Annotated in this window: 53 protein-coding genes and 2 pseudogenes (1 of these 55 only partly in view); 21 read left to right on the top strand and 34 right to left on the bottom strand. The window is 70.2% G+C overall.

The window, feature by feature from the left end; translation table 11 throughout:
* The 3 genes in view from Tfont_RS03455 to Tfont_RS03445 are tightly spaced (at most 19 nt apart) and all read right to left on the bottom strand, a layout consistent with a single transcriptional unit that may run on beyond the window.
* A protein-coding gene (locus Tfont_RS03455; RefSeq protein ID WP_143968401.1) for a DMT family transporter crosses the window boundary here: on the bottom strand, positions 1–394 show its start. 500 nt of this gene lie to the left of the window's left edge; 394 of the gene's 894 nt are visible here — the first part of the coding sequence; it begins with the start codon at positions 392–394; its stop codon lies beyond the left edge, outside the window.
* A complete protein-coding gene (pgsA, locus tag Tfont_RS03450) occupies positions 391–957 on the bottom strand; it encodes a CDP-diacylglycerol--glycerol-3-phosphate 3-phosphatidyltransferase (RefSeq protein WP_068607446.1) in 567 nt (188 codons plus the stop codon). Before pgsA ends, Tfont_RS03455 begins: the two co-directional genes overlap by 4 nt.
* Before the next feature lie 19 nt (positions 958–976).
* Positions 977–2983, bottom strand: a complete 2007-nt coding sequence (locus Tfont_RS03445) for an excinuclease ABC subunit UvrC (RefSeq protein ID WP_143968400.1) — start codon at positions 2981–2983, stop codon at positions 977–979.
* Here Tfont_RS03445 and earP point away from each other — a divergent pair.
* From earP to Tfont_RS03430, 3 genes are all read left to right on the top strand, one after another.
* Positions 2982–4172 carry an elongation factor P maturation arginine rhamnosyltransferase EarP gene (gene earP / locus Tfont_RS03440; RefSeq protein ID WP_143968399.1) on the top strand — a complete coding sequence of 397 codons (1191 nt, stop codon included), beginning with the start codon at positions 2982–2984 and terminating at the stop codon, positions 4170–4172. The two genes, Tfont_RS03445 and earP, sit on opposite strands and share 2 nt — an antisense overlap.
* Before the next feature lie 37 nt (positions 4173–4209).
* The gene (gene efp / locus Tfont_RS03435) at positions 4210–4764 is read left to right on the top strand and encodes an elongation factor P (RefSeq protein ID WP_068607450.1); all 555 of its coding nucleotides are present in this window, start codon (positions 4210–4212) and stop codon (positions 4762–4764) included.
* Between the two features lie 96 nt (positions 4765–4860).
* On the top strand, positions 4861–5790 hold the full coding sequence (locus Tfont_RS03430; protein WP_143968398.1) for an LOG family protein: 930 nt from the start codon (positions 4861–4863) through the stop codon (positions 5788–5790).
* Positions 5791–5820: 30 nt separating this feature from the next.
* Here the strand turns inward: Tfont_RS03430 and Tfont_RS03425 are convergent, their stop codons facing one another.
* The 17 genes from Tfont_RS03425 to Tfont_RS03345 form a co-directional block, all read right to left on the bottom strand.
* Entirely contained in the window at positions 5821–6168 is a 348-nt protein-coding gene (locus tag Tfont_RS03425) for a Na+/H+ antiporter subunit G (RefSeq protein ID WP_068607454.1), read from the bottom strand.
* A 13-nt stretch (positions 6169–6181) separates the two neighbouring features.
* Complete coding sequence (locus tag Tfont_RS03420) at positions 6182–6463, bottom strand: K+/H+ antiporter subunit F (RefSeq protein WP_185974460.1); 282 nt, start codon at positions 6461–6463, stop codon at positions 6182–6184.
* Positions 6460–7038, bottom strand: a complete 579-nt coding sequence (locus Tfont_RS03415) for a Na+/H+ antiporter subunit E (protein ID WP_143968397.1) — start codon at positions 7036–7038, stop codon at positions 6460–6462. The genes Tfont_RS03420 and Tfont_RS03415 overlap by 4 nt, the downstream gene beginning before the upstream one ends.
* A complete protein-coding gene (locus Tfont_RS03410) occupies positions 7035–8705 on the bottom strand; it encodes a monovalent cation/H+ antiporter subunit D (protein ID WP_143968396.1) in 1671 nt (556 codons plus the stop codon). The genes Tfont_RS03415 and Tfont_RS03410 overlap by 4 nt, the downstream gene beginning before the upstream one ends.
* Positions 8705–9076: a Na+/H+ antiporter subunit C gene (locus tag Tfont_RS03405; RefSeq protein ID WP_221934259.1), complete on the bottom strand. Its 372-nt coding sequence runs from the start codon at positions 9074–9076 to the stop codon at positions 8705–8707. The genes Tfont_RS03410 and Tfont_RS03405 overlap by 1 nt, the downstream gene beginning before the upstream one ends.
* Before the next feature lie 2 nt (positions 9077–9078).
* A complete protein-coding gene (locus Tfont_RS03400; protein WP_143968394.1) occupies positions 9079–11910 on the bottom strand; it encodes a monovalent cation/H+ antiporter subunit A in 2832 nt (943 codons plus the stop codon).
* Between the two features lie 114 nt (positions 11911–12024).
* Positions 12025–12384 carry a cation:proton antiporter gene (locus Tfont_RS03395; RefSeq protein ID WP_143968393.1) on the bottom strand — a complete coding sequence of 120 codons (360 nt, stop codon included), beginning with the start codon at positions 12382–12384 and terminating at the stop codon, positions 12025–12027.
* Positions 12381–12650 carry a monovalent cation/H+ antiporter complex subunit F gene (locus Tfont_RS03390; protein ID WP_143968392.1) on the bottom strand — a complete coding sequence of 90 codons (270 nt, stop codon included), beginning with the start codon at positions 12648–12650 and terminating at the stop codon, positions 12381–12383. The genes Tfont_RS03395 and Tfont_RS03390 overlap by 4 nt, the downstream gene beginning before the upstream one ends.
* Positions 12647–13027, bottom strand: a complete 381-nt coding sequence (locus Tfont_RS03385; RefSeq protein ID WP_143968391.1) for a Na+/H+ antiporter subunit E — start codon at positions 13025–13027, stop codon at positions 12647–12649. Before Tfont_RS03385 ends, Tfont_RS03390 begins: the two co-directional genes overlap by 4 nt.
* 1 nt (position 13028) lies before the next feature.
* Positions 13029–14483, bottom strand: coding sequence for a proton-conducting transporter transmembrane domain-containing protein (locus Tfont_RS03380; protein WP_143968390.1), 1455 nt, complete (start codon positions 14481–14483; stop codon positions 13029–13031).
* Positions 14480–14917, bottom strand: coding sequence for an NADH-quinone oxidoreductase subunit K (locus Tfont_RS03375; RefSeq protein WP_143968389.1), 438 nt, complete (start codon positions 14915–14917; stop codon positions 14480–14482). The genes Tfont_RS03380 and Tfont_RS03375 overlap by 4 nt, the downstream gene beginning before the upstream one ends.
* On the bottom strand, positions 14914–15369 hold the full coding sequence (locus Tfont_RS03370; RefSeq protein ID WP_143968388.1) for an MnhB domain-containing protein: 456 nt from the start codon (positions 15367–15369) through the stop codon (positions 14914–14916). The genes Tfont_RS03375 and Tfont_RS03370 overlap by 4 nt, the downstream gene beginning before the upstream one ends.
* Positions 15366–17693, bottom strand: coding sequence for a hydrogen gas-evolving membrane-bound hydrogenase subunit E (mbhE, locus tag Tfont_RS03365; protein ID WP_143968387.1), 2328 nt, complete (start codon positions 17691–17693; stop codon positions 15366–15368). The genes Tfont_RS03370 and mbhE overlap by 4 nt, the downstream gene beginning before the upstream one ends.
* A 170-nt stretch (positions 17694–17863) precedes the next feature.
* Positions 17864–18865, bottom strand: a complete 1002-nt coding sequence (locus Tfont_RS03360; RefSeq protein ID WP_068607464.1) for a 2-hydroxyacid dehydrogenase — start codon at positions 18863–18865, stop codon at positions 17864–17866.
* A 24-nt stretch (positions 18866–18889) separates the two neighbouring features.
* Positions 18890–19654, bottom strand: coding sequence for a nitroreductase (locus Tfont_RS03355; protein ID WP_143968386.1), 765 nt, complete (start codon positions 19652–19654; stop codon positions 18890–18892).
* A complete protein-coding gene (locus Tfont_RS03350; RefSeq protein WP_143968385.1) occupies positions 19651–20106 on the bottom strand; it encodes an acyl-CoA thioesterase in 456 nt (151 codons plus the stop codon). The genes Tfont_RS03355 and Tfont_RS03350 overlap by 4 nt, the downstream gene beginning before the upstream one ends.
* Positions 20103–21077: a histone deacetylase family protein gene (locus Tfont_RS03345; protein ID WP_143968384.1), complete on the bottom strand. Its 975-nt coding sequence runs from the start codon at positions 21075–21077 to the stop codon at positions 20103–20105. Before Tfont_RS03345 ends, Tfont_RS03350 begins: the two co-directional genes overlap by 4 nt.
* 202 nt (positions 21078–21279) lie before the next feature.
* Here Tfont_RS03345 and phaP point away from each other — a divergent pair, with 202 nt between their 5' ends.
* Complete coding sequence (phaP, locus tag Tfont_RS03340) at positions 21280–21858, top strand: TIGR01841 family phasin (protein WP_143968383.1); 579 nt, start codon at positions 21280–21282, stop codon at positions 21856–21858.
* A gap of 108 nt (positions 21859–21966) precedes the next feature.
* Here phaP and Tfont_RS03335 read toward each other — a convergent pair whose 3' ends face one another.
* Positions 21967–22767: a patatin-like phospholipase family protein gene (locus Tfont_RS03335; protein WP_390612207.1), complete on the bottom strand. Its 801-nt coding sequence runs from the start codon at positions 22765–22767 to the stop codon at positions 21967–21969.
* 401 nt (positions 22768–23168) lie between these two features.
* Here Tfont_RS03335 and Tfont_RS03330 point away from each other — a divergent pair, with 401 nt between their 5' ends.
* From Tfont_RS03330 to rpoD, 7 genes are all read left to right on the top strand, one after another.
* Positions 23169–24173, top strand: a complete 1005-nt coding sequence (locus Tfont_RS03330) for an extracellular solute-binding protein (RefSeq protein WP_143968465.1) — start codon at positions 23169–23171, stop codon at positions 24171–24173.
* A 144-nt stretch (positions 24174–24317) separates the two neighbouring features.
* The gene (locus Tfont_RS03325; RefSeq protein ID WP_068607475.1) at positions 24318–25076 is read left to right on the top strand and encodes a 3-hydroxyacyl-CoA dehydrogenase; all 759 of its coding nucleotides are present in this window, start codon (positions 24318–24320) and stop codon (positions 25074–25076) included.
* Positions 25077–25164: 88 nt separating this feature from the next.
* A complete protein-coding gene (locus Tfont_RS03320) occupies positions 25165–26730 on the top strand; it encodes a GGDEF domain-containing protein (RefSeq protein WP_143968381.1) in 1566 nt (521 codons plus the stop codon).
* Positions 26727–27716 carry an ABC transporter substrate-binding protein gene (locus Tfont_RS03315; RefSeq protein WP_143968380.1) on the top strand — a complete coding sequence of 330 codons (990 nt, stop codon included), beginning with the start codon at positions 26727–26729 and terminating at the stop codon, positions 27714–27716. The genes Tfont_RS03320 and Tfont_RS03315 overlap by 4 nt, the downstream gene beginning before the upstream one ends.
* Positions 27716–30493 (top strand): EAL domain-containing protein, encoded by a 2778-nt coding sequence (locus Tfont_RS03310; protein ID WP_260682248.1) that lies wholly within the window; start codon positions 27716–27718, stop codon positions 30491–30493. The genes Tfont_RS03315 and Tfont_RS03310 overlap by 1 nt, the downstream gene beginning before the upstream one ends.
* Positions 30494–30566: 73 nt before the next feature.
* The gene (gene dnaG, locus Tfont_RS03305; protein WP_143968378.1) at positions 30567–32519 is read left to right on the top strand and encodes a DNA primase; all 1953 of its coding nucleotides are present in this window, start codon (positions 30567–30569) and stop codon (positions 32517–32519) included.
* A gap of 199 nt (positions 32520–32718) precedes the next feature.
* On the top strand, positions 32719–35184 hold the full coding sequence (rpoD, locus tag Tfont_RS03300) for an RNA polymerase sigma factor RpoD (protein WP_143968377.1): 2466 nt from the start codon (positions 32719–32721) through the stop codon (positions 35182–35184).
* Positions 35185–35186: 2 nt separating this feature from the next.
* On the opposite strand, the gene Tfont_RS15125 is transcribed toward rpoD, so the two are convergent.
* The 9 genes from Tfont_RS15125 to Tfont_RS03255 form a co-directional block, all read right to left on the bottom strand.
* On the bottom strand, positions 35187–35522 hold the full coding sequence (locus Tfont_RS15125) for a hypothetical protein (RefSeq protein ID WP_453821893.1): 336 nt from the start codon (positions 35520–35522) through the stop codon (positions 35187–35189).
* Positions 35519–36841 carry a TRAP transporter large permease gene (locus Tfont_RS03290; protein ID WP_143968375.1) on the bottom strand — a complete coding sequence of 441 codons (1323 nt, stop codon included), beginning with the start codon at positions 36839–36841 and terminating at the stop codon, positions 35519–35521. The genes Tfont_RS15125 and Tfont_RS03290 overlap by 4 nt, the downstream gene beginning before the upstream one ends.
* Before the next feature lies 1 nt (position 36842).
* Positions 36843–37364: a TRAP transporter small permease gene (locus Tfont_RS03285; protein ID WP_143968374.1), complete on the bottom strand. Its 522-nt coding sequence runs from the start codon at positions 37362–37364 to the stop codon at positions 36843–36845.
* A 99-nt stretch (positions 37365–37463) separates the two neighbouring features.
* Complete coding sequence (locus tag Tfont_RS03280; RefSeq protein WP_143968373.1) at positions 37464–38507, bottom strand: TRAP transporter substrate-binding protein; 1044 nt, start codon at positions 38505–38507, stop codon at positions 37464–37466.
* A 294-nt stretch (positions 38508–38801) separates the two neighbouring features.
* Positions 38802–40118: a fumarylacetoacetase gene (gene fahA / locus Tfont_RS03275; RefSeq protein WP_143968372.1), complete on the bottom strand. Its 1317-nt coding sequence runs from the start codon at positions 40116–40118 to the stop codon at positions 38802–38804.
* Between the two features lie 57 nt (positions 40119–40175).
* Positions 40176–40382 carry a DUF2783 domain-containing protein gene (locus Tfont_RS03270; RefSeq protein WP_143968371.1) on the bottom strand — a complete coding sequence of 69 codons (207 nt, stop codon included), beginning with the start codon at positions 40380–40382 and terminating at the stop codon, positions 40176–40178.
* Positions 40383–40422: 40 nt separating this feature from the next.
* Entirely contained in the window at positions 40423–42042 is a 1620-nt protein-coding gene (locus tag Tfont_RS03265; protein WP_143968370.1) for an FAD-dependent oxidoreductase, read from the bottom strand.
* 83 nt (positions 42043–42125) lie between these two features.
* Positions 42126–42668 (bottom strand): VOC family protein, encoded by a 543-nt coding sequence (locus tag Tfont_RS03260; protein ID WP_143968369.1) that lies wholly within the window; start codon positions 42666–42668, stop codon positions 42126–42128.
* A gap of 28 nt (positions 42669–42696) precedes the next feature.
* Entirely contained in the window at positions 42697–43653 is a 957-nt protein-coding gene (locus Tfont_RS03255) for an MBL fold metallo-hydrolase (RefSeq protein WP_143968368.1), read from the bottom strand.
* A gap of 166 nt (positions 43654–43819) precedes the next feature.
* On the opposite strand from Tfont_RS03255, the gene Tfont_RS03250 reads away from it, so the two are divergent.
* Positions 43820–44644: an IclR family transcriptional regulator gene (locus tag Tfont_RS03250; protein WP_143968464.1), complete on the top strand. Its 825-nt coding sequence runs from the start codon at positions 43820–43822 to the stop codon at positions 44642–44644.
* A gap of 13 nt (positions 44645–44657) precedes the next feature.
* On the opposite strand, the gene Tfont_RS03245 is transcribed toward Tfont_RS03250, so the two are convergent.
* Positions 44658–45437 (bottom strand): enoyl-CoA hydratase/isomerase family protein, encoded by a 780-nt coding sequence (locus tag Tfont_RS03245; RefSeq protein WP_143968367.1) that lies wholly within the window; start codon positions 45435–45437, stop codon positions 44658–44660.
* 141 nt (positions 45438–45578) lie between these two features.
* Here Tfont_RS03245 and Tfont_RS03240 point away from each other — a divergent pair, with 141 nt between their 5' ends.
* The 6 genes from Tfont_RS03240 to Tfont_RS03215 are packed head-to-tail and all read left to right on the top strand — an operon-like array spanning position 45579 to position 52466.
* Entirely contained in the window at positions 45579–46367 is a 789-nt protein-coding gene (locus Tfont_RS03240; protein WP_143968366.1) for a crotonase/enoyl-CoA hydratase family protein, read from the top strand.
* A 43-nt stretch (positions 46368–46410) separates the two neighbouring features.
* Positions 46411–48312 carry a feruloyl-CoA synthase gene (locus Tfont_RS03235; RefSeq protein ID WP_143968365.1) on the top strand — a complete coding sequence of 634 codons (1902 nt, stop codon included), beginning with the start codon at positions 46411–46413 and terminating at the stop codon, positions 48310–48312.
* 35 nt (positions 48313–48347) lie between these two features.
* A complete protein-coding gene (locus Tfont_RS03230) occupies positions 48348–49631 on the top strand; it encodes a thiolase family protein (protein ID WP_068607536.1) in 1284 nt (427 codons plus the stop codon).
* 56 nt (positions 49632–49687) lie between these two features.
* Positions 49688–50473, top strand: a complete 786-nt coding sequence (locus tag Tfont_RS03225; RefSeq protein ID WP_143968364.1) for an SDR family NAD(P)-dependent oxidoreductase — start codon at positions 49688–49690, stop codon at positions 50471–50473.
* A 21-nt stretch (positions 50474–50494) separates the two neighbouring features.
* On the top strand, positions 50495–50917 hold the full coding sequence (locus Tfont_RS03220) for an acyl-CoA thioesterase (protein ID WP_143968363.1): 423 nt from the start codon (positions 50495–50497) through the stop codon (positions 50915–50917).
* A 4-nt stretch (positions 50918–50921) separates the two neighbouring features.
* Positions 50922–52466: an acyl-CoA dehydrogenase family protein gene (locus Tfont_RS03215; RefSeq protein ID WP_143968362.1), complete on the top strand. Its 1545-nt coding sequence runs from the start codon at positions 50922–50924 to the stop codon at positions 52464–52466.
* Here the strand turns inward: Tfont_RS03215 and Tfont_RS03210 are convergent.
* On the bottom strand, positions 52463–53224 hold the full coding sequence (locus Tfont_RS03210; RefSeq protein WP_143968361.1) for a type 1 glutamine amidotransferase: 762 nt from the start codon (positions 53222–53224) through the stop codon (positions 52463–52465). The genes Tfont_RS03215 and Tfont_RS03210 overlap by 4 nt on opposite strands.
* Before the next feature lie 126 nt (positions 53225–53350).
* On the opposite strand from Tfont_RS03210, the gene Tfont_RS03205 reads away from it, so the two are divergent.
* Entirely contained in the window at positions 53351–53854 is a 504-nt protein-coding gene (locus Tfont_RS03205) for a MarR family winged helix-turn-helix transcriptional regulator (RefSeq protein ID WP_143968463.1), read from the top strand.
* Positions 53855–53879: 25 nt separating this feature from the next.
* Here the strand turns inward: Tfont_RS03205 and Tfont_RS03200 are convergent.
* Positions 53880–54065 (bottom strand): annotated as a pseudogene (locus Tfont_RS03200) (IS5-like element ISCARN85 family transposase); the annotation flags it as partial.
* Positions 54066–54295: 230 nt separating this feature from the next.
* Between Tfont_RS03200 and Tfont_RS03195 the strand changes: the two are divergent.
* Entirely contained in the window at positions 54296–55021 is a 726-nt protein-coding gene (locus tag Tfont_RS03195) for an ankyrin repeat domain-containing protein (protein WP_130104402.1), read from the top strand.
* A gap of 90 nt (positions 55022–55111) precedes the next feature.
* On the opposite strand, the gene Tfont_RS03190 is transcribed toward Tfont_RS03195, so the two are convergent.
* Positions 55112–55399 carry an EAL domain-containing protein gene (locus Tfont_RS03190; RefSeq protein ID WP_185974458.1) on the bottom strand — a complete coding sequence of 96 codons (288 nt, stop codon included), beginning with the start codon at positions 55397–55399 and terminating at the stop codon, positions 55112–55114.
* On the opposite strand from Tfont_RS03190, the pseudogene Tfont_RS15120 reads away from it, so the two are divergent.
* Positions 55353–55569: pseudogene (locus tag Tfont_RS15120) on the top strand (IS91 family transposase); the annotation flags it as partial. The gene Tfont_RS03190 and the pseudogene Tfont_RS15120 sit on opposite strands and share 47 nt — an antisense overlap.

The following is a 55569-nucleotide window of genomic DNA, read 5'->3' as shown; positions in this document are numbered from 1 at the left end:
TCAGCCCCAGCCACTGGCGCGCCGTCACGCGCCCGCCGGTGGCGGACAGCCACACCGCCGTCAGCACCGGCTGCAGCCCGACGATCAGGGCTGAGAGCCCCGCCCCCATGCCGGCCTTGACGGCCGCCCACACGCCGCCCAGGTAGCCGGCGTGCATCAGCACGCCGGTGACGGCCAGGTGCCCCCATTGCGCCGGCGCGCGCGGCCACGCCACGCGGGCCCACGCGATCCACACGCCGAAGCAGGCGATCGACAGCGCGTAGCGCCACGCCAGGAAGGTCATCGGCGGCGCGTGCGGCATGCCGAAGCGCGCGACGATGAAGCCCGTGCTCCAGATCAGCACGAACACCGCGGGCATGGCGCGGATCCAGGCGGAGTCGTCGGCGGCAGTCATCGGGCGCGGGCACGAATCTCGGGAACGGCCTTGTTGAGGTAGTACACCATGGACCACACCGTCAGCACCGCGGCGGCCCAGATCAGCACCGTGCCCCACCAGCGCGTGTCGATGCCCATCAGCACCCCGTCGTACAGCAAAAACGGAATGGCCACCATCTGCGTGGCCGTCTTGGCCTTGCCCACCATGTGCACGGCCACGCTGCGCACCGCGCCGATGGTGGCCATCCATTCCCGCAGAGCGGAAATGGCGATCTCGCGCCCGATGATGATGAGCGCGACGAACACATGGACGCGGTCCAGGCTGACCAGCTCCAGCACGCAGGCGCAGACCAAAAACTTGTCCGCCACCGGGTCCAAAAAGGCACCGAAGGCCGACGTTTGGTTGAGCCGCCGCGCCAGATAGCCGTCGGCCCAGTCGGTCAGCGCAAACACCACGAACAGCACCGTGGCCAGGGCGTTTTGCGCCGGCAGCGTCAACCCGGGCCAGTGGAACACCGCGACGATCAGCGGGATCGCGGCGATGCGGGCCCAGGTCAGCAGCGTCGGCAGGTTGAAAAACATGGCGTCCGATTATGCGTCCTTATCCGTGCAGGGCCCGGTAGATGGTCTCGGCCAGTTCGGCGGAAATCCCCTCCACCGCGGCCAAATCCTCCACACTGGCCGCCGCAACCCCCCGCACCCCGCCAAACCGCGCCAGCAGGCGGGCACGCTTCTTGGGCCCGACGCCGGGGATGTCCTCCAGCCGGCTGCCCCCCGTGCGGGCCTTGGCGCGGCGCGCCCGCATGCCGGTGATCGCAAAGCGGTGCGCTTCGTCGCGAATCTGCGCCACCAGCATCAGCGCGGCGGAGTCGGCACCCAGGTAGATCTTCTCCCGCCCGTCGGCAAACACCAGCTCCTCCAGCCCGACCTTGCGGCCCTCGCCCTTTTCCACGCCGACCAAGCGCCCCAGGTCCAGACCCAGGGCGCCAAACACCTCGCGCGCGGCGTTGACCTGGCCCACACCGCCGTCGATGAGCACGACGTCGGGCAGACGGACCTGGGCCTCGCTGCGGGGGCGGGTCGTTCCCTGCGCATCCGACTCCGCCGCAGCCACGCCCGCGTCCCCGCCGGCGTCCGCCAGCGCGGCGGCCAGCTTGCCATAGCGGCGCTGCAGCACCTGGCGCATGGCGGCATAGTCGTCGCCCGGGTTGATGCCCTCGATGGCGTAGCGCCGGTATTGCGAGGGCTGCATCTGGTGGCCCTCGAACACCACGCACGACGCCATGGTCGCCTCGCCCGCGGTGTGCGAGATGTCGAAGCACTCGATGCGCAGGCGCGCCAGGGTCTCGGGCGACTCGGCGGGCAGGCCCAGCGCCTCGGCCAGGGCGCGGGTGCGCGCCTGCTGCGAGCCTTCTTCCGCGAGCAGGCGCGCCAGTTGCAAATCGGCGTTTTTCTGCGCCATCTCCAGCCACAGCCGGCGCTGCTCGCGCGGATGGAATACGGGCCGCAGCCGCACCCCGGTCTGCTCGGACAGGGCTGCCAGCAGCGCCTCGTCCACCGGCGCCCCCAGCACCAGCACGGGCGGTGGCGGCACCTGCGTGTAGTGCTGGGCCAAAAAGGCCTCCAGCACGCGCTGCTCCACCGTGCCCGGCTGGTCCGGATCGGCCAACGCCGCGCCGTCCTCCACATGCGCCGGAAAAGCGGGCCGGTCCCCCAGGTGGCGGCCGCCGCGCACCATCGCCAGATTGACGCACGCCCGCCCCCCCTGCACCCGGACGGCCAGAATGTCCACGTCCTGGTCGTCCAGACTTTCCATGCTCTGCTGATGCAGCACGCGCGACAGGGCCGCGATCTGGTTGCGCACCTCGGCCGCCTGCTCGAACGCCAGCCGCTCGGCGTGGGCAAACATGCGCGCCTCCAGCTCCGCCAGCACGGCCTGGCTCTCGCCGTTCAGAAAGGCGCTGGCCGCGCGCACATCGGCCGCGTAGTCCGCGGGCGACACCAAGCCCACGCACGGGCCGCTGCAGCGCTTGATCTGGTAGAGCAGGCAGGGCCGGGTCCGGTGCGCAAACACCGTGTCCTCGCAGGTGCGCAGGCGAAACACCTTTTGCAGGAGTTGGATCGTCTCCTTCACCGCCCAGGCGCTTGGATAGGGGCCAAAGTATTGGTGGCGCCGATCCACCGCCCCGCGGTAGTACGACATGCGCGGATAATGGTCGGGGTTGGCGGCGCCTGGGGTGCGCCCTGCCTGGGGCGCATCGGGCACCCAGGTGCTCGCGCTCAGGCGCAGGTAGGGGTAGCTCTTGTCGTCGCGAAACAGAATGTTGTAGCGCGGCTGCTGGGTCTTGATCAGGTTGTTTTCCAGCAGCAGCGCCTCCGCCTCGGAGCGCACCACCGTGGTTTCCAGCCGCGCGATCTTGCCGACCATGTGGCCGATGCGCGTGCCGTCATGGGTTTTCTGGAAGTAGCTGCTGACGCGCTTTTTCAGATCGCGCGCCTTGCCCACGTAGAGCAGCGTGCCGGCCTCGTCGAAATACCGGTACACGCCCGGCAGCGACGGCAAGGCCGCCACCGCGCGCAACAACTCGTCCGAATGCACTGCTGACATGTCCGATCCCGTCTTGCACTCCACCGCGCCGGCCACCGGGGGCCGCGACAGCGCGCACTGTACCGCGCCCGCCGCCCCGCGTTCGCTGAACGCGGCCCCTCCCCCACTGACCTGGGACGTGTTTTGCCATGTCATCGACAACTGGGGCGATGTGGGCGTCTGCTGGCGCCTGTGCCAGCAACTCGCCACGGCGGGTCAGCGGGTGCGGCTGTGGATCGACGACGCCGCCGCGCTGGACTGGATGGCCCCCGGCGCGCGCGCCGGGCACGTGCCCGGTGTGCAGATCCACCCGTGGCCGCGCGGCCGGGCTGACTGCCCGCCCCCGTCCCTGCCCCCGGCAGACGTGCTGGTGGAGGCCTTTGGGTGCCATGTGCCCGACGCCTGGGTGGCGGCGCTGCTGCCGCCCGTGGGCCGCGACGGACGGCCCACCGTCTGGCTGAATCTGGAGTACCTCAGCGCCGAACCGTGGGTCGCGCGCAGCCACGGCCTGCCCTCGCCCGTGCTCAGTGGCCCCTTGGCGGGGCGCACCAAGTGGTTTTTCTTCCCCGGCTTCACGCCCGACACCGGCGGACTGCTGCGCGAGGCGGACCTGGCGCAACGCCAGGCCCGCTTCGACGCCCAGGCTTGGCGCGCGGCCAGCGGGCCCCATGACGGCCCCTGGGTCAGCCTGTTTTGCTACGAGCCGGGCGCCCTGCCCCGGCTGGTCGTCCAGCCCGCCTTGGCCACCGCGCAATGGCTGGTCGCGGCCGGCCGCAGCGCCGCGGCCTGGGCCGCCCTGGCACCGCCCCTGCCGATTGGCGCCGCCGCGCGCGTGCTCGAGAACGTACCGCAGCCCGGCTTCGACGAACGCCTGTGGGCGTGCGACCTCAACCTGGTGCGCGGGGAGGACTCCCTGGTGCGTGCCCTGTGGGCCGGTCGCGCATTCCTGTGGCAACTCTACCCGCAGGACGATGGCGCCCACCACGACAAGCTGGAGGCCTTTCTGGCCTGGCTGGACGCCCCGGCGGACTGGCAGGCCTGGCTGCGGGCGTGGAACGGCGTCCCGGGGGTCGATCCCCCCGCGCTGACGACCGAGCGCCTGGCCCGGTGGCAGGCCGCCGCCCGCGCCGCCCGCGACCGCCTGTGGACGCAGGACGACCTGTTGACGCGGCTGCTGGCCTTCGTGTACGGCCGCCGCGGTACAATGTGAGGTTTATCAGTCGAATCACACCCCCGCCAGAGGTACCATGAAACTCGCCCAAGAAATCCGCGCCGGCAACGTGATCATGCAGGGCAAGGACCCGATGATCGTCCTCAAGACCGAATACCAGCGCGGCGGCCGCGGCGCCGCCACCGTGCGCATGAAGCTCAAGGCGCTGCTCAACAACAGCGCGACCGAGGTCGTCTTCAAGGCCGACGACAAGATCGACAACATCATCCTCGACAAGAAGGAGTGCACCTACTCCTACTTCGCCGACCCGATGTACGTGTGGATGGACACCGAGTACAACCAGTACGAGGTCGAGGCCGAGAACATGGGCGACGCGCTCAACTACCTGGAGGACGGCATGGCCGCCGAGGTGGTGTTCTACGAGGGCAAGGCCATCTCGGTGGAACTGCCGACGTCGCTGGTGCGCGAAGTCACCTGGACCGAGCCGGCCGTCAAGGGCGACACCTCCGGCAAGGTGCTCAAGCCCGCCAAGATCGCCACCGGCTTCGAGGTCATGGTGCCGATCTTCGTCGAGCAGGGCGACAAGATCGAAATCGACACGCGCACCGGCGAATACCGCAAGCGCGTCTGATACCGCCACGCCGACCGGGCGCCGGAATTTGCCGACGCCTGCGGAATCCAACAGGCCCCACCCGGGGCCTTTTTCACGCCTGGAGCACCCGCGATCATGCACGACGACGCCACCGCCCCCACGCATCCGGACCACATCCACGACCTGCAAACCCGCCGGCTGGCCGATGCCATCGTCGAGATGCACCTGCTGTCCGAAGACGGCACCCGCCCGCCGCCCGACGCCTACCGGCTGGCATTCGCCGACCCGGAGTTCCTGCTGCGGCGCGAGACACGCGGCATCCGCTTCCAGCTCGAGTTGCTCAAGCCCGATCTGGCTCAGGCCGACGCCGGCATCGAAAACACCATCGTCGTGTTTGGCAGCGCGCGCTTTCGCGAACCGGCCGAGGCCGATGCTGCGTGGCACCGGGCGCAGGCCAGTGGTGATACCGAAGCGATCCGCCGCGCCGAGGCGCTGCGGCGCAACGCCCGCTTTTACGACGAGGCGCGGCGCTTTGCCCAACTGGTGGCGGCCTACAGCCAATCCTGCCCCAAGGCGGATCAGCTCTACATCGTCACGGGCGGGGGGCCCGGCATCATGGAAGCGGCCAACCGCGGCGCGCACGACCTCGGAGCGCCCAGCGTCGGGCTCAACATCCTGCTGCCGCACGAACAAGCCCCCAACCCCTACATCAGCCGGGAGCTGTGCTTCAAGTTCCACTACTTTGCGCTGCGCAAGATGCACTTTTTGATGCGCGCGAAGGCGCTGGTGGCCTTCCCCGGCGGCTTCGGCACGCTGGATGAGCTGTTCGAGGTGCTGACCCTGGTGCAGACCCGCAAGGCCAAGCCGGTACCGGTGTTCCTGTACGGCAGCGCGTACTGGAAGCGCCTGATCAACTTCGACGCCATGGTCGACGAGGGCGTCATCTCGCCCGAGGACCTGGATCTGTTCACCTATGTGGACACGCCCGAGGCGGCCTGGGAGGGCATTCGCCACTTCTATGGCCTGCCCGAGGCCTGCCCGGTGGACGGCACTCCCGCCGCTTGAGCGGGACGGCTCGCGCGGGACGCCCCTGCGTCAGCGGTCTGCCGCGCGGCGCTCCGGCACGGCGTCGCGCGGGACGGGCGCCTGGGATGCCAGGCGCATGTGCAGCGCAGCCTGGGCCATCAGGTTGGCGGACACCGGCGCCGTCACGAACACGAACAGCGTGATCAGCAGCTCCGCGATGCCGGGCCGGCCATGCGCCAGCGTCACCAGCATGGACGCGATCAACACCCCGCCCACGCCCAGCGTGGAGGCTTTGGTGGGGGCATGCAGCCGCATGTAGAAATCGGGAAAGCGGATCAACCCGATCGCCCCGACGAGCAGAAAAAACGACGCAACCAGGATCAGCACCGCGGCCAGGTTTTCCAGTACGACGCTCACGTTCGGCCCCTTCTCACTCGATCACGTCACCGCGGGTGACATAGCGCGCCAGCGCCACGGTCGAGACGAACCCCAGCATGGCCACGATCAGCGCCGCCTCGAACAGCAGCTCGGTGTCGAAGCGGATGTTGAGCAGGATGATCAAGGCGACCATCCCCATGTAGAGGGTGTCGAGCGCCAGGATGCGGTCGGGCAGCTCGGGCCCGCGCAGCAGACGCCAACTGCACAGCAGCACCGACAGCGCCACGACGACGATGCCGATGTTGAGTGCCCACAGCAGCAATGGACTGCTCATGCCTGCCCTCCCGTGCGCACACCGTGCGGGCTGTCGAGATCGACCTGAAAAATCCGCATCAGCGGGGCCTCGTAGCGGGCCTTCATGTCGGCCACCATCGCCTGCGGATCGTCGCAATTGAGGGCGTGGACCAGGATTTCGCGCCGCTCTTCGTCGATGGTCATGGACACGGTCCCCGGAGTGGTGGTGATGATGCTGGCAAACAGCGCATTGACGCGCGGATGGTCGGTGGCCAACGGCACGCGCAACCACGCGGGACGCGGCCGCTGCATCGACCCGAGCGTCAGCCGGGCCACCGTGATATTGGACACCACGATGTCCCACAACACCACGAGCAGCAGGCGCACCACCGTCGGCCAGTGCAGGCGGCTCGCATCGCCCAGAAAGGGAGCGAGCAGGCGCGGCACGCCCCAGGCAAGCGCCAGCGCCGACAGCAGATGCACCAGCGCCAGGCTGTGGGACAGCATCAGCCACGTCACGCCAAGTTGCAGCGACAGCACCGGATGGGGAAACAGCACCCGCCAGCCGGTGGGCGGCGTGCCGGGGCGGGTCGGCTCACGGGGGATGGCGCTCATGGCCGGCTCTCCTGTGCATCGGTCGGCGGTGCCGTTGGGCTGCTCGGCGCGGCCGGGCGGCGGCCGTCGTAGGGCCGCGTGGTGGGCACACCCACGCCGCCCTGGCGGGCCAGGACGGCGCTGGCATAGCGGGCCTTGTCGGTCAACTGCTGGGCCAGGGCGTCCGTATAGTTCTTGATCGGTGCGGCCCAGACGGCCATGGCCACGGTCACGGCCATGAAGGCCCACGGAGCGGCCAGCAAGCGGGCGCTGGTGCCCGACGCCTGCGGTGCCACCGCGGGCTGCACATGCCAGAACATGACGACACCGGCGCGGGCCAGCCCCAACAGGGTCAGAAAGCCCACCCCGATCAGCACGCTCCACACCCAGGGCTGCGCGGGCAGTCCCGCGGTGCTTTGCAGCAGCATCACCTTGCCCAAAAAACCGGGCAGCGGCGGCAGCCCCGCCGCCGACGCTGCGCCAAACAGCATCATGACGCCAAGCAGCACGGGCTCGCGCACCGCGGGGGCCGGCTGCAGCCGGTCGTGCATGGCCCCGCGCTGCGCCGCGGCCAGTTCCACGAACAAAAACAGCCCGGCGATCACGACGGTGCTGTGCAGCAGGTAGTACATCGCCGCGGACAAGGTCTCCGGCGTGAACAGGGCCACCCCCGCAACGATCGTGCCCACCGAGGACACGGTCAGGTACGCGACCAGCCGCCCCAGGGTGTGGGCCGCCAACGCGCCCAACACCCCAAGGACACTCGTCAACAGCGCCACGGGCAGCAACCAGGGCTGTACCGTCAGCGACGCGGCCCCGGCATCGACCCCAAAAATCACCCAATGGACGCGCACGATGCTGTAGACACCCACCTTGGTCATGATGGCGAACAGCGCCGCCACGGGGGCACTGGCCGCGGCGTAGGTCCCCGGCAGCCAGAAGTACAGCGGCACGAGCGCCGCCTTCAGGCCAAACACCACCAGCAGGATCAGCGCGGCGGACTGTGCCAGCCGCAGCGATGCGCCGTCCAGCCGCGCCACGTGCAGGGCGGCGTCGGCCATGTTGAGCGTGCCGGTGACCGAGTAGAACATGGACAACCCGATCAAAAACAAGGCCGACGCCGTCAGGTTGAGCACCACATAGTGCACCCCCATGCGCAAGCGCTCGCGCCCCAGGCCGTGCAGCATCAGCACGTAGGACGCGATCAGCAGCACCTCGAAAAAGACGAACAGGTTGAACAGGTCGCCCGTGAGGAACGCCCCGCTGAGCCCCATGAGCTGGAAATGGAAAATGGCGTGGAAATGCCGACCGCGCGTGTCCCACCCTCCGCAGGCGTACCACAGCACCGGGACTGCCACCAGATACGTCAGCAGCACCATCAGCGCCGACAGGCGGTCCAGCACCAGCACGATGCCAAACGGCGCCGGCCACTCGCCCAGCTCGTAGACGGTCAGCTCGCCGCCACTGGCCCGGCCGACCAGGGCCACGGCCAGGGCCAACCCCAGCAGGGCCGACGCCAGGCTGAGGCGCCGCCGCCAAGCGGCCCGCCCGCCGTCGTGCCCGCCCCCTTGCGCGGACATTCCATCGTGATCGCCCAACAACAGCAGGGCCATCCCGGTGAAGGACGGCAGCAGCACCGACAACACCGGGGCATGCTGCCCCCAAAAACCCAGCAATGCCGCCCCCATCACGCCGCCCCTCCGTCACGCGCGCCCGGCGCCGCCCCGCGGCTGCCGCCCGGCTCGGCCCCGTCCACATGGTCGCTGCCCCCCTCGTGGTGGCTGCGCAGCGCCAGCTCTACGATGAAGCCGGTGGTGGCAAAGCCGATCACGATCGCCGTCAGCACCAGCGCCTGGGGCAGCGGATCCGCCACGGGCTCGTTGCCGACGAGGATCGGATGCGCATCGGTCCACAGCCGCCCCATGACGAAGATGAACACATTGACCGCATAGCTGATCAGCGACAGACCCAGCACCACCGGAAAGGTCCGCCCGCGCAGCAGCAGGTAGATGCCGCAGGCGGTCACCAGACCGATGCCCGTGGCCACGAGAAACTCCATGCTCATGGGTGACGTCCTCCGCGGGGCGGGGTGGACGGAGGCGCCTCCACGCTGGCCGCCCCCAGAACCGATATGGTCAACAGCGTGGCGCCCACCACCGTCGCATACACCCCCAGGTCGAACAGGGCGGCGCTGGCCAGCGGCAGCTCACCGAGCAGGGGCACCTGCGGATGGCCATGCGCACTGGTGAGGAACGGCCGCCCAAACACAAACGCCCCGGCACCGGTCAGCCCCGCGATGGTCAGCCCCGAGCCGATCCAGCGCACAAACCGCCGCCCGCCCCCGGTGCGCAGCAGCGCCTCGGCGCGGTCCTGGCCCATCGCCATGGATTGCAGCACCAGCGCCACGGCAGTCACCAGCCCGGCGATGAAGCCCCCACCCGGCATGTTGTGGCCGCGCATGAAGATGTAGACCGCCACGACCATCGCCACCGGCAGCACGACCGACGCCGCCACCCGCAGCAGCAGCGGATGCTGCGCGAACGTCCAGCGCCGCCCCTGCGCATCGACGATCGGGCGGTGGGTGCGCATCCCTTCCATGAGCGCCAGCACCCCGATCGCCGCGATGGCCAGCACCGTGATCTCGCCAAAGGTGTCGTAACCGCGGAAATCGACCAGGATCACGTTCACGACGTTGGCGCCTCCCCCCATGGGCAGCGACTGCTCGAGGAAATACCACGCAATCGAGGCGTGATCGCGCGTCAGCATCACCCACGCGATCCAGGCGATCCCCGCGCCCCCCGCCAGCGCCAGCGCGGCGTCGCGCAGCCGGCGATTGCTCGACGATTCGCGCGGGGAGTGCTGGGGCAGCAGCGCCAGCCCCATCAGCAGCAGCACCGTCGAGACCAGCTCCACCGACAACTGCGTCAGCGCCAGATCGGGCGCCGACAATCCCACGAACACCAGCGAGGTCACCAGCCCCACCACGCCCACCAGCACCACGGCCTGAAAGCGGTGGTGGTGCGTCATCACCAGTGCCACGCAGGTGGCCGCCAGCAGCAGCCAGACCACGACGGCCAGCGGGTTGGCCGGCAACAGCTCGCGCCCGCCGGTGCCGATGTGCTCCCCCATCAGCGGGGCCGCGGCCACCACGATGGCGGCGCCCAACATCCACGCCACATAGCGCTGCAACGAACCGTTTTCCAGCGCCACGGACACCCGCCCGGCCAGGGCAAATGTCGCATCGACCGCGGACTCGAAGATCTGCCGCCCCGTCAGAGCCCCAAACCAGGCTTCGGATTGGATGCGATGCAGGCGCCGGCCCCGGGCCAGCCGGGCGTAGAACAGCCCACCGCCCACCAACGCCACGACGCTCATGAGCAGCGGCAGATTGACGCCGTGCCAGATCGCGAGGTGATAGTCCGGCAATTCGCGCCCGACCATGGCCGTCGCCGCCACATGCACCAGGGGCCCGAAGGTGGCGGCCGGCAACACCCCGACCGCCAGACAGGCCACCACCAGCAGGATGACCGGCAGCTTCATGCCCAGCGGCGGCTCGTGGGGATGGCGGTTGGGCACCTCGCCCAGCGGACCGTTGAAAAACGTGTCGTGCACGAAGCGCAGCGAATACGCCACGCTGCAGATGCCCGCGATCGTCACCGCCGCCGGCAGCCATACCCCTGCCGCGCCGGCGCCCGCCACGGCTTCGGCAAAGAACATCTCTTTGGACAAAAAGCCGTTGGTCAGCGGCACCCCGGCCATGGAGGCCGCCGCGACCAGGGACAGCGTCGCCGTCCAGGGCATGAACGCCCACAGCCCGCCCAACTGCCGCATGTCGCGCGAATGCGTCTCGTGGTCCACGATGCCGGCCACCATGAACAGCGACGCCTTGAACGTGGCGTGGTTGAGGACGTGGAACACCGCGGCCACGGCGGCCAGCGGCGAGCCCAAGCCGACCAGACAGGTCACCAGCCCCAGGTGGCTGACCGTGGAGTAGGCCAGCAGCCCCTTCAGATCGTGCTTGAAGATGGCGATGAAGGCGGCAAACACCAAGGTCGCCAACCCCGCCGCGGTGACGATGCCCTCGAACCAGCCCGAGCCGCCGAGCACCGGATACATGCGCATGAGCAGGAACACGCCGGCCTTGACCATCGTGGCCGAGTGCAGGTAGGCCGACACCGGCGTCGGCGCGGCCATGGCATCGGGCAGCCAGAAATGGAACGGAAACTGCGCGCTCTTGGTGAACGCCCCGAGCAGGATCAGCAGCAGCGCCGGTACGAACAGCGGGTCGGCCTGGATCTCGGCCGCGCGGCCGGTCATTTCGCTCAGCTCGAAGGTGCCGGCGATCCAGCCCAGCATCACCAAACCCGCCAGCATGGCCAGCCCGCCGCCGCCGGTCACGGCCAGGGCCTGGCGCGCGCCGCTGCGTGCCTCGGGCCGGTGGCTCCAGTACCCCACCAGCAGGAAGGACGACACGCTGGTCAGCTCCCAAAAGACGACCAGCAGCAGCAGGTTGTCCGACAGCACCACGCCCAGCATCGCGGCCATGAAGAGCATCATCACCGCGTAGAACTTGGCCGCCGAATCCTCGGGCGACAGGTAGTAGCTCGCGTACAGAATGATCAACAGCCCGATGACCGTGATCAGGCCCGCAAACAGGAACGACAGGCCATCGAGCCGCAAGCCGACGTTCAGCCCAATGTCATTCACCCAGGGGTGGAACTCGTACACCCCCGCACCGCTCCAAACGGCCGGCGCGTGCAGGACCAGCAAGGCCAGACTGCAGGCAGTCACGGCCGCGGCGGTCACCGCCGTCCAGCGGCGCGAACGGCCGCCCAGCCACCCTGTCAAAGTGGTGCCCGCGAGCAAGGGCAGTAAGACGATCAACAGCAGCACGGCAATCGGTCTGGCATGGGACAGGCGCGCACGGCGCCCGATCCGCCGCAGGGCGGGACGGGTCGAAAACCACCGATTGTAGGGAAGCGCGCCGGGGCGTTTTCGGCGCGGCGATCAGCCGCGGCCGGGGGGAAGCGACCCGGGTGCCGCGGGCCCCGCATCGCCGCCGACCACCGGGGCTCGCGCGGCGTCGGCCTCCTGCCCGGCTTCGCGCACCGCGGCACGGGCCAGCAGGTTGGAGGCGACGGGCAGCGTCGCCAGCAAAAAGCCGATGATCAGCAGCAGGCGCCAGGTCCACGACGGCTCGGCCACCGCAAACGCTGCGCCCGCGCACACCAGCGCCACCGCCAGCGTGCCCGCCTTGGTCGCGGCATGCTGGCGCGACAAGGCATCGGGCAAGGCGACGACGCCCCAGGCGGCGATCACCAGCAGGACCGCCCCGCCCCCCAGCAGCCACGCCCCAAGCCCGCTCATCGCCGCTCCTCCCCGCCCTGATCCACGACCCGGGCCCAACCCACCGTGGCCACGAAGCCGACGAGCGCCAGCCCAATCGCCACGTCCAGAAACACCGTGCGCGCCGTGGCCAGCGCCGCCGCCACGCACAGCGCCACCGCCGCCGCCAGAAAAATGTCCAGCGCCACGATCCGGTCCGCGTGGCGCGGCCCGCGCACCATGCGCCACGTGGCCAGCGCAATCGCCAGCCACGCGCCGACGATCAGCCACCACAGCACCGGGCTCATGCCACCCTCCCTGGGGCAGCCATCGCCCGGCCGAACAGCGCCACGAGCCCGGGCTCGAAGTCCCGGCGGATACCCTGCACCAACGCCTCGGTGTCGGACGCATCCAGCACATGCAGCAGCAGCTCGCAGCGCTCCAGATCAATGTCGATGGTGGTCGTGCCGGGGGTGAGCGTCACCATGCACCCCAGCAGGGCTGCGCCCTGCGCGCTCATCGGCGCAAAACGCACCCGCAAAAACGCCGCAGGCGGCGGCCGGCGGTCGCCCAGACTGGCGCGGGCGATCACCGCCACCGTCTGCACACCGGAGACCACCACCGCTTTCAAAAACCGCACGACCAGCACCGCGGCCGCCCATGTGCGTTGCACCCAGCGCCCCATGTCAGCGTCCCCCCAACGTGTCGGCCGCCGCCAGGCTGTAGGCCAGCAAGTGCTCGGGCTGCAGCCCGATGGCGAGCGTGATCAACGCCAGCCCCCCGGTCACGGCCCACGCGGGCGCCAGCCGGGCGTCGGCGGGCGGGGTCCAGTCCGGGCGGGGATGCGCCTTCCAGAACGCTTCCATCCAGATCTTCATCATCGAATACAGGGTCAGGACGCTCACCAGCAGCGCCACCCCGGTCCAGACGATGCGCCCCTGGTGCAAGGCCTCCTGCAGCACCCACAGCTTGGCCCAGAAGCCGGACAGCGGCGGAATGCCCACCAGCGACAGCGCCGGCACCAGAAACCACACCCCCAGCAGGGGACGGGTGCGGTACAGCCCGCCGATCCGGCGCAGGTCGTAGCTGCCGGTCAGGCGCCAGACCATCGCCACGATCAGGAACAAATTGGCCTTCACCACGATGTGGTGCAGGGTGTAGAACAGCGTCGCCGCATCCCCGGCGGGGCTGGCCAGGGCCACCCCGAGCAGGATGTAGCCGATCTGGCTGACGATGTGAAACGCCAGGATGCGGCGCATGTCCCAGTGGTAGGCCGCGCCCAGCACCCCGAACAGCATGGTCGCCGCGGCCACCCAGCCCAGGGCCTCGAACAGCACGTCGGGCGTGGTGACGAACACATCGCGCATGGCGCGCAGCACCGCGTACACCCCCACCTTGGTGAGCAGCCCCGCAAACAGCGCCAACACGGGCGCCGGCAGCGTGTGGTACGACGCCGGCAGCCACGCGAACAGGGGGAAAGCCCCCGCCTTGATCAGAAACGCCAGCAACAGCCCCGTGACGGCCAGCGTCGATGCCCACGGCGCCACCTGGGGCCAGGCGTGCGCGATGGCCCCGTAGTTGAGGTGGCCGCTGACCGCATAGACCATGCCGACGGCCATCAGCAGCAACAGCGTGCCCAGCAGGTTCAAAACGAAATACTTGAAGGTCGCATCCAACTGGTCCGCGCGCCCGCCGATGGCAAACAGCCCCACGGCGCAGATCAGCATCACTTCGAACCACACATACAGGTTGAACAGATCGGCGGTGGCAAACGCCCCGCCGACGCCGACCAGCACCCCGTGCAGCAGCGGCAGCGTCAGCGGGTGGGTCGGCCGCGTGTCCGCATCGCTGGCCAAAAACGCCAGCGACGCCACCCCCATGACCGCAGTGACCAGCACCAGGGCCGCGCTCAGGCGGTCCACCAGAAATTCGATGCCGAACGGCACCCCCCAGCCGCCGAAGACGGCCTGCGCCGGGCGGTCGGCCGCCGCCTGCGCGACCAGCGCCAGCGCGCAGCCCAGCAGCGCCCACGCCCCCGCGTGGCCCAGCCACCGTTGCAGGCGCGGCTGCCCCATGGTCAGGGTGGTCGCGGCCACCGTGGCCAACGGCACCAACACCGGGGAGACGGCCAGCGCGCTCATCCGCGGCCCTCCGGCGCAGGGTCGGCCCGGGGCGGCCACACTGGCTCGTGCGCGGCCTCCGCAACGGGCGGCTTGACCGCATCGGTCGGCACGGGCTCGGCCAGCCGCAGCGCCAGGGCATCGTCGGTGCCCACGCGCTGGATCAGGCGCAGCACCAGCGCGAGCGAAAAGCACACCAGCGCAAAGCCGATCACGATGGCCGTCAGCACCAGCGCCTGCGGCAGCGGATTGGCCGCGTCGCGCAGCACGGTCTCCCCCGGCACGACGACCGCCGGAGCGGACGGCCCCAGCCGCCCCGCGGCAAACAGCGCCAGATTGATCGCGCTGCCGACGATCGCCAGCCCCATCACCGCGCGAAAGACGTCGCGGGACAGCGCCAGGTACACCCCGGCCGCCACCGTCACCCCCACCGTCATGGCCAACACCCAGATCATGGCTCGCCCCCCTCCGTGGCCTGGGTCGCCTCGCCCAGCGCGAGCAGCGCCAGCGCATAGCCGGCCAGCGCCCCCCACACGCACAGATAGACCCCCAGGTCGAACAGCAGCACGGTGGACAGCGGCAGCGCCGCATCCCCCACGGACAGCGCCCCCCACCAATGCGTCAGATAAGCCTGCCCCTGCCACCAGGCGGGCACGCCCGACAGCCCCGCCACAGCCACGCCCGCCGCCGCCAGCCGCAGCGGCGAACCCAAGGGCAGACGGCGGCGGGCCGCCCCGCTGCCGCACGCCACCGCCCACAGCACCGACGCCGACGCCGCCACCAGCCCGCCAATGAAGCCGCCACCCGGCTCGTTGTGCCCGCGCAGCAGCACCCACAGCGACGCCAGCACGATCACGACATACAGGGGGCCGGAGACGACCTCGAGGATGACCGAGCGGGTTTTCATGGTGCCGCCCCTCCGCGGGTTCCCTGGGGCATCTGCTGGCGCATCGCCCCTGGCTGACCGCCGATGGCGCGCAACAGCGGCCACGCGGCCAGCAGCGACAGCATCACGACCGTGATTTCGCCCAGGGTGTCCAGCGCGCGGAAGTCCACCAGAATCACGTTGACGACATTGCGCCCCTGCGCATCCGGCACGCTGCGCTGCGCAAAAAACTGCGACAGGCTGGCATCGAACGGAACGGCCACGCTGACCAGCAACCACAGCGCCACCACTGCCCCAAAGCCCACCGCCACCGCGGCGCGCAGCGCGGTCGGCTGCGGCGCATCCAGCCCGTGGCCCAAGCCGCGGCGGCGCAGCTTCATCAGCACCGACGCCACGACGATCACGAACACGGACTCCACGACGAACTGCGTGAACGCCACATCGGGCGCCCCGGCAAACAAAAACACGACGCCGCTGCCAAAGCCCACCAGACCCGCCGCCAGCAGCAGCACCAGCCGGTCGTGCTGGAACAGGGCCAGCACCGCCCCCAAGGCGATCAACGCGCATGCGCCGCCGAAGCCCCAGCCCGGCGGCGTCCAGTCCGGCCACACCCAGGCCGCCCCTCCCACCAACAGCACGGTGCCCAAGGCGGTCGTCAACACCGCGAGCATCGCCACCCCGTAGCCCGGCAGGCGCCCGTGCTGCAGCCAGCGGGTCGCGGCCGCCGCCACGGTGGGGATCGCCCGCAGGCCGCGCTCGTACTGTGACGCCATGCCGATGGGCCCGACGCGCACCGCCACGCGCTCGAACAGGCGGTGCAGCGGATCCCAGAAAAAGAACACCGTCAAGCCGACCGCCAGGGTCACGGCCAAGGATAGCAGCGAGGGCCCGATCTCCAGCGCCAGCGCGACCACGACCGCTTCCGTCCCTGGCGTCATGGCGACCGAGGCCTCGGCGATCAAATCCTGCACCACATAGGGGAACACCCCCAGGACGATCCCCAGCCCGGCCAAGGCCAGCGGCGGCAGCACCAGCGCCCAGCCCCCTTCGTGAGCCTCGGGGGTCTCGTTGCTGCCGGGGTGGCGCCAAAACACCCGGATCGCGGCCACCGCCGCCACCGCCACGGCGATGGCGCCAAACACGGTGTTGGCCGCCCGCGCGAACGCGAACACCTCATCCCCGCCTTTGGCGGCCAGGATCACGTCCTTGGCGATGTAGCCAAACGACATGGGCATGCCCGCCATGGATGCCCCGGCCAGCAGCGCAGCGGCGGCCGTCCACGGCATGGCATGGCGCAGATTGCCCAGCCGGTCGATGACCCGCGTGCCCGTGCCGTGGTCGATGTTGCCCGCGACGAAAAACAGGGGCGCTTTGTACAGCGCGTGCGCCAGCAGCAGCGCCCCCACGGCGACCGTGGCCCCCTCGCCGCGCAGCCCCACCAGCGTCACCAGCGTTCCCAGCGTCGCCACGGTGGACCACGCCAGAATGCGCTTGAGGTCGCGCTCCCGCAGCGCCAGCACCATGCCCCACGCCGCGGTGAGCGACCCGGCCGCCTTCAGCGCCCACTCCCACAACGCCCATTCGCCAAACCCCGGGTCGAAGCGGGCCAGCAGATACACCCCCAGCTTGACCATCGTGGCCGAATGCAGGTAGGCCGACACCGGCGTCGGGGCCGACATGGCGTTGGGCAGCCAGAAATGGAAGGGAAACTGCGCGCTCTTGGTGAAGGCGCCGACCAGCATCAACACCAGCGCCGCGGTCAGGGTCGGGGATGCGGGCATCTGCGGCAGTTGCGCGACGATGGTGCTGATGCTCGTGGTGCCCATCGCCTGGCCGAGCAGGATGAAGCCCGCGAGCAGCGCCAGACCGCCGGTTCCCGTCACCAGCAGGGCCTGCTGCGCCGACTTGCGGCTGGCCGCGTCCTCGTGGTGGAAGCCGACCAGCAGAAACGACACCAGGCTGGTCAGCTCCCAAAAGACGAACAGCGTGATCAGGTTGTCTGCCGTCACACAGCCGATCATCGCCGCCATGAAGAGGGACAGCAGCCCATACAGCCGTCCTTGCTGGGGATGCCCGGCCAGATAGCCCCCGGCATACACGAACACGGCCGTGCCCACGCCCGTGATCATCAGCAGCATCAGCGCCGACAACCCGTCGATGTAGAAGGCGAGCTCGATCCCCGCGCTCGGCACCCAGGCCCAGCGGGCCTGGATCGGCAAGTCGTAGTGGCTCAACAGCCCCAGCACCCAGGCCAGCGCCGCCACCGGCAGCAGGGTGAACGCCGCCCGCGCGGCGAGGCCGAGGCCGGCGTCCGGTGCGCGCGGGGTGTGGTGGGCGTGGGCCATGGTCGGTGGGTAGCTGTCGATCCGCCAGGCCCCGCCTCCTCAAGGATCCTGCGCGGTGCCGTGCTCGAACGACGGATTCCGCACCGGCGGGAGAGTTCCCGCGCGCAGGGCCGGCCCGCGTGCCCGCACGGCCACCCCCACCCTGCCCTGCGCCCGCGCCGCAGCCCGATTCACGGGCGCGGCTCCCGGGGATGGTTCACCGGCGTCAAGGCGCGGCCTTCGGTCAAGTAGGCGATCAGGTTGTCCACCGCCAGATCGACCATGGCCCGGCGCGTGCGCACGGTGGCGCTGGCGATGTGGGGCGTGAGCACCACATTGGGCACTTCCAGCAGCCCGGGGTGGACGGCCGGCTCGCCCTCGAACACGTCCAACCCCGCGGCGGCGATGCGCCGGTCGCGCAGGGCTTGGGCCAGCGCGGCATCGTCCACGATACCGCCGCGCGCCAGGTTGACCAGCACGGCGGTGGGCTTCATGCGCGCCAGTTCCGCCGCGCCGATGATGTGGTGGTTTTGCGGCGTGTAGGGCAGCACCAGCACCACGTGGTCCGACTCGCGCAGCAGGGTGTCCTTGTCCACCCAGGTCGCACGGCAGTCGGCCTCGATGGCCGCATCGAGCCGGCTGCGGTTGTGGTAGAGCACCCGCATGCCAAAGCCATGCGCGCCGCGCCGGGCAATCGCTTGGCCGATGCGGCCCATGCCCAGGATGCCCAGCGTGGTGCCGTGCACCTCGGCCCCGGCGAACAGGTCGTAGGACCAGCGCGTCCAGCGGCCGGCGCGCAGGTAGTGCTCGCTCTCGGTCACCCGGCGCGCGGCTGCCAGCAGCAACGCAAAACCAAAGTCGGCCGTGGTCTCGGTCAGCACGTCGGGGGTGTTGGTGCCGACCACGCCGTGGGCGTCCATCGCGGCGACGTCGAAGTTGTTGTAGCCCACCGTCATGTTGGCTGCGATGCGCAGCGTGGGGCAGGCGCGCAGCAGCGCGTCGTCGATGCGCTGCGTGCCGGTCAGCAAAGCCCCGGCCTTGCCTTGCAGGCGGCGGATCAGCTCCTCGGCGGACCAGTCTTCGTCGGCCTCGTTGGCTTCGACGTCGAAGTGCGCGCGCAGACGCTGCACCGCCTCGGGGAACACGGCGCGCGCCACCAGGACCGACGGCCGACGGACGGCGGAATCATGCATGGGCCACTCCCAGCGGTAAACGGGTCATTCCAGCCACGTCACGAAGCGCTCGATCGGTTCGCGCGGGGTGACGAAGCGGTTGACCGTCGCCTCGGGGTCGGCGTAGCCGAGCGACAGGCCGCACACCAGCATCTCCTGCTCGGACGCACCGATGTGCGGCAGGATGATGCGCGCATAGTGGTTCCACGCCGCCTGGGGGCAGGTGTCCAGGCCGTGGGCGCGCGCCGCCACCATCAGGTTTTGCAAAAACATCCCCGTATCCAGCAGCGAGCCGCGCCCCATCACGGTATCGATGGTCACCATCAACCCCACCGGCGCGTCAAAGAAGCGGAAGTTGCGCTGGTGCTGGGCATGCATCTTGTCCTTGTCACCCTTGCCGATGCCCAGCAGCCCGTACAGGCCCCAGCCGTTCTCGCGCCGGCGGTCGATGTAGGGACTCACCCACTGGCTGGGGTAGTAGTCGTAGGCCTCCTGGTACTCCGCCGCCAGCGCCGGGTTGGCGCGGATGGCATCGTGGGCGGCGCACACTTTGTCCACCAGCGTGTCGCGCGCCTGCCCCTGCAGGACATATACCTTCCAGGGCTGGGTGTTGGTGCCCGACGGGGCACGCGCCGCCACCCGCAGCAGCCGCTCGATCAGTGGCCGGGGCACCGGCCGCGGCAAAAAGGCGCGCACCGAGCGGCGACCGACGATGGCCGCTTCGACCTGCGCCGGATCCAGCGGCTGGGCCCAGGCGCGCAGCGGATCCAGGTCCGCCTCGGCGTCGGCGATGGGCTCGGGTGCGTTCATGTCAGGGCCTCCAGGGTGCGTTGCAGGGCGGCGGGCAGCGCGGCGACCGGCCGCCGGCTGTCGCGATCGACATAGACGTGGACGAAGTGGCCGCGCGCGGCGCAGGTCTGCGCCCCCGCGGCGAAGATGCCCACTTCGTAGCGCACGCTGGAGCGGCCGATGTGGGCGACGCGCAAGCCGGCCTCGACCGGCTGCGGAAAGGCCAGCGGCGCGAAGTAGTGGCACTGTGTCTCGACCACCAGGCCGATGACGTCACCACCGTGGATGTCCAACGCCCCCTGCTCGATCAGGTGGGCGTTGACGGCGGTGTCGAACCAGCTGTAGTACACGACGTTGTTGACATGCCCGTAGATGTCGTTGTCCATCCAGCGCGTGCCGATGGGGCGAAAGGCGCGAAAGTGCGTCCTGGGCAAGGGCTGCGGGCGCTGGGGCGCGGGCGCGGCGGGATTCACGGCGGCGGTCTCCTCGGTGGTTCTGCCGCCGATTCTGCCACCGCGCGCCAGCGTCGCCAGTACGACAGCGCCACCGCATAGGTGGTGCGCTGCACGCGCACCGTGGTGGCGATGTCGCGGCCATAGCCGCCGGCCATGGTCATGGCCACGGGCAGGCGACGCTGCCACGCCCAGTCGAACACGCGCCGATCGCGCGCCTCCATGCCATCGTCGCTCAGGCGCAGCCGCCCCAGGCGGTCGCCCTCGTGGGGGTCGGCGCCCGCCAGGTAAATCACGAAGTCCGGCTCGAAGCGCCGCTCCAGCTCGCCCAGCGCCCACTCCAGCGCCTGCAGGTAATCGGCGTCGCCACAGCCGTCGGGCAACTCCACGTCGCAGTCGCTGGGCTCCTTGCGGAAGGGGAAGTTGCGCGCCCCGTGCAGCGACAGCGTGAACACCGACGGGTCGTCGCGAAAGATGCTGGCCGTCCCATTGCCCTGGTGGACGTCCAGGTCCACGATCGCCACCCGCAAGGGCCGGGCGCGTGCCGACGCCCCGCGCCGGGCCCATTCGGCCTGCATCAGGCGCGCCGCCACCGCGGCGTCGTTGAAGACGCAAAACCCGCCCCCTTTGTGGGCGTAGGCGTGGTGGGTGCCCCCGGCGATGTTGGCGGCGACGCCCTCGCCCGCCAGCGCCACCCGGCTGGCCTGGATGGTGGCGCCGACCGAGCGGCGCGCCCGCTCGGCCATCGCCGGGCTCCAGGGAAAGCCGATCTCCCGCTGCAGCGCCGGGGCGAGCGTCCCGTGGGTGATGGCGTCGATGTAGGCGGGTGTGTGGGCCAGCGCCAGCTCGCCGTCGCTGGCCGGCTCGGCCTGCTGCAGGCGAATGTCCGGCTCGCCGGCCAGGGCGTCGCGCAACAGGGCGTACTTGGCCATGGGGAAGCGGTGGCCCGGGGGCAGCGGCAGCACGAATTGGGTCGCGTAAAACACCTGCATGGCGCGCAGTGTGCCAGCGCGGCGCCACGCCCGCCGGCCGGCGCCCTATGCCCCGCAGATGCCGTCCCGATGCCCCGCGCCCCGCCGCATATCCGGCACAAATGCTGCGGCGCAACATGGCTTGCAAAATTCAACGGCGCCCGTATAATGAAAGCCATGCTGCAGCGCAGCAATTTCACCACCACGACCAGCGGAGGACGACATGCTAACCCCTGAACAACTGGCCGCCGCCCACAAGGCCAACATCGAAATGCTGTTCGGCCTCACCCGCAAGGCCTTCGAAGGCGTGGAAAAGCTGGTCGAACTCAACCTGCAGGCCACCAAGGCGGCGCTGCGCGACTCTGCGGACAACACCCAGGCCCTGCTGTCGGTCAAAGACGCGCAAGAACTTTTGCAACGTCAGGCCGCCCTGCTGCAGCCGCTGGCCGAAAAGGCCGTCAACTACAGCCGCCAGCTCTACGACATTGCGGCCACGACGGGCAGCGCCTTTGCCCAGGCGGCCGAGCAAAACGCGGCCGACGTTCAGCACAAAGCCATGGCCGTGATGGACAACGTCGCCAAGAACGCTCCGGCCGGCACCGAAGCCGCGGTGGAGGCCATGCGCAACGCCGTCAATGCCGCCACCTCGGCCATGGAAACCGTCCAGCAGGCCGTCAAGCAGGCCGCAGAGCTGGCCGAAGCCAATTTCCACCAGGCGGTGGCCCATGCGCAGCAAAACCTGCCGTCCGCCGCCGCCCAGGCCCCCAAAACCGCCACCCGGACGCGCCGCAACGCGGGTTGACGGGCGGACCCTTTCGCTTCGAGTTGTCTCCTCGGGTCTCTTCGAAATCAGATTCAGGGACCCTTACCAGCCCCGCTTCGGCGGGGCTTTTTTTCGGCGTGGGGCCGTTCAGCGCGCGGCCTGCGGGCCCGCGAGCAGCGGCCGGCGCAGGGCCAGCAGCTGCTCGCGCAGGCGCGGCAACCCCGCCTGCATGGCGGCGCGCCCCGCTGCGATGCTGCGCTCGCGCGAGGCGAAGTCCGCGCTGCCGATGCCGTCCAGCCGGGGGCGAATCACGACGTCCGCACTGCCGAGGACATAACGGTTGATCGTCTGGCCCATGATGGTGAACGTTTGCAACAGCACCCGCACCGGGTCGGTCTGGCCCAGCGGCTCGGCGGGGCTGGAGATGTCCACCGCAATCACCAGCTCGGCCCCCATCTCGCGCGCCTGCTCGACCGGCACCGGCGCCACCAGGCCGCCATCCACATAGGTCCGCCCCGCGATCGGCACCGGCGAAAACACCCCCGGCACCGCGCTGGAGGCCCGCACGGCGGTCCCCGTGTCCCCGCGGCGAAACAGCACCGGCTGACCGGTGGCCAGATCGGTGGCCAGAATGCCCAGCGGCAAGGGCATGGCCTCGATCAGCCGCCCCTGGACCATGCGGTTGACATAGCGCGCCAGCGCCTCGCCGCGCAACAGCCCCCGGTTGAAGATCGGCACGGTCCAGTCCGCAATCGTCGCTTCCTCCATCTCCAGCGCCGCGCGCTCCAGCGCCGCCCCCGACAGGCCGTGGGCATACAGGGCCGCCACCAGACTGCCGGCGGATGTACCGACCACCAGATCGGGACGCACGCCCTCGCGCTCCAGCACCTGGATGACGCCGATGTGGGCAAAACCGCGCGCCGCCCCACCGCCCAGAGCCAGCCCCACCCGCGGCGGCCGCGTCGGCGGCGGCGGCGGTGGGGCGGGCGGCGCAGCCGGGGGCACCGCGGGAACCGGCGGGGACTCGGGCTCGCGGGGCGGCACCGCACATCCCGCCAGGGCCCACGCGGCCACCGCCGCCGCCCCGCCGCCCAGCCATCGGCGACGGGCAAGGTCGGGCGTTTGGGCCCATGGTCGGTTCGTCTTCCGATTCAATCGTTCAAACATAACGATAATGATTCTCGTTTGTGATAATATACATCCCGTAGCGCATCCTTTCCCGCACCTCTTATCCGCCACACCGATTCCGGTCTGAACAAGGAGTTCTCCCCATGTCGAATCTTCCGTCGTCGCTGCGCCGCCGTGTCATGCAAGGGGCTTTGACGCTCCTGTCGCTGACCGCACCGTGGATGCTGGTGCCCACCGCCGCGTCCGCCCAGGACAAGGTGCTCAACCTGTATTCGGCGCGCCACTACCCCGGCGACGAGTTCATGTACGAAGCCTTTACCAAGGCCACGGGCATCAAGATCAACCGCGTGGACAGCGACGACGCGGGCATTGTCGCGCGTTTGCGGGCCGAGGGCCCCGCCTCGCCGGCCGACGTGGTGCTGCTGGTGGACGCGGCGCGCATGGCCGCCGCCGATGCGCAGGGGCTGTTTCGCCCGATCAAATCGGCCAAGCTGGACGCGGCCATTCCGCCCGAGCTGCGCGCCGCGCCAACCCCCGACGGCGTGACGTGGACGGGCTTTTCCACCCGCGCGCGCGTCATCGTGTACGACCCGCTGCGCGTCAAGGCCGAGGACGTGGCCACCTACGAGCAGCTCGCGGATCCCAAGCTCAAGGGCCTGCTGTGCACGCGCAGCGGCTCGCACCCCTACAACCTGTCGCTGTTTGCCACCGTGATCGAGCGGCTGGGTGACGAGAAGGGGCAGGCCTGGCTCAACGGCCTGGTGGCCAACATGGCGCGCGCACCCAAGGGGGGCGACACCGACCAGATCCGCGCCGTGGCCAGCGGCGAGTGCGGGGTGGCGCTGTCCAACACCTACTACATCGCCCGGCTGGTCAAGTCCGACAAGCCGGAAGACCGCAAGGTGATGGAGCGGGTGCGGGTGGTGTTCCCCAACCAGGCCACGACGGGCACCCATGTCAACATCGCGGGGGCGGCCGTGGCGCGTCACGCCAAGAACGTGGATGCCGCGATCGCGTTCATGGAGTTCCTCGCCAGCCCACTGGCGCAGGAATATTTTGCCAATGGCAACAACGAGTTCCCTGCGGCGCGCGGCGTGCGGCTGGACAACCCTGCGCTGCGGGCCATCGGGGGCGAGCGCTTCAAGGCCGAGAACATCCCGCTGACCGTCGTCGCCAAGAACCTGACCAAAGTGCAGCAAATGCTGGACCGCGCCGGCTACAAGTGACCCCCGGCGCCGCCGCCTGGGCGGCGCCCCACCCTCTCCTGGTCGTGTGCACCCGATGGTGCTTGCCGCCCGCCCCACCGGCGGGCGCTTTTTTTGGCCTATGATTGACGTTTACGTCAACGTCAATTCAACAGGAGATCGGCCATGGAAATCGCGGGCAAGGTGTATGTGGTCACGGGCGGCGCCTCGGGCCTGGGCGAAGGCACGGCGCGCATGCTGGCCGCGAACGGCGGCCGCGTGGTCATCGCCGACATGCAGGCCGAACGCGGCGAGGCCGTGGCCCAGGACATCGGCGGCGTCTACGTCCGCTGCGACGTGAGCCAGGAAGCCGACGCCCAGGCCGCGATCGACCGCGCGGTGGCGCTGGGCAAGCTGGCCGGGCTGATCAACTGCGCCGGCATCGCCCCGGCCGAAAAAACCGTGGGCAAGAACGGCCCGCACAGCCTCGCGCTGTTCAACAAGGTCATCCAGGTCAACCTGGTCGGCACCTTCAACATGATCCGCCTGGCCGCACAGGCCATGAGCGCCAACGACCCCGAGCCGACCGGCGAGCGCGGCGTGATCGTCTCCACCGCCTCGGTCGCCGCCTTCGAGGGCCAGATCGGCCAGGCGGCCTACAGCGCCTCCAAGGGCGGCGTGGTCGGCATGACGCTGCCGATCGCGCGCGACCTGGCCCGGCTCGGCATCCGCAACATGACCATCGCCCCAGGCATCTTTGGCACCCCCATGCTGTTTGGCATGCCGCAGGAGGTGCAGGATGCACTGGCCGCCATGGTGCCCTTCCCGTCGCGCCTGGGCCGCCCGGAGGATTACGCCAAGCTCGTCAAGCACATCATCGAAAACGACATGCTCAACGGCGAGGTGATCCGCCTGGACGGCGCGATCCGCATGCAGCCGCGCTGACGCGACGGGCGGCCAACCGCGCGGCGGCTGATCGGCGTCAAGTCGCCGCACCAGTTCGCAAGGCGGTCCCGCCCTATACTTCGGCGCCATGGGCAGCCCCGCCTCCACCCCCCAGGAAATCGCGCGCGAAGCCGTCAAGCTGCTGACGGCGCGGCGCCTGCCACCCACCCCCGACAACTTCCAGGCGGCCTACCACGAGGTGGCCGGCACCCGGCCGCTGCAGCCCTTTCCGCTGGCGCAGTTGCGCCAGATCGCGCAAGCCCTGCCCGAGCGCACCCCGGCCCAGGTGCGCTTCAAGGCCCTGTTCAACAAAGCCGTCTCGCGCCACAGCTGGGACGACCTGGAAAAGCTGCTGACGCAGAATCCGCTGGCGAGCGCCGCACCGGCCGCAGCCCCAGAGCCCGCCGTGCCCAGCGCACCCAGTGCCCCCCCCGCCTCCGCCCCCGGTAGCGAGGGGGCCCTGCTGCCGCCCGACCTGGCCGAACAGACCGCGCGCCTGATCGACGTGGGCCTGCCGCTGGTGGCCGCCGACGACGCCCGCCTGCGCGAGATGGGTGAGGAGCTGGTGCGCTACCTGCGGCTGGAGCAACAGCACGCCCCGACGCTGCGCCGCATGCTGGCGGACTACGCCTACCGGCTCTCGTTCGGCGTGGAGGAGCAGCTGGGCGTGCGGCAGGGGCTGCTGGGGCTGCTGCGGCAGGTGTTCGAGCACATCGACGCCATCAGCCCCGACAACCCGTGGCTGCGCCAGCAGATGCAGGCGCTGGTGCAGGCCGCCCAGCCGCCGCTGTCGCAGCGCCGGCTGGAGGACCTGCAATCGCGGCTGAAAGACGTCATCGTCAAGCAGGCCGAGGCGCGCGAGCAAACCGTGCGCGCGCAGGCCCTGATGCGCGAAACGCTGGCCACCTTCCTGGAGCGGCTGGCACAGACGGCCACCAGCACCGGCCAGTACCAGGCCAAGTTCGAAGCCTGCGCGCAGGCGCTGGAGCGCGCCGACAGCCTGGCCGACATGGCCCCCGTGGTGCAGGATGCCATCCAGACCGCACGCGCCTTTGCGGTGGACACCCAGCGCGTGGCCGAGGAGCTGACCGAGCTGCGCGACCGCGCCGACCGCGCCGAGGCCGAGGTACAGCGCCTGCGCGCCGAGCTGGATCAGATGGCCGAGCTGGTCACGCACGACCTGCTGACCGGCGTGCTCAACCGCAAGGGACTGGCCAGCGCCATCGACCGCGAGACGCGCCGCGCCGAGCGCACCGGCACGCGCGTGTGCATCGCGCTGCTGGACGTGGACGATTTCAAGCGCCTCAACGACACGCTGGGCCACCTGGCCGGAGACGCGGCGCTCAAGCACCTGGCCGACGTCGCGCGCCGCAGCCTGCGCCCGCAGGACACCATCGGCCGCTACGGCGGCGAGGAATTCATCATCGTGCTGCCCGACACCACGCCGGAGGAGGCCGCCGGCGTCGTACAGCGGTTGCAGCGCGACCTGAGCGCCCACCTGTTCCTGCAGGGCGAGCAAAAGGTGCTGATCACCTTCAGCGCCGGCATCACCGAACTGCGGCACGACGAGTCGGTGGAGGCCGCCATCGCGCGCGCGGACGCCGCGATGTACCGCGCCAAGCGCGCGGGCAAAAACCGGGTGATGACCGGATGAATCACCAGCGTCGTGCTTGGCTGCAACGCACCACCGTGCTGGGCGGCGGTGCGATGCTGGCGCCTTGGCTACTGGGCTGCGGCGACGAGTCGCCGCTGACCGTCGCCTACCACCCCTGGCCGGGCTACGCACCGCTCAAGCTGGCGGACAGCCTGGGCTGGTGGGACGACGGGCGCCTGCGCGGCCTGCCCACGGGTTCCGCCAGCGCCTCGCGTGTGGCGCTGGCCGAGGGCCGGGCCCAGGCCGCCGCGCTCACGCTAGACGAGACGCTACTGGCCGTGGCCGACGGCTTGCCGCTGCATGTGGTGGCACTGTTCAACCTGTCGCATGGGGCCGATGTGGTGTTGGCCAAGCCGGGCTTTACTGACCGCACGCGCTGGGTCGGCGCCCGGCTGGGGCACGAGACGGGCACCGTCGGCGAGCTGATGACGGCCAGTTGGCTGGAATACGTCGGCTTGCGTGCCGAGGACGTGACGGGGGTGCATCTCACGGCCGACGAACACCTGTCGGCCTGGAAGGACGGGCGGGTGGATCTGCTGGTCACCTTCGAGCCCACGGCCTCGCGGCTGGAGTCGCTGGGCGCGAAACGGCTGTTCGACAGCAGCCAACTGCCCCCGGAACGGCCGATCGCCGATGTCCTGGCCATCCGCGCGGATGCCTGGCCCAGCCGGCGCGCGGCCCTGCGGACGCTGGTGCGCCAGATTTTTGCGGCCCAGCGGCACCTGATGACGCTGCCCGTGGACGCCGCCTACCGGCTGGCACCCTGGCTGGACGTGCCCCACGCGGCGGCGATGCGCACCTTCAGCGGCCTGCGGCTGACCAACTGGGCGGACAACCGCGAATGGCTAATCGGCCAACCCGCCCCGCTGCAGCGCGCCGCCGAAGGCCTGGCGTCGTTCATGGGCCGCGTCAACATACTGCGGCCGCTGCGCTTGCCCGAGGATCTGGTCGTCGGCAGTGCCCTGCCCGCGGAGGAACCGCGGTGATGGTGCGGCGTCTGTATGCTGCCGTGTTGCACGCCGCCATCCTGGCGGCGATGGCGGTGGTGGCGCTCCTGTCCAGCCCTGGGATTGCGCGCGCCGACCACACCGAACTGCGAGTGGGGATCCTGGCCTATCGCCCGATGGACGTGGAGGAGCGCGACTGGGCCCCCGTCATCGATGCCATGCAGCACCGGCTGCCCAGCGTGCGGCTGCATGTGCGCCTGCTGCACTACACGGCGCTGGACAATGCTGTGCGCGCCCGCGAGTTGGACGCGGTCATCACCGACCCCGGCCACTATGTGGCGCTGCGCTACAGCGATGGGCTCAGCACCGTGTTGGCGGCCGTGGCGCGCCGTCGCCTCGGCATCGAGACCGAGGCCTTTGGCGGTACGGTGCTGGTGCGGACCGACAGCCCGCTGCAACACTGGCAAGACCTGCGCGGCAAGCGGGTGGGCGTCCCGCACGAGGAGTCGATCGGCGGCTGGCACCTGCAGCGCTACGAGCTGCTCCGCCGCGGCGTGCGCGACGACGAGGTCACTTGGGTGCGCGTGGGCATGCCCCACGACAATGTGGTTCAGGCCGTGCTGGATGGCCGGGTGGACGCGGGTTTCGTGCGCGATGGGGTGCTGGAGGCGATGCTGGCCACGGGCCGCGTCCCCCCGGATCGCCTGCGCGTGCTGCAACGCCAGGATTTGCCGGGGTATCCGGTCGCCGTCAGCACTCCGCTGGTGCCCGAATGGCCGGTGGCCGCCCTGCCCCATGTGGACAGCCAGACGCGCCGGGCGCTGCTGCTGGCGCTGCTGGACGTCCGCGACGATCCCGCCCTGCGAACCGGCGGACTGGCAGGCTTCGTGTTGCCCCAGGGCTATGTCGCCGTGGAAGACATCCTGCGCGAGCTGCGCGTGCGCCCCTTCGGCGTGCCACAACTGACCTGGCGCGAGACGGTACAACTCAACGCCGCTCCCTTGGCCGCCGTCGGCGGGGCCGTGCTGGTGCTGCTGGCCCTGCTGGCCCTGCTGGAGCACCAGCGCCGCCGCCTGCGCCAGGCGCTGCGTGACAAATCCGCGCTGCTCCACGAACTGGCGCTGACCGCCAAGACCTTCGACAGCACGCAAGGCGTGCTGATCACGGACGCCAAGGGACGCATCGTGCGCGTCAACCGCGCCTTCCAGGCCATCACCGGATACACCGCCGAGGACGCCCACGGCCGCACACCGGGCGAGCTGCTGCGCTCGGGCCGCCACGATGCGGCCTTCTACCGGGCGATGTGGGAGGCCCTCAGCGAACGCGGCCATTGGGAAGGCGAGGTCTGGAACCGCCGCAAGAGCGGCGACGTCTTCCCCGAGTGGCTGACGATCAGCGCGGTCACGGATGCGGTGGGCAAGGTGCGCCACTACGTGGCCATCTTCCACGACATCAGCTGGCGCAAGCAGGCCGAGGCGCAGATCGAAAACCTGGCCTTCTTCGACCCGCTGACGGGACTCGCCAACCGCCGCCTGTTGCTGGATCGGCTGCAGCAGTCCATCCGCCAGGCGCGGCGCAACGCGCGCTGGGGCGCGGTGCTGTTTCTGGACCTGGATTTTTTCAAGAGCATCAACGACACCTTCGGCCACGATGCCGGCGACGCCGTGCTGCGCACCATCGGCGAGCGCATCCGCACCACGCTCCGGGAGCAAGACACCCCCGGCCGGCTGGGGGGTGACGAATTCCTGGTGTTGCTGCCCGCCACCTTCGAGCGCCGCGACGACGCGGCGCTGGCCGCCCAGACGGTGGCCGACAAGCTCGGCGCGGCCCTGCGCCAACCCATCCCGCACCAGGACCAAGCCATCACGCTGACGCTGAGCATCGGCATCGCCTTGTACGGCGACCAAGACGACGACGACCACGCCACCGAACTGCTCAAGGCCGCCGACCTGGCCATGTACAGCGTCAAGCAGGCCGGCCGCAACGGCGTGGCCTTCTTCGACCCCGAGATGGAGGCTGCGATCCGCCAGCGCCACCAGCTTCAGCACGACCTGGCCCGCGCCATCGAGGCCGGCGAGCTGCGCGTCTATCTGCAGCCGCAGGTGAATGCGGCCGGCCGCATCGTCGGCGCCGAAGCGTTGGTGCGCTGGCTGCGCGCCGACGGCACGCTGGTGCCGCCCGGCGAGTTCATCCCGCTGGCGGAGGAAACCGGCCTGATCCTGCCGCTGGGCGACTGGGTGCTGCAACAGGCCGCCGCGCTGCTGCGGCGCTGGCAAGACGACCCCGTGCTCGCCGGCCTCCACTTGTCGGTCAACGTCAGCGCCAAGCAGTTCCGCGACCCGGCGTTTGGCCAGCGGGTGCAGCAGGCGCTGGCGCAGCACGGCATCCCCGCCCGGCTGCTGGAGCTGGAAATCACCGAATCGGTGTTCCTGGAAGACCTGGAAAGCGCCCGCGCGACGCTGCGCGCGCTCGACGCGCAGGGGGTGTCGCTCGCGCTGGACGACTTTGGCACCGGCTACTCCTCGCTGGCGTACCTGGCCGAGCTGCCGTTCGACACCATCAAGATCGACCAGCGCTTCGTCGCCCGCCTGGGCCAGCACAGCCGGCAGGACGAGGCGATCATCACGACCATCATCTCGCTGGGCCGCAAGCTGCGCATGCAGGTGCTGGCCGAGGGCGTGGAGACCGAGCAGCAGGAAACCTACCTGCTCAGCCACGGCTGCCACCTGCTGCAGGGCTACCGCTACGGCCGGCCGATGCCGGTGGAGCAGTTCGAGAAGCAGGCGCGCGGGCAGCCGCGCGAGCCGACGGCCTGACGCGCCACCCCGCCTGCATATCATCGTCACGCGCCCGGCGGTGACCGGGCGCCCGATGCCCGACAATGCGCGCGTGAGCATCCCTTCCGCTTTTTTGCAGGACCTACTGGCGCGCGCCGACCTCGTCGAGGTGGTCGGCCGCCACGTGGCGCTGCGCAAGAGCGGCGCCAACTACCTGGGCCTGTGCCCCTTCCACGGCGAGAAGTCACCCTCGTTCACGGTCAGCCCGGCCAAGCAGTTCTACCACTGCTTCGGTTGCGGCGCGCACGGCAACGCGATCGACTTTCTGATGGCGCACACCGGCGCGGGCTTCCGCGAGGCGGTGCACGACCTGGCCGCCCAAGTGGGCCTGACGGTGCCGGAGGAGGAACGCTCGCCCGAGCAGCGCGCGCGCGAGGCGGCGCAGCGCCGCGCGCAGCAGACGCTGACCGAGCTGATGGCGCAGGCCGCACGCGCCTACCGCGCGCAGCTGAAGGCCAGCCCAAGGGCGATCGACTACCTGAAGGGCCGCGGCCTGACCGGCGGGATCGCCAAGACCTACGGTCTGGGCTACGCGCCGGCGCAGCGGCGCTTTCTGTCCACCGTGTTCGCCGACTACCAGGACGCGCGGCTGGTGGAATGCGGACTGGTCATCGAGGGGGACGGCGACGAGGCGCGCCGCCACGACCGCTTCCGCGACCGCATCATGTTCCCGATCCGCAACGTCAAGGGCGAGGTGATCGGCTTTGGCGGCCGGGTGCTGGACGGCGGCGAGCCCAAATACCTGAACTCGCCGGAGACGCCGCTGTTCCACAAGGGCGAGGAGCTCTACGGCCTGTACGAGGCGCGCAGCGCCATCCGCCAAGCCGGCTGCGCGCTGGTGGTGGAAGGCTACATGGACGTGGTGGCGCTGGCGCAGCTGGGCTTCGGCCACGCGGTGGCGACGCTGGGCACCGCCTGCACGCCGGAGCACGTGCGCAAGCTCCTGCGCTTCACCGACGACGTGGTGTTCGCCTTCGACGGCGATGCGGCCGGGCGGCGCGCGGCGCAGCGGGCGCTCGCCGCCGCACTGCCGTGGGCCGGCGACACGCGGCGCTTTCGCTTCTTGTTCCTGCCGCCGGAGCACGACCCGGACAGCTACATCCGCACCCACGGCGCCGAGGCGTTCGCCGCGGCGCTGGCGCAGGCCACGCCGCTGAGCCGCTTCGTGCTGGAGGTGGCCGCCGACGGCTGCGACCTCGCCACCGCCGAGGGCCGCGCGCGCGCCACCGCGCAGGCGCGCCCGCTGTGGCAGGCGCTGCCCGAGGGGGCGCTCAAGCGCCAGCTGCTGCACGAGCTGGCCGACCTGGCCGCGCTGGAGGTGCGCGACCTGCAGCAGCTCTGGCAGGACGCCGCCCCCCCGGCGCGCGGCCCGGCCCACGCCAGCCGCCCCGCCGCCGCGCCGCCGGGGCGCACGGTGCGATCCTCCCCGCACGCCACGGCCCCGACGCCGCAGGCCCCGCCCCCCGCGGCGGCGCCGCGCACGCGCTGGCCAGCGCGGCCGGATGCGGCGGCGCTGCAGGCGCGCCGCGCCGCGCGCGGGCTGCTCGGCCGCGGCGACCGCATCGCGCGCATCGTGCTGACCACGCCGGAGGCCTGGGACTGGCTGACCGCCGACGACCATGCCCTGCTGGCGCAGGAGCCGCCGCCGCACGGGCCGCTGTTCGCCTGGCTGGAGGCGCAGTGGCTGGAGCACGGCCCGCAGCCGTGGGCGGCACTGCGCGAGGGGCTGCGCGGCCAGCCGTTCGAGGCGCTGGCGGTGGCGCTGCACGACAGCGGCCTCGGGCTCGCTCGGATGGACGACGGCGCGGCAGACGATGCCCCGACCGACGCCGCCGAGATGCGGCGCGAGCTGCGCGAGCTGTTGCGGCGTATGCGGATCGAGGCGCTCAAACAGCTGGAAACGGCGCTGCTCGCCCGCGCCGGCTCCGACCCCGATGCGCAAGCCCGCTACCGCGAGGTGGTGGCGGAACGCGCCCTGTTGCAACAGGGAGACGATTCGATATAATATAAAGTTTCGCAAGTGCGACAGCAGCACCTCCGGACAGGGCCATAAGTCGGACTGGTGGCGCGGGCCCATCCCGCCGACCGCCAGCCGCGCACACGGGACGACACCCCGTTGGCCAGGGCGCACCAGGCGCCCGCCCCGCAAGGACTGCACACCAAATGTTCGCCCACCCCGCTTGCGAAGCCGGCCGGCCATCCCCATGTGGGCGTGGCCGTGCGTCGATGTCGTAGTCTGCGTACCTGGGCGAGCGTGTCGCCCCCCAGGGCCGTACACGCGCGACGGCGTCGTGCCCGCCGGTCGTGTTCCGCTCGTCCGTCCCCGTCAGGCCCGGCCCCGAACCGGGCAGAAAGCGTTTGCCGTGAGCACCCGTTCCAAGAAAACTGCTGCCAGCCCCGCCGAAACCCCCGAAGCCGCGCCCGCGCCCGCCGCCCCGGCACGCAAGCGCACGAGCAAAGCGGCCGCCGCCTCGGCCGACGCGGCCGTGACGCCGGCGGCGACCACGGACGCTGCCGCCGAAACGGTAGCCACCGCATCCCCGGCCGAGAAGCCCGCGCGCAAGACCGCCGCCAAAACCGCCAAGGCCGGCGCGGCGTCCAAAGGGGGCGCCAAGCGCGGCCGCAAGCCGGCCAAAAAGGCCGAGGAGGATGTGTTCGACGACGCCGAGCTGGGCGACCTCGACGACGATCTGGTCGATGAGGAAGTCGAGGCCGTTGCCGACGAGACTGCGGAGGCCGAGCCGACGGAGAAGGCCAAACCGCTGCGCATGAAGCTGTCCAAGGCCAAGGAACGCGCCCTGATGAAGGAGTTTGGCCTGGACGACACGGTGCTGACCGAGGAAGAAGCCAAGCTGCGCCGCGAAAAACTCAAGCAGCTCATCAAGCTGGGCAAGACCCGCGGCTACCTGACCCACGGCGAAATCAACGACCACCTGCCGGACAAGTTGGTCGAGCAGGAGACGCTGGAAGTGGTCGTCTCGCTGCTCAACGACATGGGGGTGGCGGTCTATGACCAGACGCCGGACGCCGAAACCCTGCTGCTGACCGGCGCGCCCACCGCCGTGACCACCGAGGAGGAGGCCGAGGAGGAAGCCGAGGCCGCCCTGTCCACCGTGGACAGCGAATTCGGCCGCACCACCGACCCGGTGCGCATGTACATGCGCGAAATGGGCACCGTGGAGCTGCTCACCCGCGAGGGCGAGATCGAGATCGCCAAGCGCATCGAAAGCGGGCTGCACGAGATGATGGCCGCGATCTCCGAGTCGCCGGCGATCATCCACGACATCCTCTCGATGGCGGAGGAAATCCGCGAAGGCAAGACGATCATCTCGGCCGTCGTGGACGGTTTTGCCGATGCCGACGAGGCCGACGACTACGTCGCGGAAGAGGACTTCGACGACTACGAGGACGACGACGATGGCAAGGGCGGCTCCAAGGCGCTGACGCGCAAGATGGAGGAGCTCAAGCGCGAGGCGCTGGAGCGCTTCGACGCCATCCGCGCGCTGTTCGACGAGCTGCGCCAAGTCTACGAGCAGGACGGCTGGGGCTCGCCGCGCTATCAGGCCGTGCAGGCGCGCATCACCGAGACGCTGATGACCATCCGCTTCACCGCCAAGGCCATCGAGACGCTGTGCGACAAGGTGCGCCAGCAGGTGGACATGGTGCGCAAGGTCGAGCGCGAGCTGCGCCGCATCATCGTCGACAAGTGCGGCATGCCGCAGGAAAAATTCATCGCCGACTTCCCGCCCAACCTGCTCAACCTGCAGTGGGTGGAGCGGCAGGCCGCGGCCGGCAAACCCTGGAGCGCGGTGCTCGGGCGCAACATCCCCGCCATCCAGGAGCTGCAGCAGCGCCTGATCGACCTGCAAACCCAGGTGGTGATTCCGCTGGATCAGCTCAAGGCGATCCACAAGCGCATGAACGAAGGCGAGGCCACCTCCCGCGACGCCAAGCGCGAGATGATCGAGGCCAACCTGCGCCTAGTCATCTCGATCGCCAAGAAGTACACCAACCGCGGGCTGCAGTTCCTGGACCTGATCCAGGAGGGCAACATCGGCCTGATGAAGGCGGTGGACAAGTTCGAATACCGGCGCGGCTACAAGTTTTCCACCTATGCGACATGGTGGATCCGGCAGGCGATCACGCGCTCGATCGCCGACCAGGCGCGCACCATCCGCATCCCGGTGCACATGATCGAGACGATCAACAAGATGAACCGCATCAGCCGCCAGCACCTGCAGGAGTTCGGCGTCGAGCCGGACGCCTCGATCCTGGCGGAAAAGATGGACATGCCGGAGGACAAGATCCGCAAGATCATGAAGATCGCCAAGGAGCCGATCTCGATGGAGACGCCCATCGGGGACGACGACGACAGCCACCTGGGCGACTTCATCGAGGACACGGCCAACGTGGCGCCGATGGACGCGGCGATGCAGGCCGGTCTGCGCGACGTGGTCAAGGAGATCCTGGACACCCTGACCCCGCGCGAAGCCAAGGTGCTGCGCATGCGCTACGGCATCGAAATGTCCACCGACCACACGCTAGAGGAGGTCGGCAAGCAGTTCGACGTCACGCGCGAGCGCATCCGCCAGATCGAAGCCAAGGCGATCCGCAAGCTCAAGCACCCGAGCCGGTCGGAGAAGCTGCGCAGTTTCCTGGACAACCTGTAAGCTCAGGACACGCGAAAGCGCGACACGGCGGCCACCAGCTCATTGGCCTGTTGGCGCAGGCTCGAGGCCGCCGCGGCGATTTCTTCGACCAGGGCGGCATTTTGCTGCGTCCCCTGGTCGATCTGCCCCACCGCCGCGCCTACCTGATCGATGCCGGCCGCCTGGGCGCGCGCGAGCACTGCGTCGCGGGTGTCGGCGTGGGCGAGCTTGACGTCCCAGCCGCCCAGCCAACGCAGGCCCTGGGGGGCCAGGGCCCGGCCCAGGATCGTCCCCACCTCCCCCAGCCCGACCAGGCCGACGCGCGTGACCGCCGGCACGGTCTTGGCGGCATCGCTCACGACGTCATCCACAGCGCAAACAGGGTGATGCTGGGGAAGGCTGCCAGGATGGCCGTGCGCACCAGATCGCTGATGACGAACGGCGTGACCCCGCGGTAGGTCTGCACGATCGGCACGCTGCGCGCCATGTTGTTGATGACGAACAGGTTCATCCCCACCGGCGGGGTGATCAGACCGACTTCCACCACGATCAGGACCAGGATGCCGAACCAGATGGCGGTTTCCTCCGGCGTCATGCCGAAGTCCAACCCCATGATCATCGGGAAGAAGATCGGGATGGTGAGCAAAATCATGGACAGCGAATCCATGACGCAGCCCAGCAGCAGGTAAATCACCAGAATCAGGGTGAGCACCAGCCACGGGCTCAGGCCCTGGCCGATGACCCATTGGGCCAGTTCCTGCGGCAGTTGCGACAGCGCCAAGAAGGTGTTGTACAGCCCCGCGCCCAGCACGATCATGAAAATCATGCCCGTGGCGATGGCGGTGCCGTAGATGGCCTCGCGCAGCGTCTTGGCATTGAGCCCGCCCGCCAGCCACGCCGCCAACCCGGTGCCGAAGGCGCCGACCGCGGCCCCTTCGGTCGGGGTGAAGAGGCCGGTGTAAATCCCGCCCACGACGGACAGGAAGATGACGATCACCGGCCAGGTGCTGCCCAGGGCTTTCCAGCGCTCGGCCATGGGCACGGGCGCCATGCGCCCGGCGCTGTCGGGCTTGAGGCGCACATAAATCGAAATCACGATGATGTAGCCGACGGCGGCCAGAATGCCCGGCACGAACGCCGCGAGAAACAGCTTGGCGATGTTCTGCTCGGTCAGGATGGCGTAAATGACCAGCACCACTGACGGCGGAATGAGGATGCCGAGCGTGCCGCCCGCGGCCAGACAAGCCGTGGACAGGGCGCCGGAATAGCCGGCCCGCCGCAGCTCGGGCAAGGCCACCTGCCCCATCGTGGCCGCCGTGGCCAGCGAGGAGCCGCAAATGGCCCCAAAGCCCGCGCATGCCCCGACGGCGGCCATGGCGACGCCGCCCTCGTAGTGGCCGATCCAGGCCTCCGCCGCCTTGAACAGCGACCGCGACAGCCCCCCGAGCGCCGCAAACTGCCCCATCAGCAGGAAGAGCGGGATCACCGACAGGTTGTAGTTGGAAAAGGTGGTGAACGTCACCTGCTTGAGCTGATTGAGCAGCGGCACCGGGGTGCCGTACACCAGGTACGCCCCGACCAGACCGCACACGGCCATGGCCAGCCCGATGGGCACGCGAATGAAGATCAGCGCCAGCAGGACCGGAAACGACCACGCGGCCAGTTCGATTCCCGTCATCTCAATGCACCCCCGCGGATTCGACCGGCCAACCCTCGGGATAGCGCGCCAGTCCGAGATTGATCAACGTCTTGGTGACGTAGGCCAGGCAGCCGATGACCGCGCCCACGAAACACGCGGCATAGGCCCACCACACCGGCATTTGCAGGATGAAGGTGGTCTCCAGGTACTCGCGCTTTTCGAGCATGCCGTCCCACAGCTTCCAGGTCAGTGCCAGCCACAAGACCAGCATCAAAACATCGCACACCATCGAGACCGTCTTTTGCAAAAAGGCCGACAGGTGGTTGTAGAGCAGGTCCACGGTCGCGTGCCCGCCGCGCAGATAGGTCCACGGCAGGAACAAAAACACCGCCACGCCGGTGCCGACCTCCACCAGCTCGAAATCGCCCGGCACCGGTCCGAGCCCCACGCCGGAGAGCGCCCGGCCGGTGATGCTGGTCACGCTCATGAGCGTGATGGCGCACAGCACCACGCCGCCCACGATGGCCGACCCTTGAGCGAGTCGAAATACCCAAGTCGTCATAATGATGTACTCGTTTGTGGAGCGCCCCCGGGACCGGGGCGCCACCGGCAGCCAAACGCGCATGGCGAATCGCCATGCATGCGCCCACTGCACGACAGTTTACTTGGCGTACTTGGCCAGCAGGGCCCGCGCCTCGCTCGCCAGCTGGGCGCCGTCGATGCCCTTGGCTCGAACCTCTTTGACCCAGTCGTCCTCCACGCTGCCTGCGATGCGCAGCCAGCGCTGGGTCTCGGCCAGCTCGAGCTGGGTGATCTTGTTGCCGGCCTTGGTGGCGATTTCCCGGCCGCTCTTGTCACCCTGGTCCATGGCCTTGCCAAAGAAGGCCGACGTCTCCGCCCCGGCGTTGTCGTCGATGACCTTCTTGAGATCGGGCGGCAGCGACTCGTACTTGGCCTTGTTCATCGAAAACGCAAAGGCCATGTTGTAGAGCGCCTTGTCGCCGGCGAAGGTGGTGTGGTTCTTCACCATCTCGTGCACGCGCAGGGACGGGCCCACCTCCCAGGGAATGGTGGTGCCGTCGATCACGCCCTTGGACAGCGCCTCGGTGACCTGCGGCACGGGCATGCCCACGGGCGTGGCGCCCAGCTTGGTGAGCATGTTGTTGACGATGCGCGTGCCACCGCGGATTTTCATGCCGCGCACGCTCTCCAGCCCCGTGACGGGCTGCTTGGTGTGGAATAGGCCCGGGCCGTGGGTGTGCACCGCAATCAGCTTGACGTCCTTGAACTCGTCGGCCGCAAAGCGTTGCGCGAACTCCCAGGCCGCTCGCGAGGTGATTTCGCCGGCGCGGTCGCTGTTCGGGGTGATGAAGGGCAGCTCGAACACCTCCATCTTCGGGAAACGGCCGGGGGTGTAGCCCAGCACCGTCCAGGTCACATCGGCCACGCCGTCGCGCGCCTGGTCGAACAACTGCGCCGGCGTGCCGCCCATCTGCATGGCCGGGAAGATCTGCACTTTGATGCGGCCGCCGGACTCGGCCTCGATCTTTTTGGCCCACGGCTCGATGGCCAGGCGCGGCACGTTGGCCTGCGCGGGCAGAAAGTGGTGCACGCGCAGCGTCACCTGCTGTGCCCACGCGGCACCGGCCAACACCGCGCCACCGAGGGCGACGGTCAGTGCACGAAGCGACCAGGGGGTTTTCATGTCATGTCTCCTGCGGATTGCGATGGCGCGGGTGGCCGCGCGAGGGTGGATATGCCGAAAATAAACAGCACACTGACGATTATTACAATGAATCAATCGGCGTGCCGATTTCAAACCCAGGGGTTTGCCCTAGGCGCCCGGAACCGTCGGCCCGACGGTCGTGCGCATGAACTGTAGTGCGTGCCGTTAGCCTGCAAAACTGCCATGGCAAACAAACTGCTATAGCAAAACGCAATACCCGGTTCAACGGCACGCCATGGCCCGGCGGCCGGTCCTCGGGGTGGGGGCCCATCATCAGCCGCGGGCGGGCAGCACGGTACCGCGGCACTCGCCAAAGCCGATGCGCGCCGCCCCCGGCGCCTCGCACCAGCCGCGCAGCACGACCGTGTCGCCGTCCTCCAGAAAGGTGCGCTGCTCGCCACCGGGCAGGCTCAGGGGCTGTTTGCCACCGAGCGTGAGCTCAATGAAAGCCGCCGCCTGCTCCAGCGTCGGGCCGGAGAGCGTGCCGGTGCCCAGCAAATCCCCCGGCTGCAGATTGCAGCCATTGACCGTGTGGTGGGCCACCATCTGCGCCACGGTCCAATAGGCGTGGCGGTAGCTGGTCTGCGCCACCACGTGGTCGGCCATCCCCTGCTCGCGCATGCGCGGCGTCTGCCAGCCGATCGACAGGCGGATGTCGAACGCCCCCTGCGCGCGGTTGGCCGGATCGTCCAGATACGGCAACGGCTGGGGGTCGGTGGCCGGCCGCTCGAAGGGGACGCGGTACGGGGCCAGCGCCTCCAGCGTCACGACCCAGGGCGAGATCGTGGTGGCAAAGTTCTTGGCCAGGAACGGCCCGAGCGGCTGGTATTCCCAGGCCTGGATGTCGCGCGCCGACCAGTCGTTGAGCAGCACGATGCCGAACACATGCGCCTCGGCCTCGGCCACGGGGATCGCGTCACCCAGCGCGTTGCCGGGCCCGACGAAGACGCCCAGTTCCAATTCGATGTCCAGCCGCCGGCTGGGCGCGAGGGTGGGGGCATCGGCGTCCGGCGCCTTGACCTGCCCGCGCGGCCGGTAAAAGGCCTGCGGCGACACCCCGATGCTGGAGCTGCGGCCGTGGTAGCCGATGGGCACCCATTTGTAGTTGGGCAGCAGCGGGTTGTCGGGCCGGAACTGGCGGCCGATGTTGGTGGCGTGGTGAACCGAGGTGTAGAAATCGGTGTAGTCGCCGATGCGCGCCGGCAGGCCGTACTCGGCCTCGGCCTGCGGCACCAGACAGGGCTCGATGACGGTGCGCTGGGGGCTGCCCTCGCGCAGCGCCCGCGACAGGGCCAGCCGCAGCGCGCTCCAGTGGGCCGGCCCCAAGGCCATCAGCGCATTGAGCTGCGGCTGTGCCGCCGCAGCCAGCGCCTCGGCGGCCAGACCCTCGAACGGGTGGGCCCGGTGCAGCGCCGCCAGATCGACGATGGCGTCGCCGATCGCCACCCCGCCGCGCCAGGATTCGCCGCGATCGCGTCGGCGAAAGCTGGCAAACGGCAGGTTCTGGATGGGAAAGTCGTGACCCGGGCGGTTGGCACCGTCCACCCAGCTGCGCAGGGCGGGGTCGTGGGTTTCGTTGAGCAAGGACATGGGCGGCAAGGGTGTGGGCGGGGTATCGCGCTCGAAGGTATCCGGCCGGGGTGGCGTTCAGCCGGCCGTCGCGAGGGTGTTGGCGCGGGCCAGCGCGATCGCCTCGGACAGCACGGCGCGGTCGCCGACGTGGTTGGCCAGGATCAGCACGAGCTTGGCCAAGAACATCTCCGCCTGCTCGTCCTGGAGGTCGCGCTGGGCGTGGATCAGTTCCTCGTAAAAGGCGTCGGGCTCGGCGATGTGGGGTTGACGGTTCAAAGGCATGACAGGTCTCCGGGGCACGGGGGCGTCGCGGAAAATGGCATCAAGCGAGGGCATGGCCCAGCGCCCGCGCCAGCGCGGCCTCGGCCGCGGCGCGGTCGAAGCGGCGCCAGCGGGCCGCGACGTACTGATCGGGGCGGATCAGGTACACCGTGCCCGGCTGACCATCGTAGCGTTGGGTGAGCACGCCGGCGCGGTCGATCAGGTCGCGCCCGACCTGCAGAACCTGGGCCTCGACGCCGCCGAGGCGCACCGGCTCGGCCGGGCCAAAACTCAGCAGCACGAAGCCGCGGCCCAGTTGGTTGAGCAGCCAGCCCGGCTGGCCGTTCACCTCGACCGGGGCATCGGCGCAGTTGGTGCCAGGGGTCATGCGGCCAGCGAACGGCTCGGCGGTCTCGGCATCGGGGGTGTTGAGCGGCGAGTGCACATAGGGCGTCGGCGTCGACAGCCGCCCGCTGTTGACCAGCGGGCGCGCGAACGGCTCGGTGCGCGCCAGCTCCAGCACCGCATTGCGCAGGCGCAGCGAGGTGCGGCTCTTGGGCGTGATGAAGTCCGTCGAGCGCGTGGAGTTGAGCAGGTTGTCGTCGGCGGCGAACGCGCGCTCGTCGTGGTAGGTATCCAGCAGGGCCTCGGGCGCGTCGCCGTCCAGCACCGCCTTGAGCTTCCAGCTCAGGTTGTCGCAGTCCTGCACGCCGCTGTTGGCCCCGCGCGCGCCGAAGGGCGAGACCTGGTGCGCCGCATCGCCGGCGAAGATCACGCGGCCGTGGCGGAAGCGGTCGATGCGCCGGCACGCGAACTGGTACACCGACACCCACTCCAGCTCGAACGGCACGTCCGGCCCCAGCATCGCCTGGATGCGGGGGATGACCTTCTCGGGCTTCTTCTCCTCGTTGGGGTCGGCATCCCAGCCGAGCTGGAAGTCGATGCGCCAGACGTTGTCGCACTGCTTGTGCAGCAGCACGCTCTGGTTGCGGTGGAAGGGCGGGTCGAACCAGAACCAGCGCTCGGTCGGGAAGTCGGCCTTCATCACCACGTCAGCGATGAGGAAGCGGTCCTGGAAGAACTGGCCGGTGAAGTCCGCGCCGATCATGCGGCGCGTGTCGCTGCTGGCGCCGTCGCAGGCGATCAGCCACGACGCCTCGGTCTTGAAGATGCCGTCGGGCGTCTCGATCGTCAGCACCACGTGGTCGTCGTGCGTCTCGATCGCCAGCACCTTGTGCTTCCAGCGCAGGTCCACCAGCGGTGACTCGTCGCACGCGCGCACCAGCCGCTCCTCCAGGTAGTACTGCTGGAGGTTGATCATCGCCGGCATCTTGTGGTGGTCTTCGGGCAGCAGGTCGAACTGGTAGACCAGCTCGTCGCGGAAGAACACCTTCCCCACCTTCCATTGCACCCCCTGGGCCACCAGATCGTCACCCAGGCCCAGGCGATCCCAGATCTCCAGCGGGCGCTTGGCGTAGCAGACGGCTCGCGAGCCGATGCTCACGGTGTTGTTGTCGTCCAGCACCACGGTGGGAATGCCACGGGCCGCGCAGTCCAAGGCCTGGGTCATGCCGACGGGGCCGGCGCCGATCACCATCACGGGGTGGCGCACACGCTCGCCGCTGCGCTGTTCGTCGCTCTGCCGATACTCGTACTTGGGATAGGTGTAGGTGTGCAACATGGTCAAGGGTTCGTCAGGGCGAAACCAGCCCAAGCCGCTGGCGAAGCGGCCGACGGGTCACTGTCACGCGGAAATCGGGCGGCTCAGTCGAGCGCGTGGAATTCCTTCTCGTGCATCCAGGCGGCGTGCTTCGGCGCGCGCTTGGTCTGGGCCCACTCGTTGAGCATGTCCCACTTGACCGCATCGAGCTTCTCGTACATGTCGGGCGTGCCGACATCGGCCGCCAGTTCCACGCGGTGGCCGTTCGGGTCGAAGAAGTAGATGCTCTTGAAGATGGTGTGGTCCGTCACGCCAACGACGGGGATGCCGGCCGCCTCCAGGCGCGCCTTCGTGGCCTCGAGCGTCTCCACGCTGTCCACCTTGAACGCGATGTGCTGGACCCATTCGGGCGTGTTCTCGTCACGGCCCATGGCCGGCGAGTTGGGCAGCTCGAAGAAGGCAAGCACGTTGCCCTGGCCGGCGTCCAGGAACACGTGCATGTAGGGATCGGGCGCCTTGGTGGACGGCACCTGGTCCTCGGCGATCGCCAGGACGAAGTTCATGTTCAGGTGCTTCACGTACCACTCGACCGTTTCCTTGGCGTCCTTGCAGCGGTAGGCGACGTGATGGATGCGTTCGATCTTCATGATCTGTCTCCTCTGAGGTGGTGCGGGATCAGCCTTCCAGGGTTTCCCACATCTGGCGGTCGCGCTCGGCGGTCCACACCCGCGGGTCGGGGTATTGCGTGGCCTCGTCGTAGCAGCGCGTCACGTCGAACGGCATGCAGTGGTCGAAGATGACCCAGTGGCCGTACTTCGGCTGCAGCCGCGCGTAGGTGTCCTTGTAGACCGTCTTGAGGTCCTTGCCGGCCTTCACCCCTTCCTGGACGCAGGCGTACACGTCGGAGATGAACGCCTTGGTGCCGGCCAGGCCCGCCTGCACTTCCTCGGGCGTTTGCAGCGCTGCACCGCGGCCGGGCACGAGCTTCTCGGGCCGGAGCGCGGCGATGTTGTCCAGCGTCTGCGGCCAGTCCTTGAAGTAGGCATCCCCGGCATAGGGCGTGGCGTCGAACTCGACCAGGTCGCCGGAGAACAGGATCTTCTGCTGGGGCAGCCAGGCCACCGTGTCGCCCTTGGTGTGGCCGCGGCCCAGTTGCAGCAATTGCACTTCCAGCTTGCCCAGCCAGATCGTCATCTTGCCGGTGAAGGTGATGGTCGGCCAGGTCAGGCCGGGCGGCACCGACTCGACCGCACGGAAGAGACGCGGGAAGCGGCCGATCTCGCTGGCCTTGTCCTGCTCGCCGCGCTCGACGATGAGGTCGTAGGTGTCCTGGCTGGCGATGATGTGCTCCGGCTGGTAGGCCGAGGCGCCCAGGACGCGCACCGCGTGATAGTGCGACAGCACCACGTACTTGATCGGCTTGTCGGTGACCTCGCGGATGCGGCGGATCACGTCCTGCGCCATCGCCGGGGTGGCCTGGGTGTCGATCACCATCACGGCGTCGTCGCCGATGATGACGCCGGTGTTGGGGTCGCCCTCGGCGGTGTAGGCGTAGGCGTGGTCGGACAGCTTCGTGAAGCTGACCTGCTTGTCCTGCAGGTCGGCCTGGCTGGCAAAGGCTTTGGTGCTCATCGGGGGACTCCGTGGGCGCAGGCCGGAAATTTATCCATACCTAACGCATTTGTCATACAACAACGCGGATGATACGCGAGGTCGTTGTACCATGTCTAACGAATTCGACTAAGTGAAAACCCTGACGCCGGTGCGCCCGCACGACCCGAGCGGCGGCCCGACAATGATGGACATGAATCCAGCACGGCAACCCTCCCTGGCGACGGACGGCGGTCTGGGCGACGAGGCCGAGTCGCGCGGATCACGCGGCATTCAGAGCGTGGAGGTGGGGGGGCAGTTGCTCAAGGCGCTGGTGCGCAGCGGCTCGGCCCTGCCGCTGAAGGACTTGGCGCGCGCCGCGGGCATGGCCGCGGCCAAGGCGCACCCCTATCTGGTGAGCTTTGGCAAGATCGGCCTGATCGAGCAAGACCCGGTCAGTGGTCACTACGGCCTGGGGCCGTTGGCGTTGCAGCTGGGGCTGATCGGGCTGCAGCAGGTGGACCCGGTGCGGCTGGCGGTGGCCGAGCTGCCTGCGCTGGCGCAAGCGGTGGGTTGCACGGTGTCGGCCGCGGTGTGGGGGCCGGTGGGCCCCATCATCGTGCATGTGGAGCACGGCCCCACGGCTGTGCACGTGGCCATGCGCCACGGCACTCCGGCGTCGCTGCGCCACACGGGCACGGGCAAAATCTTTGCCGCCTTTGCGCCCCCCGCGGCGGTGACCGAGGCCCTGGCGCGCGAGGGCGAAACGCACGCCCTGCAGGATCCGGCCTTCGTGGCCGAGCTGGACGCCATCCGACGCGAGCGCCTGAGCCGCGTGCGCGACGAGCTGCTGCCCGGCATCAGCGCGATGGCGGTGCCGGTGTTCGACGGCTTTGGCCGCCTGGCCCTGGCGATTGCCGCCATCGGCCCCAGTGCCCTGCTCGACCTGAGCCCCGGCAGCACCCAAGCCCACGCCCTGCGCACCGCCGCCGAACGGCTGTCGCAACGGCTGGGGGCCATTGGCGGTCTGTGACCGTCGCGCGGGATCAACGGCCCTCGAAGCGGGCGGGGCGGCGCTCGGCAAACGCCGCTCGGCCTTCGGCGAAGTCGCGGCTGGCGTGGGTCGCCACCTCGCGCGCGCGCCAATCGTCCGGGCGGCGCTCCCCCAGGGCGATGTCGTGCAGTGTCTGTTTCATGCCCTGGACGGCCAGCGGTGCCAGGGCCAGCACCTGCGCGCACCGGCGGCGCACGGCGGCGTCCAAGTCGGCGGGCTCGACCAACTCATCCAGATAGCCCAGCGCCAGCAGTTCGGCCGCGCCCAGCGGTTCCGCGAACAGGAACAGCCGGCGCGCCGCCGACAACCCCAGCGTGGCCACGCAGCGGCGCATGCCGCTGGGGTAGTAGTGCAGGCCCAGCGCGGCTGCGGGCATGCGCAGCTCCATCCCCTGGACACCGATGCGAAAGTCGCACGCCAAGGCCAGGTCGGTGGCCCCGCCATAGACACTGCCGGCCAAGGCCGCGACCGTGACCGGGCGCGCCCGGGCCAGCGCGTCGGCTGCATGGGCAAAGGCATCGACGGCCGCCCCGGCATCCGCCCCGAATCCGCCCAGGTGGAAACCGGCACTGAACACCGGCGCATCCGGCAGCACACGCGCGCCGAGCACGAGCACCCGCACCGAGGCGTCGCGGTTGGCCGACTCGACATGGCGCACCAGCGCGCGCAAGTCTTCGTCGTGCAGGCGATTGCGGTGGCGCGGACGGTTGAGGGTGATCGTGGCCACACCGTCATGGACCGCATAGAAGGGGCTGGAAGCGTCGTCGTGCATGGCACGGGAGTATGCCGCTCCCGCTCGGGCTCTTCGGGTGGCCCTGGGATCGGGGAGATGGCGTCTGCGGGTTTTCCCGGATCCGAAACGGGGCGTGAAACCGCTACATTCGCCATATCGTTATTTTTTGTAACTGTATTCATGAATGCCACCCCCGATCTCCAAGCCGTCGACGTTACCCTGGACGGCGCCGTCGCCATCGTTCGGTTGCGGCGCCCGGCCAAGCGCAATGCCCTGTCGGATGGGCTGATCCTGGCGCTGCGCCAAACCTTCGAAACCCTGCCGGAGGCCGCGCGCGCCGCGGTCATCTGCGGCGAGGGCGAGCACTTCTGCGCCGGGCTGGATCTGTCGGAACTGCGCGAGCGCGATGCTGGGGAAGGCGTGATGCACTCCCGCCTGTGGCACACGGCGCTGGAAGCCATCGAGAAGGGCCGCGTGCCCGTGGTGGCGGCCCTGCATGGCGCCGTGGTCGGGGGCGGGCTGGAGCTGGCCAGCGCCTGCCATGTACGCGTGGCGGACGACAGCGCGTACTTTGCCCTGCCCGAAGGCTCTCGCGGCATCTTCGTGGGCGGCAGCGGTTCGGTGCGCATCCCCAAGCTGATCGGCGTGCCGCGCATGATGGAGATGATGCTGACCGGCCGGGTCTACGACGCCGAGGCCGGCGAGCGCATCGGGCTGGCGCAGTACCGCGTGCCGGCCGGCCAGGCGCTGCCCAAGGCGCTGGAGCTGGCCCGCCGCATCGCCGAGAACGCCCCGCTGACCAACTTTGCGCTGATGCACGCCCTGCCCCGCATTGCCGAGCAGGCCAGCGACCACGGCCTGTTCACCGAGGCGCTGATCTCCGCCATTGCCCAGGCGGCACCGGAGGCCAAGGCCCGGCTGCGCGCCTTCCTGGAAGGCAAGGCCGCCAAAGTGCGCAAAGACGCCTGAGCCGGCCGCCCACGACACGCACGACCAGAGAGGACGAGGAGACATGAACGCGATGGACATTCCACCGGGGCCGCCCGATGCCGCACAGGCGCCGTTTCGCCCGCTGCGCTTTGGCGTGACGCGCGTGCAGGTGCGCGACGGCGAGCGCGGCACCCATTACCTGCGTGCCGAGCAGGCGCTGCAACCCTACCCCGACCGCCTGACGGATCGCCTGCAGCACTGGGCGCACACCCGGCCGCAACGCACGCTGTTCGCCCGCCGCCGGCGCGAGGTGCGCGCCGACGGCACGACGGGGCTGGGCGACTGGCAGCACGTCACGTTTGCCGAGGCCTGGCAGACCGCGCGCGCGATTGCCCAGGGCCTGCTGTCGCGGGGACTGTCCGCCGAGCGGCCCGTGCTGATTCTGAGCGAAAACAGCCTGGAGCACGCGCTGCTGGCGCTGGGCTGTCTGGTGGCGGGCGTGCCCTGGGTGCCGGCGTCCCCGGCCTATGCGCTGCTCAGCAGCGACTTCGACAAGCTGCGCCACGTCTGGCGCACGGTCACCCCGGGCCTGGTGTTCGCCCAAGATGCCCGCTACGCCCGCGCCATCCAGGCCGTGGTGCCCACCGAGGTGGAGACGGTGCTGGCCGAAGGCGCGCTGCCCGATCGGCCCACCACGTCGTTCTCGGCGCTGGCGTCCACCCCTGCGACCGACGCCGTGGACGCCGCCATGGCCGCCACGGGGCCGGACACCATCGTCAAGTTTTTGTTCACCAGCGGCTCGACCAAAGCGCCCAAGGCCGTCATCAACACCCAGCGCATGTGGTGCGCCAACCAGCAGCAAATGACGCAGTCCATGCCCGTGCTGGCCGAAGGCGACCTGGTGCTGGTGGACTGGCTGCCGTGGAACCACACGTTTGGCGGCAACCACAACTTCGGCATGGTGCTCTACCACGGCGGCACGCTCTACATCGACGACGGCAAACCCACCCCGGCGCTGATCGGCGAGACGCTGCGCAACCTGCGCGAGATCGCACCGACCGTGTATTTCAACGTGCCGACCGGGTTCGAGGCGATCGCCCACGCGATGAAGACCGACGACGCCTTGCGCCGCACCCTGCTGTCGCGCGTGCGCATGTTCTTCTATGCCGGCGCGGCGCTGGCCCAACCCATCTGGGACAGCCTGTACGAGAGCGAGGTGCGCGAGACCGGCGAGCGCATCGTCATGACCTCCGGCCTGGGCATGACGGAGTCGGGGCCGTTTGCGCTCTTCGTCACCAGCCCGGATGTGCGCGCGGGCGACCTGGGCATCCCCACCCCGGGCCTGGAAGTGAAGCTGGTGGACATCGAGGGCAAGACCGAGGTGCGCTACCGCGGCCCCAACGTCACGCCCGGCTACTGGCGCAACCCCGACGAGACCGCGGCCGCCTTCGACGAGGAAGGGTTCTTCCGCTCCGGCGACGCGGTGCGCTGGATCGACGAAACCGACGTGCACCGCGGGCTGCGCTTCGACGGCCGCATCGCGGAGGACTTCAAGCTCGCCACCGGCACCTTCGTCAGCGTCGGCCCGCTGCGCGCACGCCTGATCGCAGCGGGCGCCCCCTACGTGCAGGACGCGGTGATCACGGGCCTGAACCGCAACGAGGTGGGCGCGCTGGTGTTCCCCACCCCCCGGGTGCGCGAGCTCTGCCCGCTGCCGCCCGATGCCTCGCTGCACGACGTAGTCGAACACCCGGCGGTGCTGGCGCACTTCCAGCGCGTGGTCGACGAGCTGGCGCGGCAGGCCACCGGCAGCGCCAACCGCATCGCCCGGCTGGTACTGCTGGCCGATCCGCCCACCATCGACCGCGGCGAGATTACCGACAAAGGCTCGATCAACCAACGGGCGGTGCTCACCCACCGCGCCGAGACGGTGGAGCAGCTGTACGCCGATGCGCTGCGCCACATCGTCAAGCCCACCGTCTAGCCCCCGACCGACACCCCCTCCACGAGGACCTTGCCATGAGCGACCCCCTGCGCCAGCCGCGCGGCCTGTTCAACCTGTTCGACGACTGCTGGATTTTGGACGGCGCGCGCACGCCGATGGTGGACTACTGCGGCGCCTTCGGCAGCCTGTCGCCCACCGACCTGGGCATCCACGCCGCGCGCGCGGCGCTGCAGCGCGCCGCCGTGGCGCCCGAGGCGGTCGGCGCCGTGCTGGCCGGCAACATGGCCCCCGGCGATAGCTTTCAGTACATGCTGCCGCGCCACATCGGCCTGTACGCCGGCGTGCCGATCGACGTGCCGGCGCTGATGGTACAGCGCATCTGCGGCACCGGCTTCGAGCTGTTCCGCCAGGCCGGGCTGCACCTGCGCGACGGCGTCGACGTGGCGCTGCTGGCGGGGACCGAGAGCATGACGCGCAACCCCATCGCCGCCTTCGAGCACCGCACCGGCTTCAAGCTCGGCGCCCCAGTCAAGTTCGAGGATTTCATGTGGGAGGCGCTGAAGGACCCGGCCGCCGGCGTCGACATGATCGGCACGGCCGAGAACCTGGCGCGCCGCTATGGCATCACCCGCGCCGAGGTGGACGCCTATGCGGCGCGCTCGTTCGAGCGGGCATTGGCGGCGCAGGCAAGTGGCTTTTTGGCCGGCGAGATCGAGCCCGTCACCCCCACCACCTTCGAGCGCGAGGGCTACGCGCCGCGGGCGCTGCGCCTGCCGCCGAAAGTGGAGCGCGTGGACACCGACACCCACCCGCGCCCCTCGCCGCTGGAGGCGCTGGCGCGCCTGCGCCCGGTGCACCCGGGCGGGGTGCAGACGGCCGGCAACAGCTCGGCGCTGGTGGATGCGGCGGCGGCCGCCGTGGTGGCGGGTGGCGCGTTCACCCGCGACTGGCAAACGCGCACCGGACGTGCGCCGCTGGCGCGCGTGGCGGCCGCCGCGGTGGTCGGCGTGCCGCCGGAGATCATGGGCATCGGCCCGGCACCCGCGATCCGCCTGCTGCTGCAGCGCGCCGGGCTGACGCTGGACGCCATCGACCGCTTCGAGATCAACGAGGCGCAGGGCGCGCAGGTGCTGGCCGTGGCGCGCGAGCTGGGGCTGGACGAGGCGCACCTGAACGTGCACGGCGGCGCCATCGCGCTGGGGCATCCGCTGGCGGCCACCGGCGTGCGGCTGACGCTGACCTGCGCGCGCGCGCTGCGCGCCTGCGGCGGGCGCTACGGCGTAGCCTCGGCCTGCATCGGCGGCGGCCAGGGCATCGCGCTGCTGCTGGAAAACCCCGATGCCCCGACCGCCGCCTGATCGAACACCCACCCCCAACGCTGGGCCGCCCTCCCCGCGGCCCCCAGGAGACACCGATGCAACTGAATGGACAAACCGCCCTGGTCACCGGCGCCGGCTCCGGCCTTGGCGAGGCCACGGCGCGCGAGCTGGCTGCCCGTGGCGCACGCGTGGCCGTCATCGACCTGTCGGGCGAAGCCGCCGCGCGCGTCGCCGCCGACTTGAACGCCGCCCACGGCGCCGGCACGGCACTGGCGCTGGCTGCCGATGTCGCCAGCGCCGACGGCCTGCGCGACGCCTTTGCCCAGGCCGCCGCCGCGCTCGGCCCGGCGCGCATCCTGATGCACGTGGCCGGTATCGGCACCGCGCGGCGCATCGTCGGCAAAGACGGCCAGCCCGCCCCGCTGGAGGACTTCGAGCGCGTCGTGCGCGTCAACCTGATCGGCACCTACAACGCCGCGCGCCTGTTCGCCGCCGCCTGCGCCGCCCTGCCCCCGCTGGAGGATGGCGAGCGCGGCGTGATGGTATTCACCGCCTCCGTGGCGGCCTTCGACGGCCAGGTCGGCCAGCAGGCCTACAGCGCGTCCAAGGGCGGCGTGGTGGGCATGACGCTGCCCATGGCGCGCGATCTGGCGCAGCATGGCATTCGGGTCTGCACCATCGCGCCCGGGCTGTTCGACACGCCGCTGATGCGCACCTTGCCCGAGGCCGTGCAGCAGTCGCTGGCGGCCAGCATCCCGTTCCCGTCGCGGCTGGGCCGCCCCCAGGAGTTTGCCGATCTGGCCTGCCACATCGTCACCAACGGCCACCTCAATGGCGAGGTGATCCGGCTGGACGGCGCGCTGCGCCTGGCCCCGCGTTGACCCTTGCCGGAGGCCCTGCGGATGAGCAAGACCACGGTCTACGAGGTGGAGGTGATGTTCGGCGACTGCGACCCGGCCGGCATCGTCTTCTTCCCCAACTTCAGCAAGTGGATGGACGCGGCGTCGCTGCACTTCTTCGTGCAGTGCGGCGTGCCGCCCTGGCGCGAGCTGGTCAAGACGCGCGGCATCATCGGCACGCCGCTGCTGGAGATCCACACCCGCTTCCTCAAGCCCGCCACCTACGGCGAGCGCCTGCAGGTGTATACGCGGGTGGAAGAATGGCGGGAAAAAGTCTTCATCCAGCACCACGTGGTGCGCCGCGGCGACGACGTGCTGTGCGAGGGGCGCGAGACGCGCGCCTTCTGCATCCGCCACCCCGACGACCCGGACCGCATCAAGGCGATCCCGATCCCCGCGGACATCCGCGCCCTGTGCGGAGGCTGAAGGAATGACGCAGCCCTATCGCCCCGACGCGGCGCTGTCCGCGCGCTGGCTGCTGGACGTGCTGGATGCGCCGGCCACTTGGCGCGAGCTGCCGGCGCTGGCCGAGCACGCCGACGCCGACCTCACCCGCCAGGTGCTGGAGGAGGCCGCCACCTTCGTGCACGAGGTGGTGGCGCCGCTGAACCGCGTCGGCGACGAGACCGGCGCGCGCTGGCACGACGGCGCGGTGACGATGCCGCCCGGCTTTCGCGACGCCTACCAGGCGTTCTGGCGCGCCGGCTGGCCGGCGCTGTCGGCCCCGCCGGCGCTGGGCGGCCAAGGCCTGCCGGTGGCGCTGGAGTTCGTGCTGTACGAGTGGCTGAGCGCCGCCAACCACGGCTGGACCATGGCACCCGGCCTGCTGCACGGCGCGGTGGAGTGCCTGCGCCACCACGCCAGCCCCGCGCTGCAGGCGCAGTACCTGCCCAAGCTGGTCAGCGGGGAGTGGCTGGCCACGATGGCACTGACCGAGCCGCACGCCGGCAGCGACCTGGGCCTGGTGCGCACGCGCGCCACGCCGGCGGGCGACGACGGCTACCGCATCGAGGGCACGAAGATCTTCATCTCCGGCGGCGAGCACGACCTGACCGACAACATCGTGCACCTGGTGCTGGCGCGGCTGCCGGACGCCCCGCCCGGCCCGAAGGGCCTGAGCCTGCTGCTCGCCCCGAAGTGGCTGCCGGATGGCCGGCGCAACGCCATCGTCTGCGAACGGATCGAGGCCAAGATGGGCCTGCACGCCAGCCCCACCTGCGTGCTGCGCTTCGACGGCGCCGAGGGCTGGCTGGTCGGCGCGCCGCACCAGGGGCTGGCGGCGATGTTCGTGATGATGAATGCGGCGCGGCTGCACGTGGCGCTGCAGGGCATCGGCCTGCTGGACGCCGCGTGGCAGAAGGCGCACGCCTACGCGCACGAGCGGCGCCAGATGCGCGCGCCGCAGCGGCGCGACCCGGCGCAGGCGGCCGACCCGATCATCGACCACCCGGCGGTGCGGCGGCTGCTGGACACGCAGCGCGCCTGGATCGACACCGGCCGGCTGCTGGCCTACCGCACGGCGCTGGCACTCGACGTCGCCCACCACCACCCGGACGGCGCGCACCGCCAAGCCGCGCAGCGATGGTGCGCTCTGATCACCCCGGTGCTGAAGGCCGCGTGGACCGAACAGGCCTTCCACGGCGCCAGCGACTGCCTGCAGGTGTTCGGCGGCCACGGCTATGTGCGCGAGCTGCAGGCCGACGCGCCGGCCGACGCCGCGTGGCACGCCGGCGCGCAGCGGTTGCACGCGCTGCTCACCCGGCTGGCGGCGGCCGACGAGGCCCGGCGGCTGGCGCTGTTCCCCGTGGCGGGGGACTTCCTGCGCGCGGTGGCGCTGACGCTGATGGGCTGGGCGCGTGCGCGGCTGGGCCGGCACGACGCGACGTGGGACGGCGAGGTTGGCGCGGCCTTCGACCGCTGGGTTTGGCCCGAGCAGGCCTGGCGCTGCGAGATGGTCGAGCGCGCGCTCGTCTAGGCCGTGCGCCAGCGCCGCCGCCACGCGCCGTAGATGCGGTCGGCCAGGCGGTAACTCGCGGCCTGGTGGGCGGCAGTGGCGGCGCGCATCGCCGCCGGCGCCTGCACCGTCTGCGGGTGCGCGCCGACCGCGTCCGGATACACCTCGCCCGGGTTAGCCAGCCAGCTCTCGATCTTGAGCGGCGTGATCTCGATGTGGAACTGCATGCCCAGATGCGGCCCGAGCGCGAACGCCTGCACCGCGCAGGCGTCCGAGGCCGCCAGCACGGCCGCCCCCGGCGGCAGCGCCACCACGCCGTCGTAGTGCCACTGATAGACCACCGGGGCGGGCTCCTCGCCCAGCCATTCGCGCGCCGCGGCGCTGCCGTCGTGCCGGATCGGCAGCCAGCCGATCTCCGGCCGCGCCAGGCGCTCGACCCGGCCGCCCAGCGCGCGCGCCATCAGCTGCGCGCCGAGGCAATGCCCCAGCACCGGGACGCCCGCCGCGTCGGCCTCGCGGATCAGCGCCTCGGCGTGGCGCAGGCTGGCGCGCTCGTCGTTGGCGCTCCACTCCCCGCCCAGCACCGCCAGCGCCCGGTAGCCGGCCACCGAATCCGGATAGGTCTGCCCGGCCTCGGCGCAGAACACGTCCCAGCGCGCCCCGACGGCGTCCAGCCATGTCGCCAGGTAGCCGGGCGGGTCTTCCAGGGTGTGCTGCAGCACCAGCACGTCGGCACGGGCCGTGCTGGCGGCGGCAGGGGTCGAGATCACATCGGTCATGGTGGCCGGCATGGTAGCCGCCTCGGGCCGCCCCCCCGCGGTTGGCAGGTGCCATTGCCCGCCCCGCGCGGCGGACCACCCCGGCGGGGGTACCCCAGTCCGGGCCGCGCGCGCAGTCGCGCTAACATCCCGGCCGTGGATACCCCGCAACCCTCCCCGCGCTGCGGCGAAAACGCCGCCGACGCCCCCGCCCCGCGCCTGGACACGCGTTTTCTGGAGTCGCTGATCGGCTACAACGCGCGCCGTGCGGCGCTGGCCATCATCGGCCATGTGCTGCAGCGGCTGGCCCCGTTTGGCTTGCGGGTGGTGGATTTTTCGGTGCTGACCGTCATCGCGCATAACCCGGGCATCACCTCGCGGCAGGTTTGCGCGGCACTGGACATCCTGCCGCCCAATCTGGTGGGGCTGGTGCGGGCGCTGGAACGGCGGGGCTGGGTGGAAAAACGCGGTCACCCCACGGATCGCCGGGCGCAGGGGCTGTATGTGACGCCGCAGGGGGCCGAAGTGCAGGCGCAGGCGCAGGCGCAGGTGGGCGCGCTGGAAACCTCCGACGTCACCCACCTGGACGCCGGGGAACGCGCCACCCTGATCCGGCTGCTGCGCAAAATCTACCTGGGACCCGACGCCTGAACGCCCCGCCTAGGGCCTGTTAACACTATCGCAACGATTCGACGATCAGTGCGAAGTGGATGAAGGCCGCGAACATGACGTCGAGCTTGTCGAAGCGGCTGAAGATGCGGCGGAACCCTTTCAGACGGCGCAACAGGCGCTCGATTTCGTTGCGGCGCTTGTAGATCTCGGTGTTGTACGCCCATGGCTGGGCCCGCAGCGGATGCGGGGGCGCCGCACCGCCGAATACGTCGCCGCCAAGGCGGCGCGGCCGACCGAGCTGCACATGATCGGGCCGGTGATCGAGGCGCTGGAGACGCAGCAGCCCTGGAACCGCTGATGCGGCCCTGGCTTGCGCTTGCCGTTTCCATCGCAGCCCCTCTCCCGCTTGCGGGAGAGGGGTCGGGGTGAGGGCCCGCTGTCGCGCTTGGCACATCCCCCCGCACCGCGCACAATTCCGGCATGCGCGCCGTCCTGATCCTGCTGCTTGCGATGATCGGCGCGACCGCCTGCCGAGCCGGAGACCGCGTGGACGCGAGCGAGACCTTTTCCGATCCGAAGGCGGCCGAACTCGCGGCCGCGGTCGCCGAGGGCGACGCCGCGCGCGTGCGCGCGCTGGTGCGGCAGGGCGCGGATCCGAACGCGCGCGGCGCGCGCGGCGTGACCCTGCTGCAGTTCGCGATGCTCGCGCAAAGCCCGCGCGGCTTCACGGCGCTGCTCGAGGCCGGCGCCCATCCGGCGCGTCCGGGCCTGGGCGGCAGCACCGCGGTGCACGGTGCGGCGCTCGCCGACGACACCGCCTATCTCGACGCGCTGATCGCGCACCGCGCCGACCTCGACGCGCCGCACGCCGAAACCGGCGCCAGCGCGCTCGCCGAGGCCACCGGCGCGCGCACCCGGGCGCAGTTCGCGCGCCTGCTCGAAGCCGGCGCCGACCCCAACCGCGCCGACCGCATGGGCAACACCCCGCTGCACCAGGCGGCCAAGCTCAACGACGCCGCTCAGGTGCTGGCCCTGCTCGAAGCCGGCGCCGACCCGCGCGCGCGCAACCGGCAGGGCGCGACGTTCCAGACGTACCTGTTCAAGACCCCCGACGACCGCCTCACCGCGCAGGCGCGCGCCGAACGCGCGCAGGTCGTCGCCTGGCTGCAGGCGCACGGCATCGAACGCGAGGCAGTGGCGCCGTAGCAAGTCGCCGGTTCGTCCGCAAGCGACGCAAGGAGCCGTTGTTCGTCGATGTCCCTTGCGGGCCTTGCGGACGGTGCCCGCCCGTCCGGCTCAACCCGCGGCCAGCCGCGCGCGCAGCGTCTCGGCCTCCAGCGCCGGCGCGAACAGGTAGCCCTGCGCGCCGTCGATGCCGCACTCGCGCAGGCAGGCGCACTGGCGCTCGTGCTCGACGCCCTCGGCGACCACCTCGATGCCGAGCGTGCGCGCGAGCGCGGCGACGGCGTGCACGATGGCGAGGTCGTGGCGGTCCTCGGGCAGGCCGGCGACGAAGGCGCGGTCGAGCTTGATCGCGTCGACTGCGCCCACATCGGCGCAACTGACGAAACTGGCCAACACCATCGCGCATCGCGTGTGCCGGCACCTGACGCGCCGCGGCTGGCTGGAAGGCGAAGACGAATCCGTGTTCCTGTCCGACAGCGCGGGTAGCGACGACGGCATGGATGGGCTGCGGATGAGTTCGATGACCTACCGCATCGCCACCGGTCGCGACGCTGGCCGCAAGGTCGTCA

The organism is Tepidimonas fonticaldi, from assembly GCF_007556755.1.
In the GTDB taxonomy this organism is placed as follows: Bacteria; Pseudomonadota; Gammaproteobacteria; order Burkholderiales; family Burkholderiaceae_C; genus Tepidimonas; species Tepidimonas fonticaldi.
This window is presented reverse-complemented; position numbering and strand designations above follow the sequence as displayed.

What these genes read in the sequence shown, in the direction of transcription:
- mbhE (WP_143968387.1), bottom strand. Translation starts at nt 17,693, where the DNA reads ATGGCCCACGCCCACCACACCCCGCGCGCACCGGACGCCGGCCTCGGC.
- Tfont_RS03360 (WP_068607464.1), bottom strand. Translation starts at nt 18,865, where the DNA reads ATGCATGATTCCGCCGTCCGTCGGCCGTCGGTCCTGGTGGCGCGCGCC.
- Tfont_RS03255 (WP_143968368.1), bottom strand. Translation starts at nt 43,653, where the DNA reads ATGAGCACCAAAGCCTTTGCCAGCCAGGCCGACCTGCAGGACAAGCAG.
- Tfont_RS03410 (WP_143968396.1), bottom strand. Translation starts at nt 8,705, where the DNA reads ATGGGGGCGGCATTGCTGGGTTTTTGGGGGCAGCATGCCCCGGTGTTG.
- fahA (WP_143968372.1), bottom strand. Translation starts at nt 40,118, where the DNA reads ATGTCCTTGCTCAACGAAACCCACGACCCCGCCCTGCGCAGCTGGGTG.
- Tfont_RS03225 (WP_143968364.1), top strand. Translation starts at nt 49,688, where the DNA reads ATGCAACTGAATGGACAAACCGCCCTGGTCACCGGCGCCGGCTCCGGC.
- Tfont_RS03420 (WP_185974460.1), bottom strand. Translation starts at nt 6,463, where the DNA reads ATGAGCAGTCCATTGCTGCTGTGGGCACTCAACATCGGCATCGTCGTC.
- Tfont_RS03235 (WP_143968365.1), top strand. Translation starts at nt 46,411, where the DNA reads ATGAACGCGATGGACATTCCACCGGGGCCGCCCGATGCCGCACAGGCG.
- Tfont_RS03325 (WP_068607475.1), top strand. Translation starts at nt 24,318, where the DNA reads ATGGAAATCGCGGGCAAGGTGTATGTGGTCACGGGCGGCGCCTCGGGC.
- Tfont_RS03285 (WP_143968374.1), bottom strand. Translation starts at nt 37,364, where the DNA reads ATGACGACTTGGGTATTTCGACTCGCTCAAGGGTCGGCCATCGTGGGC.
- Tfont_RS03240 (WP_143968366.1), top strand. Translation starts at nt 45,579, where the DNA reads ATGAATGCCACCCCCGATCTCCAAGCCGTCGACGTTACCCTGGACGGC.
- Tfont_RS03385 (WP_143968391.1), bottom strand. Translation starts at nt 13,027, where the DNA reads ATGGGGCGCTGGGTGCAACGCACATGGGCGGCCGCGGTGCTGGTCGTG.
- Tfont_RS03270 (WP_143968371.1), bottom strand. Translation starts at nt 40,382, where the DNA reads ATGCCTTTGAACCGTCAACCCCACATCGCCGAGCCCGACGCCTTTTAC.
- Tfont_RS03330 (WP_143968465.1), top strand. Translation starts at nt 23,169, where the DNA reads ATGCTGGTGCCCACCGCCGCGTCCGCCCAGGACAAGGTGCTCAACCTG.
- Tfont_RS03195 (WP_130104402.1), top strand. Translation starts at nt 54,296, where the DNA reads ATGCGCGCCGTCCTGATCCTGCTGCTTGCGATGATCGGCGCGACCGCC.
- Tfont_RS03430 (WP_143968398.1), top strand. Translation starts at nt 4,861, where the DNA reads ATGCACGACGACGCCACCGCCCCCACGCATCCGGACCACATCCACGAC.
- Tfont_RS03395 (WP_143968393.1), bottom strand. Translation starts at nt 12,384, where the DNA reads ATGAGCGGGCTTGGGGCGTGGCTGCTGGGGGGCGGGGCGGTCCTGCTG.
- phaP (WP_143968383.1), top strand. Translation starts at nt 21,280, where the DNA reads ATGCTAACCCCTGAACAACTGGCCGCCGCCCACAAGGCCAACATCGAA.
- Tfont_RS03290 (WP_143968375.1), bottom strand. Translation starts at nt 36,841, where the DNA reads ATGACGGGAATCGAACTGGCCGCGTGGTCGTTTCCGGTCCTGCTGGCG.
- Tfont_RS03380 (WP_143968390.1), bottom strand. Translation starts at nt 14,483, where the DNA reads ATGAGCGCGCTGGCCGTCTCCCCGGTGTTGGTGCCGTTGGCCACGGTG.
- earP (WP_143968399.1), top strand. Translation starts at nt 2,982, where the DNA reads ATGTCCGATCCCGTCTTGCACTCCACCGCGCCGGCCACCGGGGGCCGC.
- Tfont_RS03345 (WP_143968384.1), bottom strand. Translation starts at nt 21,077, where the DNA reads ATGCAGGTGTTTTACGCGACCCAATTCGTGCTGCCGCTGCCCCCGGGC.
- Tfont_RS03265 (WP_143968370.1), bottom strand. Translation starts at nt 42,042, where the DNA reads ATGTTGCACACCTACACCTATCCCAAGTACGAGTATCGGCAGAGCGAC.
- Tfont_RS03320 (WP_143968381.1), top strand. Translation starts at nt 25,165, where the DNA reads ATGGGCAGCCCCGCCTCCACCCCCCAGGAAATCGCGCGCGAAGCCGTC.
- Tfont_RS03280 (WP_143968373.1), bottom strand. Translation starts at nt 38,507, where the DNA reads ATGAAAACCCCCTGGTCGCTTCGTGCACTGACCGTCGCCCTCGGTGGC.
- Tfont_RS03355 (WP_143968386.1), bottom strand. Translation starts at nt 19,654, where the DNA reads ATGAACGCACCCGAGCCCATCGCCGACGCCGAGGCGGACCTGGATCCG.
- Tfont_RS03220 (WP_143968363.1), top strand. Translation starts at nt 50,495, where the DNA reads ATGAGCAAGACCACGGTCTACGAGGTGGAGGTGATGTTCGGCGACTGC.
- Tfont_RS03250 (WP_143968464.1), top strand. Translation starts at nt 43,820, where the DNA reads ATGGACATGAATCCAGCACGGCAACCCTCCCTGGCGACGGACGGCGGT.
- Tfont_RS03445 (WP_143968400.1), bottom strand. Translation starts at nt 2,983, where the DNA reads ATGTCAGCAGTGCATTCGGACGAGTTGTTGCGCGCGGTGGCGGCCTTG.
- Tfont_RS03405 (WP_221934259.1), bottom strand. Translation starts at nt 9,076, where the DNA reads ATGGAGTTTCTCGTGGCCACGGGCATCGGTCTGGTGACCGCCTGCGGC.
- Tfont_RS03245 (WP_143968367.1), bottom strand. Translation starts at nt 45,437, where the DNA reads ATGCACGACGACGCTTCCAGCCCCTTCTATGCGGTCCATGACGGTGTG.
- Tfont_RS03415 (WP_143968397.1), bottom strand. Translation starts at nt 7,038, where the DNA reads ATGAGCGCCATCCCCCGTGAGCCGACCCGCCCCGGCACGCCGCCCACC.
- Tfont_RS03390 (WP_143968392.1), bottom strand. Translation starts at nt 12,650, where the DNA reads ATGAGCCCGGTGCTGTGGTGGCTGATCGTCGGCGCGTGGCTGGCGATT.
- Tfont_RS03190 (WP_185974458.1), bottom strand. Translation starts at nt 55,399, where the DNA reads ATGGTGTTGGCCAGTTTCGTCAGTTGCGCCGATGTGGGCGCAGTCGAC.
- Tfont_RS03370 (WP_143968388.1), bottom strand. Translation starts at nt 15,369, where the DNA reads ATGAAAACCCGCTCGGTCATCCTCGAGGTCGTCTCCGGCCCCCTGTAT.
- Tfont_RS03260 (WP_143968369.1), bottom strand. Translation starts at nt 42,668, where the DNA reads ATGAAGATCGAACGCATCCATCACGTCGCCTACCGCTGCAAGGACGCC.
- pgsA (WP_068607446.1), bottom strand. Translation starts at nt 957, where the DNA reads ATGTTTTTCAACCTGCCGACGCTGCTGACCTGGGCCCGCATCGCCGCG.
- Tfont_RS03210 (WP_143968361.1), bottom strand. Translation starts at nt 53,224, where the DNA reads ATGACCGATGTGATCTCGACCCCTGCCGCCGCCAGCACGGCCCGTGCC.
- rpoD (WP_143968377.1), top strand. Translation starts at nt 32,719, where the DNA reads ATGTGGGCGTGGCCGTGCGTCGATGTCGTAGTCTGCGTACCTGGGCGA.
- Tfont_RS03375 (WP_143968389.1), bottom strand. Translation starts at nt 14,917, where the DNA reads ATGATCTGGGTGTTGGCCATGACGGTGGGGGTGACGGTGGCGGCCGGG.
- efp (WP_068607450.1), top strand. Translation starts at nt 4,210, where the DNA reads ATGAAACTCGCCCAAGAAATCCGCGCCGGCAACGTGATCATGCAGGGC.
- Tfont_RS03310 (WP_260682248.1), top strand. Translation starts at nt 27,716, where the DNA reads ATGGTGCGGCGTCTGTATGCTGCCGTGTTGCACGCCGCCATCCTGGCG.
- Tfont_RS03230 (WP_068607536.1), top strand. Translation starts at nt 48,348, where the DNA reads ATGAGCGACCCCCTGCGCCAGCCGCGCGGCCTGTTCAACCTGTTCGAC.
- Tfont_RS03315 (WP_143968380.1), top strand. Translation starts at nt 26,727, where the DNA reads ATGAATCACCAGCGTCGTGCTTGGCTGCAACGCACCACCGTGCTGGGC.
- Tfont_RS03215 (WP_143968362.1), top strand. Translation starts at nt 50,922, where the DNA reads ATGACGCAGCCCTATCGCCCCGACGCGGCGCTGTCCGCGCGCTGGCTG.